The sequence below is a fragment of the Halomonas cupida genome (genome assembly GCF_900142755.1).
GTDB classification, from domain to species: Bacteria; Pseudomonadota; Gammaproteobacteria; order Pseudomonadales; family Halomonadaceae; genus Halomonas; species Halomonas cupida.
Genome location: NZ_FRCA01000009.1, coordinates 50,317 through 107,987 on the forward strand (window position 1 = coordinate 50,317; position 57,671 = coordinate 107,987).

The 57,671-nt window shown below is 59.5% G+C and carries 48 protein-coding genes and 4 tRNA genes (1 of these 52 running past the window's edge); 35 read left to right on the plus strand and 17 right to left on the minus strand.

The window, feature by feature from the left end:
• Window positions 1–110 precede the first annotated feature (110 nt).
• Both BUE38_RS15560 and argF read right to left on the minus strand, forming a co-directional pair.
• Window positions 111–419, minus strand: coding sequence for a hypothetical protein (locus BUE38_RS15560; protein WP_073436166.1), 309 nt, complete (start codon window positions 417–419; stop codon window positions 111–113).
• A gap of 218 nt (window positions 420–637) precedes the next feature.
• Window positions 638–1,558, minus strand: a complete 921-nt coding sequence (gene argF / locus BUE38_RS15565) for an ornithine carbamoyltransferase (RefSeq protein ID WP_073436167.1) — start codon at window positions 1,556–1,558, stop codon at window positions 638–640.
• Window positions 1,559–1,742: 184 nt separating this feature from the next.
• On the opposite strand from argF, the gene grxD reads away from it, so the two are divergent.
• Complete coding sequence (gene grxD, locus BUE38_RS15570) at window positions 1,743–2,093, plus strand: Grx4 family monothiol glutaredoxin (RefSeq protein ID WP_073436168.1); 351 nt, start codon at window positions 1,743–1,745, stop codon at window positions 2,091–2,093.
• Window positions 2,094–2,201: 108 nt separating this feature from the next.
• On the opposite strand, the gene rnt is transcribed toward grxD, so the two are convergent.
• Complete coding sequence (gene rnt, locus BUE38_RS15575) at window positions 2,202–2,867, minus strand: ribonuclease T (protein WP_073436169.1); 666 nt, start codon at window positions 2,865–2,867, stop codon at window positions 2,202–2,204.
• 189 nt (window positions 2,868–3,056) lie between these two features.
• On the opposite strand from rnt, the gene BUE38_RS15585 reads away from it, so the two are divergent.
• The 6 genes from BUE38_RS15585 to BUE38_RS15610 all read left to right on the plus strand — a co-directional run bounded on the left by BUE38_RS15585 (window position 3,057) and on the right by BUE38_RS15610 (window position 8,023).
• Complete coding sequence (locus BUE38_RS15585; RefSeq protein ID WP_073436171.1) at window positions 3,057–4,274, plus strand: argininosuccinate synthase; 1,218 nt, start codon at window positions 3,057–3,059, stop codon at window positions 4,272–4,274.
• Between the two features lie 78 nt (window positions 4,275–4,352).
• Entirely contained in the window at window positions 4,353–4,652 is a 300-nt protein-coding gene (locus BUE38_RS15590; RefSeq protein WP_073436172.1) for an HlyU family transcriptional regulator, read from the plus strand.
• A 118-nt stretch (window positions 4,653–4,770) separates the two neighbouring features.
• Window positions 4,771–5,445 carry a glutathione S-transferase family protein gene (locus BUE38_RS15595; RefSeq protein WP_073436173.1) on the plus strand — a complete coding sequence of 225 codons (675 nt, stop codon included), beginning with the start codon at window positions 4,771–4,773 and terminating at the stop codon, window positions 5,443–5,445.
• A gap of 93 nt (window positions 5,446–5,538) precedes the next feature.
• On the plus strand, window positions 5,539–6,516 hold the full coding sequence (locus tag BUE38_RS15600; RefSeq protein WP_073436174.1) for a sulfurtransferase: 978 nt from the start codon (window positions 5,539–5,541) through the stop codon (window positions 6,514–6,516).
• A gap of 86 nt (window positions 6,517–6,602) precedes the next feature.
• Window positions 6,603–7,811 (plus strand): YeeE/YedE family protein, encoded by a 1,209-nt coding sequence (locus tag BUE38_RS15605; RefSeq protein WP_073436175.1) that lies wholly within the window; start codon window positions 6,603–6,605, stop codon window positions 7,809–7,811.
• A gap of 17 nt (window positions 7,812–7,828) precedes the next feature.
• Window positions 7,829–8,023 (plus strand): hypothetical protein, encoded by a 195-nt coding sequence (locus BUE38_RS15610; RefSeq protein WP_073436176.1) that lies wholly within the window; start codon window positions 7,829–7,831, stop codon window positions 8,021–8,023.
• 268 nt (window positions 8,024–8,291) lie between these two features.
• On the opposite strand, the gene BUE38_RS15615 is transcribed toward BUE38_RS15610, so the two are convergent.
• The 6 genes from BUE38_RS15615 to BUE38_RS15640 all read right to left on the minus strand — a co-directional run bounded on the left by BUE38_RS15615 (window position 8,292) and on the right by BUE38_RS15640 (window position 14,354).
• A complete protein-coding gene (locus BUE38_RS15615) occupies window positions 8,292–8,585 on the minus strand; it encodes a hypothetical protein (RefSeq protein ID WP_073436177.1) in 294 nt (97 codons plus the stop codon).
• Between the two features lie 92 nt (window positions 8,586–8,677).
• Window positions 8,678–9,313: an endonuclease III gene (gene nth / locus BUE38_RS15620; RefSeq protein WP_073436178.1), complete on the minus strand. Its 636-nt coding sequence runs from the start codon at window positions 9,311–9,313 to the stop codon at window positions 8,678–8,680.
• A 12-nt stretch (window positions 9,314–9,325) separates the two neighbouring features.
• The gene (locus BUE38_RS15625) at window positions 9,326–10,297 is read right to left on the minus strand and encodes an RnfABCDGE type electron transport complex subunit B (RefSeq protein WP_073436179.1); all 972 of its coding nucleotides are present in this window, start codon (window positions 10,295–10,297) and stop codon (window positions 9,326–9,328) included.
• A gap of 10 nt (window positions 10,298–10,307) precedes the next feature.
• Window positions 10,308–12,350, minus strand: a complete 2,043-nt coding sequence (metG, locus tag BUE38_RS15630) for a methionine--tRNA ligase (protein ID WP_073436180.1) — start codon at window positions 12,348–12,350, stop codon at window positions 10,308–10,310.
• A 93-nt stretch (window positions 12,351–12,443) separates the two neighbouring features.
• Complete coding sequence (gene thiI / locus BUE38_RS15635) at window positions 12,444–13,931, minus strand: tRNA uracil 4-sulfurtransferase ThiI (RefSeq protein ID WP_073436181.1); 1,488 nt, start codon at window positions 13,929–13,931, stop codon at window positions 12,444–12,446.
• 138 nt (window positions 13,932–14,069) lie between these two features.
• Window positions 14,070–14,354, minus strand: a complete 285-nt coding sequence (locus BUE38_RS15640) for a hypothetical protein (protein WP_073436182.1) — start codon at window positions 14,352–14,354, stop codon at window positions 14,070–14,072.
• Window positions 14,355–14,778: 424 nt separating this feature from the next.
• Between BUE38_RS15640 and BUE38_RS15645 the strand changes: the two genes are divergently transcribed.
• The 4 genes from BUE38_RS15645 to BUE38_RS15660 all read left to right on the plus strand — a co-directional run bounded on the left by BUE38_RS15645 (window position 14,779) and on the right by BUE38_RS15660 (window position 21,123).
• Window positions 14,779–16,716, plus strand: coding sequence for a TolC family outer membrane protein (locus BUE38_RS15645; RefSeq protein WP_073436183.1), 1,938 nt, complete (start codon window positions 14,779–14,781; stop codon window positions 16,714–16,716).
• A 274-nt stretch (window positions 16,717–16,990) separates the two neighbouring features.
• Window positions 16,991–19,096: a type I secretion system permease/ATPase gene (locus BUE38_RS15650; RefSeq protein WP_073436329.1), complete on the plus strand. Its 2,106-nt coding sequence runs from the start codon at window positions 16,991–16,993 to the stop codon at window positions 19,094–19,096.
• Window positions 19,096–20,523 (plus strand): HlyD family type I secretion periplasmic adaptor subunit, encoded by a 1,428-nt coding sequence (locus BUE38_RS15655; protein ID WP_073436184.1) that lies wholly within the window; start codon window positions 19,096–19,098, stop codon window positions 20,521–20,523. The genes BUE38_RS15650 and BUE38_RS15655 overlap by 1 nt, the downstream gene beginning before the upstream one ends.
• Window positions 20,524–21,123 (plus strand): helix-turn-helix transcriptional regulator, encoded by a 600-nt coding sequence (locus BUE38_RS15660; protein WP_073436185.1) that lies wholly within the window; start codon window positions 20,524–20,526, stop codon window positions 21,121–21,123.
• 78 nt (window positions 21,124–21,201) lie between these two features.
• Here the strand turns inward: BUE38_RS15660 and mtnN are convergent, their stop codons facing one another.
• The 3 genes from mtnN to folD all read right to left on the minus strand — a co-directional run bounded on the left by mtnN (window position 21,202) and on the right by folD (window position 23,439).
• A complete protein-coding gene (gene mtnN, locus BUE38_RS15665) occupies window positions 21,202–21,942 on the minus strand; it encodes a 5'-methylthioadenosine/S-adenosylhomocysteine nucleosidase (RefSeq protein ID WP_073436330.1) in 741 nt (246 codons plus the stop codon).
• 37 nt (window positions 21,943–21,979) lie between these two features.
• Complete coding sequence (locus BUE38_RS15670; RefSeq protein WP_073436186.1) at window positions 21,980–22,447, minus strand: S-ribosylhomocysteine lyase; 468 nt, start codon at window positions 22,445–22,447, stop codon at window positions 21,980–21,982.
• A 122-nt stretch (window positions 22,448–22,569) separates the two neighbouring features.
• Entirely contained in the window at window positions 22,570–23,439 is an 870-nt protein-coding gene (folD, locus tag BUE38_RS15675; protein WP_073436187.1) for a bifunctional methylenetetrahydrofolate dehydrogenase/methenyltetrahydrofolate cyclohydrolase FolD, read from the minus strand.
• 566 nt (window positions 23,440–24,005) lie between these two features.
• Between folD and BUE38_RS15680 the strand changes: the two genes are divergently transcribed.
• The 13 genes from BUE38_RS15680 (at window position 24,006) to BUE38_RS15735 (ending at window position 37,076) form a co-directional block, all read left to right on the plus strand.
• A tRNA-Pro gene (locus tag BUE38_RS15680) sits at window positions 24,006–24,082 on the plus strand.
• 67 nt (window positions 24,083–24,149) lie between these two features.
• Window positions 24,150–24,226 (plus strand) — tRNA-Arg (locus BUE38_RS15685).
• A gap of 77 nt (window positions 24,227–24,303) precedes the next feature.
• Window positions 24,304–24,378: transfer RNA gene (locus tag BUE38_RS15690), tRNA-His, on the plus strand.
• Window positions 24,379–24,429: 51 nt separating this feature from the next.
• Window positions 24,430–24,504 (plus strand) — tRNA-His (locus tag BUE38_RS15695).
• A 317-nt stretch (window positions 24,505–24,821) separates the two neighbouring features.
• Window positions 24,822–26,168: a trigger factor gene (tig, locus tag BUE38_RS15700; protein WP_073436188.1), complete on the plus strand. Its 1,347-nt coding sequence runs from the start codon at window positions 24,822–24,824 to the stop codon at window positions 26,166–26,168.
• A gap of 71 nt (window positions 26,169–26,239) precedes the next feature.
• Window positions 26,240–26,860 (plus strand): ATP-dependent Clp endopeptidase proteolytic subunit ClpP, encoded by a 621-nt coding sequence (gene clpP, locus BUE38_RS15705; protein ID WP_073436189.1) that lies wholly within the window; start codon window positions 26,240–26,242, stop codon window positions 26,858–26,860.
• An 80-nt stretch (window positions 26,861–26,940) separates the two neighbouring features.
• Window positions 26,941–28,227 carry an ATP-dependent Clp protease ATP-binding subunit ClpX gene (clpX, locus tag BUE38_RS15710; RefSeq protein WP_073436190.1) on the plus strand — a complete coding sequence of 429 codons (1,287 nt, stop codon included), beginning with the start codon at window positions 26,941–26,943 and terminating at the stop codon, window positions 28,225–28,227.
• A gap of 161 nt (window positions 28,228–28,388) precedes the next feature.
• Window positions 28,389–30,797 carry an endopeptidase La gene (gene lon / locus BUE38_RS15715; protein WP_073436191.1) on the plus strand — a complete coding sequence of 803 codons (2,409 nt, stop codon included), beginning with the start codon at window positions 28,389–28,391 and terminating at the stop codon, window positions 30,795–30,797.
• A 177-nt stretch (window positions 30,798–30,974) separates the two neighbouring features.
• Window positions 30,975–31,247, plus strand: a complete 273-nt coding sequence (gene hupB, locus BUE38_RS15720; protein WP_073436192.1) for a nucleoid-associated protein HU-beta — start codon at window positions 30,975–30,977, stop codon at window positions 31,245–31,247.
• A gap of 244 nt (window positions 31,248–31,491) precedes the next feature.
• Complete coding sequence (locus BUE38_RS15725; RefSeq protein ID WP_073436193.1) at window positions 31,492–33,312, plus strand: SurA N-terminal domain-containing protein; 1,821 nt, start codon at window positions 31,492–31,494, stop codon at window positions 33,310–33,312.
• A gap of 224 nt (window positions 33,313–33,536) precedes the next feature.
• On the plus strand, window positions 33,537–35,843 hold the full coding sequence (locus BUE38_RS15730; protein WP_073436194.1) for a putative bifunctional diguanylate cyclase/phosphodiesterase: 2,307 nt from the start codon (window positions 33,537–33,539) through the stop codon (window positions 35,841–35,843).
• A 37-nt stretch (window positions 35,844–35,880) separates the two neighbouring features.
• Entirely contained in the window at window positions 35,881–36,075 is a 195-nt protein-coding gene (locus BUE38_RS22660; protein WP_143166357.1) for a hypothetical protein, read from the plus strand.
• A complete protein-coding gene (locus tag BUE38_RS15735) occupies window positions 36,051–37,076 on the plus strand; it encodes a CobW family GTP-binding protein (protein WP_234987064.1) in 1,026 nt (341 codons plus the stop codon). Before BUE38_RS22660 ends, BUE38_RS15735 begins: the two co-directional genes overlap by 25 nt.
• A gap of 6 nt (window positions 37,077–37,082) precedes the next feature.
• Here the strand turns inward: BUE38_RS15735 and BUE38_RS15740 are convergent, their stop codons facing one another.
• Window positions 37,083–37,856, minus strand: a complete 774-nt coding sequence (locus BUE38_RS15740; RefSeq protein WP_073436196.1) for a UDP-2,3-diacylglucosamine diphosphatase — start codon at window positions 37,854–37,856, stop codon at window positions 37,083–37,085.
• Window positions 37,857–37,935: 79 nt separating this feature from the next.
• Window positions 37,936–38,436 carry a peptidylprolyl isomerase gene (locus tag BUE38_RS15745; RefSeq protein WP_073436197.1) on the minus strand — a complete coding sequence of 167 codons (501 nt, stop codon included), beginning with the start codon at window positions 38,434–38,436 and terminating at the stop codon, window positions 37,936–37,938.
• Window positions 38,437–38,619: 183 nt separating this feature from the next.
• On the opposite strand from BUE38_RS15745, the gene BUE38_RS15750 reads away from it, so the two are divergent.
• Window positions 38,620–40,299, plus strand: a complete 1,680-nt coding sequence (locus BUE38_RS15750) for a glutamine--tRNA ligase/YqeY domain fusion protein (RefSeq protein ID WP_073436198.1) — start codon at window positions 38,620–38,622, stop codon at window positions 40,297–40,299.
• A gap of 1 nt (window position 40,300) precedes the next feature.
• Window positions 40,301–41,707: a cysteine--tRNA ligase gene (gene cysS / locus BUE38_RS15755; RefSeq protein ID WP_073436199.1), complete on the plus strand. Its 1,407-nt coding sequence runs from the start codon at window positions 40,301–40,303 to the stop codon at window positions 41,705–41,707.
• Between the two features lie 32 nt (window positions 41,708–41,739).
• Here the strand turns inward: cysS and BUE38_RS15760 are convergent, their stop codons facing one another.
• The gene (locus BUE38_RS15760) at window positions 41,740–42,777 is read right to left on the minus strand and encodes a DUF1853 family protein (protein ID WP_073436200.1); all 1,038 of its coding nucleotides are present in this window, start codon (window positions 42,775–42,777) and stop codon (window positions 41,740–41,742) included.
• A gap of 87 nt (window positions 42,778–42,864) precedes the next feature.
• On the opposite strand from BUE38_RS15760, the gene osmF reads away from it, so the two are divergent.
• The 8 genes from osmF (at window position 42,865) to BUE38_RS15805 (ending at window position 53,322) form a co-directional block, all read left to right on the plus strand.
• Window positions 42,865–43,770: a glycine betaine ABC transporter substrate-binding protein OsmF gene (gene osmF / locus BUE38_RS15765; RefSeq protein WP_084541989.1), complete on the plus strand. Its 906-nt coding sequence runs from the start codon at window positions 42,865–42,867 to the stop codon at window positions 43,768–43,770.
• Between the two features lie 19 nt (window positions 43,771–43,789).
• Window positions 43,790–44,977: an ABC transporter permease gene (locus BUE38_RS15770; protein WP_073436201.1), complete on the plus strand. Its 1,188-nt coding sequence runs from the start codon at window positions 43,790–43,792 to the stop codon at window positions 44,975–44,977.
• A complete protein-coding gene (locus BUE38_RS15775) occupies window positions 44,974–45,918 on the plus strand; it encodes an ABC transporter ATP-binding protein (protein WP_073436202.1) in 945 nt (314 codons plus the stop codon). The genes BUE38_RS15770 and BUE38_RS15775 overlap by 4 nt, the downstream gene beginning before the upstream one ends.
• Entirely contained in the window at window positions 45,911–46,645 is a 735-nt protein-coding gene (locus tag BUE38_RS15780; protein ID WP_073436203.1) for an ABC transporter permease, read from the plus strand. The genes BUE38_RS15775 and BUE38_RS15780 overlap by 8 nt, the downstream gene beginning before the upstream one ends.
• Before the next feature lie 438 nt (window positions 46,646–47,083).
• Window positions 47,084–48,310 carry a thiamine pyrophosphate-dependent dehydrogenase E1 component subunit alpha gene (locus tag BUE38_RS15785; protein WP_073436204.1) on the plus strand — a complete coding sequence of 409 codons (1,227 nt, stop codon included), beginning with the start codon at window positions 47,084–47,086 and terminating at the stop codon, window positions 48,308–48,310.
• A gap of 1 nt (window position 48,311) precedes the next feature.
• Complete coding sequence (locus tag BUE38_RS15790; RefSeq protein WP_073436205.1) at window positions 48,312–49,289, plus strand: alpha-ketoacid dehydrogenase subunit beta; 978 nt, start codon at window positions 48,312–48,314, stop codon at window positions 49,287–49,289.
• 1,131 nt (window positions 49,290–50,420) lie between these two features.
• On the plus strand, window positions 50,421–50,690 hold the full coding sequence (locus BUE38_RS15795; protein ID WP_143166358.1) for a hypothetical protein: 270 nt from the start codon (window positions 50,421–50,423) through the stop codon (window positions 50,688–50,690).
• A 1,084-nt stretch (window positions 50,691–51,774) separates the two neighbouring features.
• Complete coding sequence (locus tag BUE38_RS15805) at window positions 51,775–53,322, plus strand: hypothetical protein (protein ID WP_143166359.1); 1,548 nt, start codon at window positions 51,775–51,777, stop codon at window positions 53,320–53,322.
• Window positions 53,323–54,822: 1,500 nt separating this feature from the next.
• Here the strand turns inward: BUE38_RS15805 and BUE38_RS23520 are convergent.
• Window positions 54,823–55,704: a SulP family inorganic anion transporter gene (locus tag BUE38_RS23520; protein ID WP_159438900.1), complete on the minus strand. Its 882-nt coding sequence runs from the start codon at window positions 55,702–55,704 to the stop codon at window positions 54,823–54,825.
• Window positions 55,647–56,543: a hypothetical protein gene (locus tag BUE38_RS22665; RefSeq protein WP_200802204.1), complete on the minus strand. Its 897-nt coding sequence runs from the start codon at window positions 56,541–56,543 to the stop codon at window positions 55,647–55,649. The genes BUE38_RS23520 and BUE38_RS22665 overlap by 58 nt, the downstream gene beginning before the upstream one ends.
• A 592-nt stretch (window positions 56,544–57,135) precedes the next feature.
• Between BUE38_RS22665 and BUE38_RS15830 the strand changes: the two genes are divergently transcribed.
• On the plus strand, window positions 57,136–57,671 hold the 5' portion of the coding sequence (locus BUE38_RS15830) for an amidohydrolase family protein (RefSeq protein ID WP_143166361.1). It continues 487 nt past the right edge of the window; only the first 536 of its 1,023 coding nucleotides appear in the window; it begins with the start codon at window positions 57,136–57,138; the stop codon falls past the right edge of the window.

Sequence of the window (57,671 nt, forward strand, 5' to 3'; positions counted from 1 at the left end):
GAACCCCGAACCCCGAACCCCGAACCCCGAACCCCGAACCCCGGCTCTTGCTTGTAATCCAGGGTGCGGCACCGTACTGCTCGAAGCTCGCGACTTTCAGCTGCTCTGGGTCAAACGTCTGTGGCGCCCACACCAAACATATCGAATACCAGTCGGCGTCCTGTGTTGGTGACGATCAGGCGGCCCTTGTCGTTGTACCGGGCGGCGCCGTTGTTCAGCAGGCGGCGCAGGCGGGCGGAGGTTTCGCGGCTGTCGGTAAGCTGGTCGAGGGTGTCGGCGTCCAGACCACGATTGCTGTCGGTCAGGGTTTCCAGGACACCACCGCAGCGATACAAGGCCTGGGCCATGGCGGCCAGGTCGATGCGGATATCGGTATCCGCTGATTGAGCTGCGATGTTGCGATCGACGGGAGTGGACATGAAAGAGGGCTCATCAGAAGACGATGAGTCCAGTATAAGGCTCGCAGGGTATTAGACCAAGGTCTAGTGTTCTGCGAGCTACGAGCTACGAGCTACGAGCTACGAGCTACGAGCTACGAGCTACGAGCTGGCACATGTTCGTTCCCGACGAACATGTGCACTTCCCACGTCCCTGTGGGGCACGAGCCAGGAGCCAGGAGCTACGGAGTGCCTGTCTGTCAGTGGTGGACCTGGCCAATCAGTAGAAATTCGATCAGTGCCTTCTGGGCGTGCAGGCGGTTACCGGCTTCCTGCCAAACCACGGCACGCGGATCGTCGAGGAGTGTCTCGCTGATTTCCTCGCCCCGGTGAGCGGGCAGACAGTGCAGGAAGAGGACATCTTCCTTCGCCTTGTCGAGCATGGCTTCGGTCACCTGGAAGCGAGCAAAGTCGGCCTCGCGGCGCGCCTGTTCCTCTTCCTGACCCATGGAAGCCCAGACATCCGTGGTGACCAGGTCGGCGTCCTGTACCGCCTGCATGGGGTCACGAACGATGGTCACTCGATCGCCAGCGGCAGTGAGGATGTCTTCGCGGGGATCATAGCCTTCCGGACAGCAGATGCGCAGTTGGAAGTCGAACTGACGAGCGGCGTTGATCCAGGAATGACACATATTGTTGCCGTCACCGATCCACACCGCGGTACGACCCTGTACGGAGCCGCGCAGCTCAGTCCAGGTCATGACGTCGGCGAGTAACTGGCAGGGGTGGTAGTCGTCGGTCAGGGCGTTGATGACCGGTACCGAGCTGGCGGCGGCGAATTCTTCCAGTCCGGAATGGGAAAAGGTCCGGATCATCACCGCATCGACCATCTCCGAGAGCACACGGGCGGTGTCGCCAATCGGCTCGCCGCGACCCAACTGAGTGTCACGTGGCGACAGGAACAACGCGTGCCCGCCGAAATGCGCCATGGCGGTCTCGAAGGAGACACGCGTACGCGTGGAAGATTTCTCGAAGATCATCGCCATGGTGCGATTGGCAAAGGGGGTATAGGTCGGACCATGCTCACGCAGACCATTCTTGATGGTGATGGCGCGCTGGATGAGGTAACGCAACTCATCCTGGTCGAGGTCCAGCAGGGTCAGGAAATGGCGGGCAGCCATGGCGACTCTCCAACGAGGAAAAAACGACCATCCTAGAGGAGGGAGGAGTGGATGCGCAATCTGGATAGGCATCATAGAATAGGGTAAGGAATCACGGTCATTTCACGCCGAGCATTGAAATTGTGCTTGTGTGCCCGCATCGTGTTTGCCCGACTTACTGCACCAAACGCATTCAGGAGCCGTAATGAGCACCACTCTAGAGAACATCCAGCGCCAGATCAGCGAGAACCCGATCCTGATCTACATGAAGGGATCCCCACAGCTGCCGCAGTGTGGTTTCTCCGCTCAGACCGTGCAGGCGCTGATGGCCTGTGGTGAGCGCTTCGCTTTCGTCAACGTGCTGGACAACCCGGACATTCGTGCTGAACTGCCGAAATACGCCAACTGGCCGACCTTCCCACAGTTGTGGGTGGAAGGTGAGCTGGTCGGTGGCTGCGACATCGTCGTCGAGATGCACAACAGCGGCGAACTCGAGCCGTTGATCAAGCAGGCCGCCGAGCGGGCTGGCCAGAACGAGGAAAACCCGGGCCAGTAAGGGCTTCAGCCTTACTGGAAAGAAGACAGAGGTGGAACGGATACAGAGAGCCCCGGGGAGCAGGACTGCCTCGGGGCTCTCTACGTATAGCTTCTGTGTCCGGGAAGGTCAGTCCTCGTCGAGTCCCTGTTCCTGCTGTGCCAGTCGCCATCCGCCAAGGTCCTTGTAACGATTGACCATGGCGCAGAACAGCTCAGCGGTACGCTCGGTATCGTAGCGTGCCGAGTGGGCCGAGCTGTTGTCGAACTCGATACCCGCCGCCCGACATGCCCGTGCCAGCACCGTCTGACCATATATCAGGCCGGCGAGTGATGCGGTATCGAAGCTCGAAAAGGGGTGGAAGGGGTTGCGCTTGATATCACAGCGGTTCACTGCTGCATTGAGGAAGCCGTGATCGAAGGCTGCATTGTGTCCCACGAGAATGGCACGGGTACAACCATGCGCCTTGATCGACTTGCGTACCGGGCGAAATATCTCGCCGAGGGCTTCGGATTCGCTGACCGCTACCTGCTGGCGTAGCGGGTCATTGAGCCGAATGCCGGTGAAGTCGAGGGCCGACTGCTCGATGTTGGCTCCCTCGAACGGCTTGATATGGTACGCATGGGTGGCATCGGGCAGCAGATTGCCCTCGGGATCCATGGTCAGCGTCACCGCAGCGATCTCGAGAATGGCGTCCTGTTCGGGGTTGAACCCGCCTGTTTCGATATCCACTACCACCGGCAGAAAACTGCGAAAACGCTGAGCCATGAGTTCGCGGGCAATCAGCTCGCTCATGAACTTCTCCTTCATCTACTGGGCTCGTCTGGTAACTCCAGACTCAAACGGCGCAAGTCTAGCAGCTTGGACAACTCACGTCCCGTAACCGCTAACCGGTATTCGCGCTGCAACAGGCGCGCTATAATCGGCGGCCTAATGGCGCTCGGCGCGTCAGTCAACTGTTGTTCGAATAAAGGAGCCCCCAGCATGTCCGATGTCAAGAAGGTCGTGCTCGCCTATTCCGGCGGCCTGGACACGTCCGTCATCGTCAAGTGGTTGCAGGAAACCTACAACTGTGAGGTGGTGACCTTCACTGCCGACATCGGCCAGGGGGAAGAGGTGGAGCCGGCGCGCGCCAAGGCGGAAGCACTGGGCGTGAAGGAAATCTACATCGAGGATCTGCGCGAGGAGTTCGTTCGTGATTACGTCTTCCCGATGTTCCGTGCCAACACCATCTATGAAGGCGAGTACCTGCTCGGCACCTCCATTGCCCGTCCGTTGATCGCCCGTCGTCTCATCGAGATTGCCAACCAGACCGGTGCTGATGCCATCTCCCATGGCGCCACCGGCAAGGGCAATGATCAGGTGCGGTTCGAGCTGGGTGCCTACGCGCTCAAGCCGGGCGTCAAGGTTATTGCTCCCTGGCGTGAGTGGGATCTGAATTCCCGTGAAAAACTGATGGCCTACTGCCAGCAGCACGATATCCCGGTGGACTTCAACAAGAAGAAGAAGTCTCCGTACTCCATGGACGCCAACCTGCTGCACATCTCCTACGAGGGTGGCATTCTCGAGGATCCCTGGGCCGAAGCTGAAGACGACATGTGGCGCTGGAGTGTCTCGCCTGAGCAGGCGCCGGATACCCCGACCTACATCGAGCTGACCTATGAGCGTGGCGACATCGTGGCCATCGATGGTGTGCCGATGAAGCCCCATGAGGTACTGGAGAAACTCAACAAGCTGGGCGGCGACAACGGCATCGGTCGTCTCGATATCGTCGAGAACCGCTATGTCGGGATGAAGTCCCGTGGCTGCTACGAGACTCCTGGCGGCACCATCATGTTGCGTGCCCACCGCGCCATCGAATCGCTCACTCTGGACCGTGAGGAGGCTCACCTGAAGGATGAGCTGATGCCGAAGTACGCCAAGGTCATCTACAACGGTTACTGGTGGAGTCCCGAGCGTCGCATGCTGCAGGCGGCCATTGACGAGACCCAGCGCAACGTCTCCGGCGTGGTGCGCATGAAACTCTACAAGGGTAACGCCACTGTGGCGGGCCGTCGCTCCGACCAGTCGCTGTTCGATGAGTCCATCGCGACATTCGAGGACGACAAGGGCGCCTACGATCAGAAGGATGCTGAGGGCTTCATCCGCCTCAACGCCCTGCGCTTGAGGATTGCGGCCGGCAAGGGTCGCCGTCAGGATTGATCGACGCCCTGGCCAATCGGAGTCTAGTATTCAACCGGGGCAATAGTGCCCCGGTTTGCTTTTGCAGGGGAGACAGCAATGCTCAGGAAACTGTTGGGAGGCCTGTTCCAGTCGGGTGACAGGAAGCCTGATCAAGTAGTAGCCGCAGAGGCTGTCGAGTATCGCGAGTACCTGATTGTTTCGCAGCCGGAGTCTCAGGGTGGGCAGTATCGTGTCAGCGGTGTGATTCGCAAGCCGGCAGCCGACGGCGACGATCGGGAATTCCGTTTCGAGCGCTCGGACCTGTGCCCATCAAGGGAGGCCTGTGATGCGTTGATGATTCAGAAGGCCCAGCGCTTCATCGACGAAATGGGCGAAGAGATGTTTGCCTCTCACTGATGACGTGCAGTGGTAGCTCGGCAGGGTTTGGTGACTGGGTTTGGTGACAGAGCTTTGTGTGATAATGGATCCAGGCTGCCGGAATTGACTCCTGGCTTGCCTGAAGAGGATGGACGCCATGATTCGACTGCATCACCTCGAGAATTCTCGCTCCCAGCGCATCGTCTGGTTACTCGAGGAACTTGAGGTCGATTACGATATCGAGTTTCACCGCCGTGACCCGAGAACCATGCTGGCGCCTGATACCTTGAAACGCCTCCATCCTTTGGGTAAGTCGCCTCTCATCGTCGATGAAGATGCCGGCGGGCGAGTGGTGGCGGAGAGCGGCACCATCATCGAATACCTCCTGGAGCGCCATGACGGTGATTTCCGGCTATCGCCAGATCCCGGTCATGAAGATCGCCAGGACTACCTTTTCTGGCTGCATCATGCCGAGGCGTCCGCTATGCCACCGCTGGTGATGTCTCTGGTGTTTTCTCGTCTCGGCAAGTCACCCGTGCCCTGGTGGTTACGCCCGTTGGGGCGCCGTTTCGCGGCCGGAGTTCGTCAACGCTATCTGGGCCCGGAAATCTCTCGGTTGCGCCAGTTCTGGGAGGATAGCCTGGCTGATCGCCAGTGGTTCTCGGGGAATGCCTTCAGTGCTGCGGATATCCAGATGAGCTTCCCACTGATGGCGTTGGCCAGTCGTGCGGGCCTGGAGGGGTGTCCGCGACTGGAGGACTTTCTGCAGCGTGTCAGGGATCGAGATGCCTACCGTCGGACTCTGGAGAAGGTCGGTGACCTGACACTCTGATTTGCCGGGGTTGCGGAGCCTGTCATCGACGTTTTCCTCATGACGCTGCAACACCATGAACCTACCAGACACCATACGATCAAGAGGTCAGAAATGATGTATCGGCTAATCTCCACGATAGCCCTGCTGGTGGCCACAGGTTCGGCCTATGCCGTTGAGGTCGAGCCTCTCGTAAGCCCCCAGTGGCTCGATGAACACCTTCAGGATGACAATCTTGTCGTGCTCGATATTCGCTCCAGTGTCGATAACGGGGGAGATCGCTCGAGTTTCGAGAAGGCTCATATCCCCGGCAGTATCTACTCCAGCTATACCGAAGACGGCTGGCGCGAAACCCGCGATGGCGTGCAGGGCATGATGCCACCGGTCGCCAGCCTCGAACGTCTGATCGGAGGGCTGGGCATCACCAATGACGATACCGTGGTGATTGTGCCGGCCGGCACTGGCGCGACGGATTTCGGCAGTGCCGCTCGGGTGTTCTGGACCTTCAAGGTACTCAGCCATGACGAGGTAACCATCCTCGATGGTGGACTTGTTGGTTGGAAGGAAGCGGGGCTCGAGGTCGCTAGTGGCGAGGCGCGGTATCCGGATCCGGCACGTTTCGCAGCTGAGCTCGATGACTCGTTACTGGCTACCACTGATGAAGTCGAGGCCGCTGGAGAGTCTCGAGTGCAGTTGGTGGATGCGCGTCCGGAGGGCTTCTTCAGTGGTGACACTCAGTCTCCAGCCACGGCCGCTCCCGGCACCATTCCCGGTTCGCTGAACCTGCCCTATGAGCAGTTCCTGCATGACGATCAAGGCGCATGGCATCTGGATACTGCCGAAGTGAGCGCGCGTCTGCAGGCCGCGGAGTTGAGTGGTGATACTCCGATGGTATCGTTCTGCAATACCGGCCACTGGGCGGCAACGGATTGGTTCGTGCTGAGTCAGATTGCTGGCTTCGAGGACGTGGCGCTCTATGATGGTTCCATGGCTGAGTGGAGCCAGGATGAGTCCAGGCCGATTCAGGTCGCCAAGCGTGGGCTGGGTAAGGTGCTGGATGCACTGGGGATCGGCGACGACAACGAAGGCTGACGCCGGAGCCAGATGCATTGGTGGTAGTTCGGGTGCCGAGCTGAAGGCGAGGCGCCCCTGGTTTTCCCCTGTTGACGAGATTGGTGATGAGTGAGGTAGCGGCTGCGACGCTCGGTTCGCAACGACCGAGGGTGGATGGATTCGTGGTAGGCCTGGCATTGGCCGGGATGTTGCTGGTGGGCGGCCTGGTTTGGCTCGAAACGGCGCCTTTTCTGGTAGCGCTGTTTGCTGTTGGTGTGGTACTTGGTGTGGCGCTGTATCACGGCGCCTTTGGCTTCACCGCGGGCTGGCGAAACCTGGTGACCACAAGGCGTGGTGCCGGTATGCGTGCGCAGTTGCTGTTGTTCGCGCTGGCCTCGCTGATCATGATTCCGTTGCTCGGCAGTGGCCAGCCTGGTCTGGTCGGTGCAGTGGCTCCGATCGGCGTGTCGCTGGTGGTGGGCTCCTTCCTGTTCGGGGTCGGCATGCAACTAGGGGGCGGCTGCGGCTCGGGTACGTTGTTTACCGTAGGAGCCGGAAATATTCGTATGCTGGTGACCCTGCTGTTCTTCATTATCGGAGCCGTGGTGGGGTCCATTCATCTGCCCTGGTGGCTGGACTTGCCCTCCATGGATCCGGTGAGTCTGATCCAGCTTGCCGGCGTGCCCGGCGCCATTGCCATCCAGTGGGCCGGACTGGGGCTGGTCATGTTGTGGGTCAACCGGATCGAGCGTCGAGCTCACGGTGATATTCAGCGGGGAGAGCTGCGGCTCGCCCCAGCGCAGGGAGGCTGGTGGCGCACTCTGTTGACCGGTCGCTGGCCCTTTGCCTGGGCGATTCTGGTGCTGGCGATCGGCAATGCGTTGACGTTGGCCATTGGCGGTGCCCCCTGGGGCATCACCTTTGCCTTCAATCTATGGGGAGCCAAGGCGCTGCAGGCCATCGGTGTGGACATGAGCCAGTTCGAGTTCTGGACTTGGGACTATCCTGCCATGGCTTTGGCTGATTCGGTGCTGGTCAATATCACGTCGGTGATGAACTTTGGCTTGCTGCTGGGGGCCATGTGGGCGGCAGGAATGGCCAATCGCTTCAATGAAGCCAGTCGCAAGCGACCTGAAGGCCGACAGTTTCTGGCGGCCATCATCGGTGGTCTGTTGCTGGGTTATGGCGCGCGGCTGGGTTTTGGCTGCAATATCGGCGCACTGTTCTCGGGGCTGGCGTCGGGTAGCCTGCATGCATGGGTATGGTTTGGCTGTGCCTTTGTCGGCTCTCTGATCGGCATTCGATTGCGGCCGATGTTCCGTCTGCCCAATTGAGCAAGGAGGAGACCGAGATGCAAGCTGCCTACAAACGTTATCGCGTAATCGCCTTCCTGGTTGCGGTACTGGTGTTGATTCTGGCCGATCATCTGGCGAGTCCTACCTTTGCCTTCAACATGGGCGATGGACATGCCAGAACGGCGCTCAATCAACGTGATGCTTCGGCCTGTGCACCCTGTGGCGCGCCTTGTCCGTCAACGAGGGAATGAGCGAGGGGGGAGATGCGAGCACCGAGTCGCGAGCTATGAGTACGCTACGCTCGAGCATGGATCCAGCCGCGAGTATCGAGCTTCGAGGACGCTACGCTCGAGCTTGAACCCCAAAGAAGTGTACGGAATTGCCGGTTTGGCGCTGAGCTGCTCGCGACCCACAGGGATGTGGGTAGTGCGTTTGTTTGTCTGGAACGAACATGGCTGGCTCGAAGCTCGCGTCTCGAGGCTGGGTTCATGGGACAACTCGGCACTCGCGGCTCGTCGCTTACGGCTCCTTCTGAGACCTGCGCTGCGGTATCTTCGGCCCCAGCGGGCCAAGCCATAGCCATACCTGCAACACGACCAATACCGGCAGTAGCCAGTCCGGTGCGCCCACTGTCCATACCAGCACCCGGTGGATCATGAAGGCGGTGAGGCCACCGAGCAGCCCCAGGACCGGGAACATCAGAGGCCGTTCGCTGCCTGGGCGTCGGCTGAGGCGAAACAGCGAGCCGGTGAAGGCGCCGAAGCTGACTGCCATGGCCAGCGGGAGCCAGAGTTCACGAAGCACATCCTGCATCAGTTGCCGCTCATGCGAAGGGTTTCCGATAGCCTACTGAGTTGGGGCGGCAATGACGCTACCACTTTGGTCTGGGCGACCGTCCTGCCGCTCTAGAGCTCAACCTTGTCCTTGTACTCACACAGGTCCTCTATCACGCAACTGCCACAGCGTGGCTTGCGGGCCACGCAGGTGTAGCGGCCGTGCAGGATCAGCCAGTGGTGGGCATCCTGACGGAACTCCTTCGGTACGTGACGCATCAGCTTGTTCTCGACCTCGACCACATCCTTGCCTTTGGCGATACCTGTGCGATTGGACACCCGGAAGATATGGGTGTCCACGGCAATGGTTGGCTGGCCGAATGCTGTGTTGAGGATCACATTGGCGGTCTTGCGACCGACACCGGGAAGGGCCTCCAGCTCCTGACGAGTCTGCGGGACTTCACCGCCGTGGCAGGAAATCAGCAGATGACAGGTCTTCATCAGGTTTTCGGCCTTGGTATTGAACAGACCGATGGTCTTGATGTGTGTCTTGAGTCCGTCGATGCCCAGGTCAATGATCGCCTGGGGCGTATTGGCCACGGGAAACAGTTTCGCCGTAGCCTTGTTGACGCCAACGTCGGTCGCTTGTGCCGATAGCAGCACCGCGGCCAACAGTTCGAAGGGAGTGGACCAGTTCAGCTCTGTCGTCGGCTCTGGGTTGTGCTCCCGCAGCCGGGAGAAGATCTCATGGCGTTTCTGGGCGTTCATGTTGGGCCTGAGTCAGGATGAGTGGGCACGAGCTTCCGCCAGCATGCGCTCGGCCTGTTCGAGTTGGTGATGGGCGTCATCGATGGCCTGCTGATCCTGCTGGCGCTCGGCGTGGGCGATTTGCTGTCGAGCACGGCGTCTGGCCTGTTCGGCGGCGTTGATGGCGAATCGCCGTTGTTGTTCGGCGTGGTCGGGGTGGTTTTCCGGCGCAGCGCCCAGTTGGCGTTCGATCTCGGCCAGGCGTGACTGCAGTTCACTGGCCTGTTGCTGTAGCTCGGCGCGCTGGACATCACTGAGTTCGTCACGCTGCTGTTTGCGAGTCAACTGCTTGAGTCTGGCGCGCAAGCTGACCGCTTTGGTCCGTAGACGGCTGGAGGACACGACGCTCTCGCCATCGGGTTTGCTGGCGACGGGACGGGGCGCAGGTGGTTGGCGCTGGGCTTGACGTTCGGCACGTCGCTGGCGACGCTCCTCGGCCTCGTGGACCAGACGCTGGTTGCGAGCGGTGAAGCGCTTGCGGCCGTTGTCGGCACGCTCATCCAGCCAGGCCTGACGTTCAATGTCGCTGGTGGTGGCTTGCCAGCCAGGATGCGGCAGCAGATCAATGCAATCCACGGGGCAGGGCGCGACACAGAGCTCACAGCCGGTGCACTCTGAGGTAATGACGGTATGCATCTGTTTGGCGGCGCCCAGAATGGCATCGACCGGGCAGGCCTGGATACATTTGGTGCAGCCGATGCATTCGTCTTCACGAATCCATGCGGTCAGCGGCGACTGTGCCGGTTGCTCCAGTGGTTGCACCGGACGGCCAGTCAGCTCGGCGAGACGCACTACCGTCGCGTCGCCACCGGGTGGGCAGCGGTTGATGGGCTCACCAGCCGCCACGGCCTCGGCATAGGGGCGACAGCCGTCCTGGCCGCACTTGCCGCATTGGGTCTGCGGCAAGGCGGCGTCAATGGCATCGATCAGAGCAGGCTGACGCATTATGATCGGTTCAGCTCACTCGCTGGCCCGGCTTGGCACCGCTATGCGGCTCGAGCAGGTAGATGCCGTCGTTGTCGCCGGCGGCCAGCACCATGCCTTCGGACACACCGAAACGCATCTTGCGCGGGGCCAGATTGGCGACCATGACGGTGAGTTTGCCGACCAGGGCTTCCGGTGCATAGGCCTTGCGGATACCGGCAAATATCTGACGCTGTTCGCCACCCAGGTCGAGCTGCAGGCGCAGCAGTTTGTCGGCTCCTTCGACGTACTCGGCACTGACGATCTCGGCAATACGTAGATCAACGCGAGAAAAGTCGTCGAAGTTGATCTGTTCGCCGATCGGATCATCCGCCAGCGGGCCAGCGGCCTTCTGCTTGAGCTTCTGTTCTTCCACCAGGTCCTCCTTCGATGCCTCGATCATGGCATCGATACGATCACTTTCCACACGGGTCATCAGCGGCTTGAAGCGTGTAACCGGATGGCCGAGCAGCCACTGCTCGCGGCTTGCCCAGTCGAGGGATTCGAGCTGCAGGAAACTGCGGGCCTGTTCGGCCATAGCCGGTACCACCGGCGCCAGATAGACCATCAACTGACGGAACAGGTTGATCCCCACCGAGCAGATATCGATGACCTGCTGCTGCTGGCCTTCCTGCTTGGCCAACGCCCATGGCGCCTTGTCGGCGATATAGGTGTTGGCTTCATCGGCCAGCTCCATGATCAGACGCATGGCGCGGGCGAATTCACGGTTCTCGTAGAACTCGGCGATCTCGTCGCCAGCGGCAATGAAACGTGCTTGCAGCTCCGGTTCGCTGCAATGGGCGGACAGTTGACCATCGGCGAGCTTATTGATGAAACCTGCGCAGCGGCTGGCGATATTGACGACCTTGCCCACCAGGTCGGAATTGACGCGCAGGGCAAAGTCCTCGAGGTTGAGGTCGAGGTCATCGACCCGCGAGGCCAACTTGGCGGCAAAGTAGTAGCGCAGGTACTCGGGATTGAGATGCTCGGCGTAAGTCGCGGCCTTGATGAAGGTGCCGCGGGACTTGGACATCTTGGCGCCGTTGACGGTCAGGAAGCCGTGGCAATTGACCGCCGTGGGCGTGCGCAGGTTGGCACCGTGGAGCATGGCCGGCCAGAACAATGCGTGGAAGTAGACGATGTCCTTGCCGATGAAGTGGTAGACCTCGGCGTCGGAGTCGGGCTTCCAGTAGCTGTCGAAGTCGATGCCTTCGCGCTCGCAGAGGTTGCGGAAACTGGCCAGGTAACCGATCGGCGCGTCCAGCCAGACATAGAAGTACTTGCCTGGAGCGTCGGGTATCTCGAAGCCGAAGTAGGGGGCATCACGGGAGATGTCCCACTCATTGAAGCCGGACTCGAACCACTCCATCAGTTTGTTGCGGATCTGTGGCTGGACATGGTCGTCATTGATCCAGCTCTGCAGGAACTCGGCAAAGTCCGGCAACTTGAAGAAGTAGTGGGTTGAACTGCGCACCTCGGGGGTGGCACCGGAAATCGCCGACACCGGGTCGATGAGGTCGGCCGGTGTATAGGTGGCACCACAGGCTTCACAGTTGTCGCCATACTGGTCGTCGGTACGGCACTTGGGGCAGGTGCCCTTGATGAAACGGTCGGCGAGGAACAGGCCCTTGACCGGATCATACATCTGCTCGATATCACGGGTGGCAATGTGGCCGCCATCGCGCAGACGGGTATAGATCAACTCGCTGAAATAGCGGTTCTCGTCGGAGTGTGTCGAGTGATAGTTGTCGAACGCCACACCGAAGCGCGCGAAGTCCTGCTGATGCTCGCGAGACACGCGATCAATCAGTTCTTCCGGGGTAATGCCTTCCTGCTCCGCGCGCAGCATGATCGCGGTGCCGTGGGCATCGTCGGCACACACGTAATGGCACTGGTGGCCGCGACTCTTCTGGAAGCGCACCCAGATATCGGTCTGCACGTATTCCAGCAGATGACCCAGGTGGATGGCACCATTGGCATAGGGCAGGGCGCTGGTAACCAGGATCTTGCGCGCGGCGGGAGCGATATTGGACATGGTGGTAAGGATTATCCCGTTGAAAATCAGGCGACGATTGTAGCCAGGATGCCTGCCCAGTGCATCTGCCGGGAGGCATCCGGCGGTGGTGTTTCAGTGCTGGCGGGAAAGAGGTGCCAGTATGGCGACGTCATGAATGCCGCGGTCACGGAGGTGTAGAGCCTGCAGGCGGCTCATGGTGCCCTGTTCACAATACAACAGGTAGTGGCGGTCGGGGCTCAGTTCCTCGGCTCTGCTCTGCAGTTCGTAGAAGGGAATCTGCAGTATCTCCACATGACTCTGTGGCAATGGACGAGCGTCGACCTCATCCGGCGCGCGTACATCGATGATGGTCGTATTCCTCGCGGATGTCGCCGTGAGGTTCTCCAGTGACACGCTGGCAATCGTCTCACGAGGGACTGATGGTGCGTCGCGTCCCAGTTTGCCACTCCAGGCTCTGCTGATGGCGGCGTGGATCAGGGCATCCATGTCCAGCCTGGTCTCAGCTTCGGTGACGGCCTCCCGGCACGCCTTGATATGAGGCTTTTGCGACACGGTACCACAGTATTCGGGCATGCTGGCCGATAGCTCGGCGGTATCGATCTGCCGCGCGATGTCGATGATGTCCTGCTTGTTGTCAGCCAGTACTGGCCGCAGGATCGGCAGGTGCGTGGCATTGTCGATCAGGGCAAGGTTGTGCAACGTCTGACTGGATACCTGGGCAATGGCTTCACCGGTGACGAGCACGGAAACGCGAGCTCGATGGGCGACCCGAGTGGCGGCTCGAATCATCATGCGCTTGAGCACCACGCCGGTCAGTCCTTCATCGACGTGCTGGCGGATAGCGTCGATGATCTCCTCGAACGGTACGCTGGTGAACGAAACCTGGTGGGAGCTGCCATGCTGCTGCCAGAGGTGGTGGGTGATTCGATGAACAGCCTGAAGCTGCTCGTCTCCGGCGAAGCGGAAAAGTACGAAGTGACACTTTACCCCCCGGCGCATCATTTTCCAGGCGGCGACAGGGGAATCGTACCCTCCGGACATCAGCACCAATGCCTGGCCCTGGCTGCCCAGCGGATAGCCTCCAACCCCAGGGCGTTCGGTGATGTGGTGCAGCAATTGATCGCCTTCAATGCGCAGGCGCACGTCGATACGGGGGTGCTGCAGATTGACGCTGGCTCCTTCGGTCGCATCAAGCAGGGCGCCGCCGATGTGACGTTCTGCCTGCTGTGAGTTGAAGTCATGTGTGCCGCGGCGCCGGGCGCTGACTCGGAACTGCTGACCTTCGACTCGCGCCGCCCAGCGCGCTACCACCTGTTGTGCCAGGTCGTCGAGGTCGATGAAGGAAGACTGCTCCACACGGGCCACCAGATGAATGCCCGGAGTGCGTGCCATGCATAGTTCAAGTCGCTCGGTAGTATCGGTATCGAGCCCATCCGGCAGACGAATCCAGAGTTGATCCCACTCCGCCCGCACTTTTGCCTCGGGTTCGATACGGCGTAGGGCATTTCGAAGGTTGGTCGAAAGGATCTTGCCCAGGTGACGACGAACAGAGGGCGACTTGATGGTGGTGTCCGCAGACAAGGTGAGGTGGTAGAGCATCGATAGGATTTATTGGCTGGTGAAATGACGCAACCGACCGATCCGTGAGAGATCGGTCAGAGCAGAGGGTGCTGCAATACTGCGGGGAAAGACTATAGCCGGACCGATGGCTGCTTGCCGCTGACGGGCCGGCAGAACTCAGTAGAGGGCCTGTTCCTCATGGATGACCTCCTTGAGCAACTCGAGAAATAGGCGATCTGCTTCGGAATGGTTCTCCGGGCTGTCCGGAATGTGGATGCTGGTGGTATCGGAAATCTCGTTGGCGATGGCAGCCAGTACATCGGCATCGCTGCTGTTGCTGGCAAGGTGCCGACGAGCGATATCCAGTGAGGTCTCGAGGACGCTCGGATCCTGCAGCAGTTTCTTTATGAACCCTGATAGCTCATTGATGATTCGGGTTTTCTGGATCTCGGAAGAAGACATCTGTGTGATTCCCAATGGCCGTGCCGATGAATTCGGCAACCATAGCATGTTTCACCGCCGAGCCGTGAGCATGAGGGTGAATTAGACAGCGCTGGCTGGTTCTAAAGAATGAGTTCAGCTAATGAATTTGTTCTCATTCGCGCAATATGCACAAAAGCTGTGTTGTTTGATGTTACCGAACGTGATGTTGTGTGTCAGGATTGTGCAAGGCAGGAGTGGGGCAGTCACTTTTGTGCAGCGTTGTTCGATACCTGTTGAAGGTGCGATCAGATTTTCCGCCAGAGCCACTTGGCCAGAACCACTTGAGTCGAGGCGAACAGCCCGGGATGGCCTTCCGGGAGTTGTTGATTCGAGGGCTCGAGTCTAGCTTCAAAGAAGTATGTAGCCCCATACCGGTAATGATTAATATACAAGGGAGTTCAGTATGAAACCTGAACCGCAAGGATCAAGGTATGCAGGCCTGAAGCCTGTTGCCGTCGCGGTGGCACTGGGGTCATTGATGACGGTGGCGGTGGCCCAGGCGCAAATGCAGGCGCAGGGCAGCCTACCTGAGGGGACCGCATCACCGGGCGCCACAACGCTGCGCGATGTCGTTGAGCAGACCATCAATACCAACCCCGAAGTGCTGGCGGCATGGAATGGCTTGCAGGCTGCTGGATACGATGAGCGTGTCGCTTTTGGCGGCTTTCTGCCGCAGGTCGATATCACTGGCGGCGTGGGGCTCGAGGATCGTGAGAACGATGGTGTCGGTAGCTATGACACCGACTACGCCGAAGTGTCGTTGACGCAGATGCTTTATGACGGCTTTGCCACCGCCAATGAGGTAGAGCGACTCAATTACGCAGAGTTGGTGCGTTTTTACGAGTTGCTGGGTGCCAGTCAGAACGCGGCACTGGAGGCCACTCGAGCCTACCTTGATGTACAGCGCTATCGCATTCTGGTCGGTCTGGCGCGAGTGAATTACCAGCGGCACCTGGACGTTTTCTATCAGATCGAGGCGCGCGCTCTTTCCGGTGCGGGCCGACGAGTTGATCTCGAGCAGATAGCCGGGCGCCTGGCGCTGGCCGAGTCCAACCTGATCACCGAAGCTTCCAATCTGCACGATGTCTCGGCACGTTTCCAGCGCCTGGTGGGTGAATTGCCTCCTGAGTCGCTGGCGGAGGCGCCGACCTTTGCCGAAAGACTACCTGCTGATGTCAGCGAAGCACTGCGATTGGCCTATGAAGGGAATCCGGATTTTCATGCGGCGATCGCGAATATTGAGTCATCCCGTGCTGCGCGTGACGGGACCAGGGCTGCCTTTCAGCCTCGACTCGATCTGGTGGGGAGAGCCGGAACCTATCGTGATGGCGATAATGCCGACACCCCTCCAGGTAGTGAGCCGGAGTCCCACGAGGACCGCAGCAGCATCGAGTTGGTGGCCAGCATGAACCTCTATCGTGGCGGTAGTGATCTGGCATCCTTCCGAGCTGCCAGCGAGCGTGTGGAGCAGGCTGTCAATCTGCGCGACAAGGCCTGTGTCGACATCCGCCAGACCACTTCGATCGCCTTCAACGACACCCAGCGTCTGCGGGCCCAGCTCGAGTACCTCAATGAGCATCGCCTGACAACGGATCGTGTGCTCGCTGCCTACAAGCAGCAGTTCGATATAGGTCAGCGGACACTGCTTGATCTGCTGGATATGGAGAATGAGCATTTTGAGGCCAGTCGTGCCTATCGTAATGCTTTGTTTGATGTAGCACTGGCCGATACAAGAACACTGGCAGCCATGGGGGATCTCCTTGAGGTGCTTGATGTTCGCAGGGAAGGGCTACCGAGTCTGGCCGACCTAGGCAGCAATGGTGTCGAGGTGACCTCGGATATTACCTGCCCGGCGGTGGGGGCGCGTTCCTACACTATCGATGAGCTGACCAATGACAATACGCGAGCACCGGATGTGGTGTTGTCGGCAGATACGTTGTTTGCGGTCGGCAGTTATGAGCTGAATCCAGCGGCGCGCGGTGAGTTGGATGCGCTGGTGGCACGTATTCGCGGACGTGACGATCTGAACAGGATCTTCATTGCGGGACACGCCGACAGTACTGGCTCGGATGCCATCAATGACCCGCTGTCAAGCAATCGGGCTGATGCTGTTGCGCAGTATCTCGTCAGCCAGGGAGTCAGCCCGGCTATGATAGAAACACGTGGCTACGGCTCGCGCAGTCCGGTGGCCAGTAACGACAATGCTGACGGCCGCCGTCAGAACCGCCGAGTCGAGATCACCCTGGAACGTAACGGAGAGAACCTGGACCTGAGTCTGATCGGTACAGCGGGCAATGATCCGCTGTCGCTTGCCTGGGCGCAGTCTGACAAGACGTCCTGATATCTGGAGTTGTTGGGGCTCGGCTGCCTCGGGAGAGACCCTGAGGCAGCCTGTGGTTTGAATGCCGGTTCAATAGTGCAGGTGGCAGGGATGAAACACCTGGACCATCGGAGTCAGGAGGATTCGCGGTTTTGATCAATCCTCCGAAATGCCTGGGCTGATAGTTAGTGAGGTAATCGTGGAACACTCTGATGTTGAGCAATATGGCAGCCAATCATCGGCTACTGAAGAGACAGACAATGATGGCGGCAAGTCTTCATCGGTCAAGGACGAACTGCTGGAAGCCTTGTTGACCATTGCGCATGTCCATGATCATGACGTCAGTGCGGATTCCCTGACGGCGGGGCTACCGCTCGAAGAGGGCGCATTGACGCCTGGGGTCTTCCCGCGTGCTGCAGAGCGAGCCGGGTTGACGGCACGTCTGGTGAAGTCTTCCGTGGTGCGGCTCAATCCCGCCTTGTTTCCCACCGTTCTGCTGTTGGAGCCGGGTCGTGCCTGCGTACTTCTGGATCTCGACGTCCACCAGCGAGTAGCTCGGGTAGTGTTTCCGGATCTTGGGCATGCCGATACAGAGATACCACTGGACGAGTTGCAGGAACGCTACAGTGGCGATGCCATCTATGTGCGTCCGCGTTTTCGATTTGATGCGCGCAGTGACGACGTCAAGCGAGACAGCTCTCGTCACTGGTTCTGGGGCGTCATTCGTGAGAATCGTCGGTTGTACCGAGACGTCATTCTCGGTTCTGTGGCCATCAACCTGTTTGCTCTGGCAATGCCACTGTTCGTGTTGAACATCTATGACCGGGTAGTGCCCAATCATGCCACCGAGACACTTTGGGTGTTGTCTGCGGGTGTGTTCGTGGTGTTGTGCTTTGACCTCCTGCTGCGCTTGATGCGATCCACTTTTGTTGACCTTGCGGCAAGTCGTGCGGACGTCAAGCTGTCGTCGCGTATCATGGCGCGCGTACTGGGGATGCGGATGGAAGCACGGCCTCAGTCCACGGGGTCCTTCGTGGCCATGTTGCAGTCCTTCGAATCGGTGCGCTCCTTTATCGGTTCGGCTACGGTCATTGCCATGGTTGATCTGCCTTTCGTCCTCATGTTTGTGGCGATCATCGGTATCATCGGCCCTCCCCTGATGATCCCACTGGTGGTTGGCATCATCTTCATTCTGCTCTATGCCCTTGCCGCCCAGGGCAAGTTGCATGACCTGTCGGAAACCACGCTCAAGGTGGGCGCGCAGCGTAATGCGACCCTGGTGGAGTCAGTATCCCAGTTGGAAACGGTCAAGGCGCTGCGGGGGGAGAGTCGTGTGCAAGGGAGCTGGGAGCAGGCCAGTGCCTTCCTGTCTCGTACTGGTGCGCAACTGAAGTCTCTGGGCTCCTCGGTGACCAGTCTTGCCCAGTGGGTTCAGCATACCGTTGGTGTCTGTGTGATTCTGGTTGGCGTCTACCTTATCGTCGATGGAAGCCTCACCCAGGGCGGGCTGATTGCAGCCTACATGCTGTCATCACGTGCTCTCGCACCGGTCAGCCAGGCAGCCGGCCTGCTTGCTCAGTATCACCAGTCAGCCACCGCTCTGGAGTCACTCAACCGCGTCATGGAGATGCCGGTAGAGCGTTCCGAGAGCGGCTATCTCGATCGTCCGGCAGTCAAGGGTGAAGTTCGCTTCGACAAGGTCAGTTTCCGCTATCCCGAGGCCGAGAATGACAGTCTGCGGGAGGTTTCCATCACCATGGAGCCGGGGCAGAAGGTCGCGCTACTGGGACGTGTGGGCTGTGGCAAGAGCACCCTGCAGAAATTGCTGCTGGGCTTCTATCAGCCGACTTCCGGAGCGGTGTTGATCGACGGAGTGGATATACGTCAGTTCGATCCCTTGCAGCTACGGCGCCATATCGGTTATGTCCCCCAGGATGTTCGACTGTTCTACGGCTCGCTCAAGGACAACATCATCGCCGGTGGTGGTAGTGAAGGCGTCGATGACGAGATGTTGCTGAACGCCATTCGCATCAGTGGGCTCGAGTCGCTGGTGACCAGCCATCCTCAGGGGATCGAGCTGCAGGTTGGCGAGGGTGGTCAGATGTTGTCCGGAGGGCAGCGTCAGGCCGTGGCGATCGCCCGTGCCATCGTCCATGACCCGGCAATCCTGTTGCTTGATGAACCGACCAGTGCCATGGACCACTCGAGCGAAGAGGCCTTCAAGCGCAACCTGGAGGAATATGCCCCCGGCAAGACGATGGTAGTGGTGACCCACCGTACTTCGTTGCTGTCGCTGGTGGATCGTATTGTGGTCGTCGATTCCGGGAAGGTAGTGGCGGACGGCGAACGTGACAGCGTAATGGAGGCGCTGCGCAAAGGGCAGATCGGGAGGGCCAGCTGATGGCGAAAAACAGCGCAGAACAGCGTGGCTTCGAAGGCGTCGGCAAGGTATCACGCACCGGTGGCAAGGTCTTCCGCCCCTTCATCGATCGTGTCTTTGCTCGCCGGGTCAGCGGCGCACATCTCAGTCGTGACTGGGCCAGCGACACCGACTGGGCAAGGATGCAGCAGGATCCCTTGCGGGCTCGCATGATGCTCTACACCGTGCTGGTGGCGATCATTGTGCTGATTGTCTGGGCTTGCCTGGCACCTGTGGATGAGGTGACCCGTGGAGTGGGTAGCGTGATTCCGTCGAGTCAGTTGCAGCGGGTGCAGAGCTTCGACGGAGGGGTGGTCGACGAGATTCTTGTCGATGAAGGCGACCAGGTAGCAGCTGGGCAGTTGCTGATGCGTATCGACCCGACTCGCTTCCTCTCGACCTTCAATGAGAATCGTGTTCAAGCGGAAGCACTCGAGGCCAAGGCCGAGCGACTCCGGGCGCTGGCCACTGATTCCGAGTTCATGCCGTCCGAGGACCTCATTCAGCGCGCGCCGCATATCGTTGAACGTGAGCGGGAACTCTATAACAGCAATCTGGATACGCTCGATGAACAGCGCCAGATTCTCCAGGAGCGTCTGGAGCAGCGTAGGGCGGAGCTCAATGAAGCGGTGTCGAGGCGTGATACGGCAAGCCGTGAGTTGGGGCTGGCCAGCCAGGAACTGAACATGACACAGCCGTTGCTACAATCCGGTGCCGTCTCTGAAGTCGAGATTCTGCGTCTGCGTCGGGAAGTTTCAAGGGCCCGTGGTGAACGTATCCAAGCGACGGCTCAGGTTGCTCGGTTGGAATCGGCCATTCAGGAGGCGGAAGGCGAACTGAGGGAAGTAGACTCCCAGGCCCGGACCGAGTGGCGTCAGGAGTTGACAGCGACTCTCGGGGAGTTGGCTGCACTCAACGAGTCGAGCTCAGGGTTGCAGGATCGAGTGCGGCTCGCTGAGATCCGTTCACCAGTGGATGGTGTGGTGCAACGCTTGACCTTCAATACGTTGGGCGGTGTTGTGCAGCCTGGCCAGGAGGTGGTCGAGATTGTGCCAACGGACGATGCCCTTGTCGTCGAAGCTCGGATCGCGCCTCAGGATATTGCATTCCTGCGACCGGGGTTGCCGGCCACCATCAAGCTTACCGCCTACGACTTCGCTATCTACGGCGGACTGGAGGCAGAGTTGGAGCATATCAGCGCGTCGACCACCACCAACGAGGAAGGCGATACCTTTTATCGGGTTCGTGTGAGAACCAGGGATAGTGCGGAAGAGGTGGTGGTGGAGGACCTTGATGTGATTCCCGGGATGACCGCTCAGGTGGATATCCTGACGGGGAAGCGCACCGTAATGCAATTCCTGCTTAAACCGGTGTTGAGAGCGTGGGGCAACGCGTTGGGAGAGCGCTGAATGAGCCGATTTCTTGTCTATCAGGGAAGTAGTGAGATGCCGCGCTGGGGAGAGGCTTTTTCCGAAGTACAGATTGTTGCACCTCAATTGGCCGAAGAGCAGTCCTGCCGAGGAGATCTGGTCTGGGTGGTCGTGGAGCAGGGTGACTGGGTCGGTTTGTGCTCGAGGTTGAGTGCCGCTGGAGTGTTGGTAGCGGTGATGTCGTTCAACCCGCACTCCGCAGAGGCATATCGGGCTTTCAACGCCGGAGCGCGAGGCTATGTTCATGCTCTCTCGACGCCGGATACTCTATGTCGGGTCGACATTGTGATTCGCAATCAGGGCTTCTGGGTATGGCATGAGCTGATGGACAGCCTCGTCGGAGGCGTGTTCAAGGCCCTTGGAGGCGCTGATTCGATGCGGAGTGGGGAACTGGACGAGTTGACGGATCGTGAGCGTGATGTAGCCCTGGCGGTCGCTGAGGGTCGCAGCAACAAGGTTGTAGCACGTGACCTGGGGATCACCGAGCGCACTGTGAAGGCGCATCTTGGAGCGGTCTTTCGCAAGCTGGACGTCAAGGATCGAATGCAGCTGATTCTGCGCCTGTCTCGAGATCAGTAGCACGTCATTCAGGCATGCAACGACAAGGCCCCGCTCACAAGCGGGGCCTTGTCGTTGGTGGTGCTGCTCGGATCGGAATCAGGCCGGGTGCAGGCTGTTTTCCTGGTGCTGGGTAGTGTTGGCGAGGCGGGCAACCATGGCGCTGACCATGCGGCTGGAGTGGTCTGCGGCCTTTTCGAGAAATGCCTCGAAGGATAAGTGGTTGTCGCCCTGGCCGGCGATGTCCGACAGGGCACGGATGACCACGAAAGGGCAGCCATAGAGATGGCAGGTCTGGGCGATGGCAGCAGCTTCCATCTCGGCGGCAAGCATGGTGGGAAAGCGGTTGCGGGTACGTGATACCAGATCCGGGCAGGCCATGAAAACGTCACCGGTGGCGATCAACCCCTCCACTACCTTGACTTCATTCATGGCCTCAACGCTCTCGCGCGCCATTCGCACCAGACGCTCATCCGGCAGATAAGCTGCCGGCATATTGGGTACCTGGCCGTGCTCGTAGCCGAACACCACTGCATCCACATCGTGGTGGCGCACTTCGCTGGATACCACTACATCACCGATGCTCAGTCCCTCACCAAATCCACCGGCGGAGCCGGTGTTGATGATGGCCTGAGGCTGATAGTTGTCCAGCAGCAGAGTGGCGCCGATGGCGGCGTTGACCTTGCCGATTCCGGACTGCAGCAGAATGACTTCGACGCCATGCAGGCGACCCACGTGGAAGGTCGAGCCAACATGCGTGCGAGTGGTGACGTCTTCCATCTGCCCGGCCAGTTGGGCAACTTCCTGGCTCATGGCACCAATGATGCCGATACGCTTGATCAACGACGGGGTCTCCTGAATCTCCTGGGGGGTTGGCTCAGGCAAATACCTGAGTCCACTCATTGCGCTTGTCCAGCAACTGGCGTGCCAGCTGCTGAGCGCCCTCGAGACTGTGGCTGGCGGCCCATCCACACTGTACTTCGTTGCACGCAGGCACTTCCGTGGCGCTGAGTACATCCTGGAGAGTGCTCTCGATCAGGCGCAGCACATCGTCATAGTCATCATGGTTGATCATGGCGACATAGAAGCCGGTCTGGCAGCCCATCGGGCTGATGTCCACCACCTTGTCAGAGTGGTTGCGAGACAGCTCGGCCATCAGGTGCTCAAGGGAGTGCAGAGCAGGCATTTCCATGTGCTCACGATTGGGCTGGCAGATGCGCAGGTCGTATTTGTGAATACGATCGCCATTTTCGCCGGTCTTGATATCTGCCAGGCGAACGTAGGGCGCCTTGACCCTGGTGTGATCCAGGTTGAAGCTTTCGACGTTCATCTTCTTGTCGCTCATGCTGGGGCCTCGCGAGGAAGGAGTGAGCTATGCAAAGTGCAAGGGGGAGGCTGGGACGCGCTGATCAGCCCCTGAAAAAGGGGCGCTATTCTACTCAATGCTTCAGCGCGTCGCACCCGTTGTCATTCCGGTGAATGCTTGCCGTCATGGATCTCTGCAGCCATCAGAGTGTTCTCCAGCAGGCAGGCCACGGTCATCGGGCCAACGCCGCCTGGTACTGGGGTGATGTGGCTGGCCCGCTGGGCGGCATCGTCGAAATCGACATCGCCCACCAGGCGGCCATCCTGCTGACGGTTGATGCCCACATCGATGACGATGGCGCCTTCGCGGACCCACTCACCTTTTACCAGCCCTGGATTACCGACCGCCACGACCAGTAATTCAGCACGACGTACATGCTCTTCCAGATCGCGGGTGAAGCGGTGGCAGACGGTTGTGGTGCAGCCGGCCAGCATCAGTTCCAGAGCCATCGGGCGACCGACGATGTTCGACGCGCCAACAACGGTGGCATTGAGCCCGCGTACCGAGATATCGCTGTGCTGCAGCAGGGTGATTACCCCTTTTGGTGTGCAGGGACGCAGCAGGGGCAGGCGTTGAGCGAGACGACCGAGGTTGTAGGGATGGAAGCCGTCGACATCCTTGCTGGGCAGAATCCGTTCCAGAATAGGGCGGGGATCGAGATGCTCCGGCAGCGGCAGCTGTACCAGAATGCCGTCGATTGCCGGGTCGGCGTTGAGGCGGTCGACCATGTCCTCGAGCTCCTGCTGGGAGGTGGTCGCCGGGAGGGTATGCTTGACCGAGGCGATACCAGCTTCCTCGCAGGCCTTGTGCTTGTTGCGTACATAGACCTCGGAGGCAGGATCCTCGCCAACCAGTACCACGGCCAGCCCGGGAGCACGGCCTCCGGCGTCACGCCGGGCCTGAACCTGGCGTGCGACTTGCTGGCGGACAGAGGCGGCAATGGATTTGCCGTCAATCAGTTGGGCGGTCATCAGCTTCCCTCGACAGTGTCGGTAGATCAGAAAAAAAGGGTGAAGAAGAATCGGGGGAAGTGATTTTCGCATGAGCGCACGCTCAGGCAAAGGGCAACGTCCCAGCAACGAGCCCCGAGCCTGAACCTCAGCTACGAGCGCCGAGCTTCGAGCACGCTACGCTCGAGCAGGTAAACCCAGCCACGAGCTTCGAGCTGCGAGCACGCTACGCTCGAGCCGAACCCCGAACCCCGAACCCCGAACCCCGAACCCCGAACCCCGAACCCCGAACCCCGAACCCCGAATCCTGAGCCAAGGCGCGTAATCATCAGGTTGGCACTGGGCAGCTCGCCACACGTGGCTGGGGTTGTCTGTGATCCATGGGGCGGCACCATACTGCTCGTAGCTCGTAGCTCGTAGCTCGTAGCTCGTAGCTCGTAGCTCGTAGCTCGTAGCTGGCTTCCGCTAACCCCTGGCCCCAGCAAACAAATTTCTACATGTGCTTGACTACAGGGCAAAGTTCCGTAGAATACGCAGCGCTTGGTGAGGCCAGTCATCGGTTCGCCAGGTGTCGTGCAGCAAGCCGGCGGGGTGTAGCGCAGTCTGGTAGCGCGCCTGCTTTGGGAGCAGGATGTCGGGGGTTCGAATCCCTCCACCCCGACCACAACTTGTTGTTTGGTCAGAAGATTTTTTGATCGAGAGTTGTGGTCAGGCGTTCGGTTTTGTAGAATGCGCCCATAGCTCAACCGGATAGAGCAACGGCCTTCTAAGCCGTAGGTTGCAGGTTCGAGTCCTGCTGGGCGTGCCATCTGCTGGCATGCGACAGGCAGGGGCGAAGCGGTGCTGCGTAAGCGTGGCAGCGAGAAGTGCGCGGAATATGCAATGGTGGATGTAGCTCAGTGGTAGAGCCCCGGATTGTGGCTCCGGTGGTCGTGGGTTCGATCCCCATCATCCACCCCATTCATGTTTCGTGACATCGTTGACCGTTATCAGGCAGTGCTCGAGGTTATGGTGGATGTAGCTCAGTGGTAGAGCCCCGGATTGTGGCTCCGGTGGTCGTGGGTTCGATCCCCATCATCCACCCCATTTCCTCTCTCTTTCGTAGACTATTCCAGCTTGTTCTCAAAGTATTTTCTCCTGAATCCATTTCCCCTTGTCGTGCCGGAACACCAGTATGGTGTCAGGTGCGCCTTTCGGTGTTCCCAGCGGTATTCATTGGCATTGATTTCGGCCACTATTATAGTGCCGTTCAACTGATTTCTGTCCTTTCGGCCCTTGTAATATGTGAGTGCGCCCCCATGTTCCGCGGTACGGCGCTTGCCAGTGCCTCACAGGATTCATAAAATCACTCCTTTGATGTTTATACGTCTTTCCAGTACGCCCTAGTCGGTAGAGGATTATTCATGCAAGTTTCCGTCGATACGACCTCCCAGATCGAACGCCGCATCAATGTGCAGGTGCCGGCCGCCGAGATTGATGAGGCCGTGGCCGCCCGTCTCCAGGAAGCCGCCAAAAATGTCCGTCTCGACGGCTTCCGCAAGGGCAGAGTGCCGATGTCGGTGATTCGTCAGCGCTATGGCAGCGAAGTGCGCAACGAGGTCGTGGGCGAGGTGATGCGTGAGCGCTATGTGCGCGCCATCACCGACGAAAAGCTCAACCCGGCTGGCTATCCGCAGATCGAAGCCAACGTCAATGAGGCAGGCAAGGATCTCGAGTTCACCGCCATTCTGGAAATCTATCCGGAGATCGAGCTGGCCTCCGTCGAAGGTACTGAGGTCGAGCGCCCGGTGGTTGAAATCAGCGATGCTGATGTCGAGGAAATGATCGAGACGCTGCGCAAGCAGAACGCCGACTGGCAGGTAGTCGAGCGTGCCGCCGAGGATGGCGATCAGGTCAACATCGACTTCCAGGGCTTCCTGGGCGATGAGCCGTTCGAGGGCGGTAGTGCCGAAGGCCATGACCTGGTGCTGGGCTCCGGCAGCTTCATTCCCGGCTTCGAGGACCAGTTGGTTGGTGCCACCGCCGGCGAGGACAAGGAGATCAAGGTCACCTTCCCCGAGGACTACCAGGCTGAGCAGCTTGCCGGTAACGAAGCTACCTTCAAGGTCAAGGTCAACGCGATCAAGGGCCAGCAGCTGCCGGAAGTGGATGACGAGTTCATCAGCAAGTTCGGTGTCGAGGACGGTGATGCTGAAGCCTTCCGTGCCGAAATACGCAAGAACATGACTCGCGAGGCCACTCAGGCTATCGAGAACCGTGTCAAGCAGCAGGTGCTCGAGGCACTGAAGAACGCCAACGACATCCCGGTTCCGCAGGCACTGATCCAGCAGGAAACGGACGGTCTCAAGCGTCAGGCGGCTCAGCAGTTCGGTCTGGGCGAGGACTTTGATGTCAGCCAACTGCCCAACGAGCTGTTTGCCGAGCAGGCGCGCAGCCGTGTTCAGGTTGGTCTTCTGCTCGCCGAAGTGATCAAGTCCAATGAACTTGATGCCAGCGACGACGAGATCAAGGCGCGTGTCGAGCAGCTCGCTGAGCAGTACCAGCAGCCTGAACAGGTTGTCGAGTACTACATGGGCAACGATCAGATGAAGACTCAGGTCAAGTCTGCACTGCTCGAGGAAAAGGCGGTAGAGAAACTGCTCGAACAGGCTGCTGTCAAGGACGTGGAAATGTCCTATCAGCAGGCGCTGGCTGCGGCTCAGCAGCAGTCAGGTGACGACGCCGAAGAGGAAGACGGCGAGCAAGCCTGATATCACTCGGGGCTGGTCGGTCGATCAGCCCCTTGTTTCTTCCCCATTCACCGTAAGCAGGGACATCTCCCATGAGCAATGAATTCGACATTCGCGCCGCAGGTGGTCTGGTGCCCATGGTGGTCGAGCAGAGCGCACGCGGCGAGCGCGCCTACGATATCTACTCCCGGTTGTTGAAGGAGCGCGTGATCTTCCTTGTCGGCCCGGTAGAAGACCACATGGCCAATCTGCTGGTGGCTCAACTATTGTTCCTCGAGTCGGAGAACCCGGACAAGGATATCCACCTGTATATCAACTCTCCCGGTGGTGCGGTGACTGCCGGTATGGCCATCTACGACACCATGCAGTTCATCAAGCCTGATGTCTCGACGCTGTGTATCGGTCAGGCGGCTAGTATGGGAGCGTTGCTGCTGGCGGGCGGTGCAGCGGGCAAGCGTTTCTGTCTACCCAACTCGCGGATGATGATTCACCAGCCGTTGGGTGGTTACCAGGGCCAGGCCAGCGATATCGAGATCCATACCCGCGAGATCCTCGGGATTCGCGAGAAGCTCAACAATATTCTTGCCCATCATACCGGCCAGGATATCGAGACCATTGCCCGGGATACTGATCGTGACAACTTCATGAGCGGTGCCCAGGCAGCCGAGTATGGCTTGATCGATGCGGTGCTGGATAAGCGTCCGGCATCCTGATAGCGTGGTAGTTTCCACGCGCTGATTACCGATTACCCGGTGGCCCCTGAGGGGGCCGCCGCTGCCAGAGAGGTACGCGAATGGCCGACGGCAAAGGCAAGGACGACAACGGCAAGCTGCTGTACTGCTCATTCTGTGGCAAGAACCAGAATGAAGTGCGCAAGCTGATTGCCGGCCCGTCCGTATATATCTGCGACGAGTGTGTCGATCTGTGCAACGACATCATTCGCGAGGAAGTTCTCGATGCCGATGCCGAGAGCGATGAGGAGCGTCTGCCTGTTCCGCGCGAAATTCGGCACACCCTGGATGATTATGTGATTGGTCAAGACCGCGCCAAGATGGTGCTGTCGGTGGCTGTCTACAATCACTACAAGCGTCTGCGTCACAGCAGCAAGGACGAAGTCGAACTTGGCAAGTCCAATATTCTGCTGATTGGCCCGACCGGTAGCGGCAAGACTCTGCTGGCCGAGACCCTGGCGCGTCTGCTCAATGTTCCCTTCACCATCGCTGATGCGACCACGCTTACTGAAGCGGGTTACGTGGGCGAGGATGTCGAGAACATCATTCAGAAGCTGTTGCAGAAGTGTGACTATGACGTGGACAAGGCCGAGCGCGGTATTGTCTACATCGATGAGATCGACAAGATCTCACGCAAGTCGGACAACCCCTCGATTACACGCGATGTGTCCGGCGAGGGTGTACAGCAGGCACTGTTGAAGCTGATCGAGGGCACTACGGCCTCAGTGCCACCTCAGGGTGGCCGCAAGCACCCGCAGCAGGAATTCCTACAGGTCGATACCAGCAATATCCTGTTTATTGTGGGTGGTGCTTTCGCAGGGCTGGACAAGGTGATCCGTGATCGTGCCGAGAAGGGCGGTATCGGGTTCAATGCCGAGGTCAAGAGCAAGGACGAGACGCGTGGCGTTGGTGAGCTGCTGCTCGATGTCGAACCGGAAGATCTGGTCAAGTTCGGCCTGATCCCCGAGTTCGTCGGGCGTTTGCCAGTCATCGCGACGCTGACCGAGTTGACCGAGGAAGCTCTCATCCAGATTCTTGTTGAGCCGCGCAACTCACTGGTCAAGCAGTATTCTCGCCTTTTCGAGATGGAAGATGTCGAGCTGGATTTCCGTGAGGATGCATTGCGTGCCGTCGCCAAGAAGGCGATGAAACGCAAGACCGGTGCTCGCGGCCTGCGTTCGATCCTCGAGTCGGTATTGCTCGACACCATGTACGAGATCCCCTCTCAGGAGGGCGTTTCCAAGGTGGTGATCGATGGCACGGTGATTGCGGGAGAAAGCGAACCATTGTTGATCTACTCCCAGCAGGAAGCGGAAGAGCAGCCACGCGTCGACGGTACCGACGGCTGATTCTGTCGCTCTTGATCTGCGACGCCAGACAAGGGGCCGCATATGCGGCCCCTTGTCTTGCAGGCCCGCCAATAGTCGCCAGGGTGAGCCCACCCTTGTAATGCCTCTGGAATGCCCCCATTCCTGAGGGATTCATCCGCTATGTTTGAGGAACGTCTGCGATGCAGCAGAACGCCGAATCGACCTTGAGTCTGCCCCTTTTGCCACTGCGTGATGTGGTGGTGTACCCGCAGATGGTAATCCCGCTGTTCGTCGGTCGAGAAAAGTCGATCCAGGCGCTGGAAGCCGCCATGGCAGCCGACAAGCGAGTGCTGCTGGTGGCACAGCGTGAGGCAAGCAAGGACGACCCAGACAACGAAGACCTTTTCTCGATCGGTACCGTTGCCGAGATCATGCAGCTGCTCAAACTGCCTGATGGCACGGTGAAGGTGTTGATCGAAGGTGAGTCGCGTGCCGACATTCACCAGATTGATATCGTTGAAGAAGGCTACAGTCAGGCCAGGGTGGTATTGCGTGCCAGCGAGCCGCTCAGCGAACGTGAGCAGGAGTCTCTGGTTCGCGTATTGCTCAATCAGTTCGAGCAGTACGTCAAGATGTCGAAGAAGGTACCCAACGAGGTACTGAACTCGCTTGCCGGCATCGAGGATCCTAGCCGGCTGGTGGACACCATCTGTGCGCATCTTTCATTGCGCATCGGCGACAAGCAGGAACTGCTCGAGATGGATCGCGTGCGCGATCGTGTCGAACACCTGATGGCGCTGATCGAGGCCGAGATTGACCTGCTTCAGGTAGAGAAGCGCATTCGCTCCAGGGTCAAGGACCAGATGGAGAAATCCCAGCGCGAGTATTACCTGAACGAACAGATGAAGGCCATCCAGAAGGAAATGGGTGAGCTGGAGAATGTTCCCAACGAGGCTGACAAGTACGAACAGGCGATCAATGAATCCGGTATGCCGAAGGAAGCTGCCGACAAGGCTAATCAGGAACTCGGCAAGCTGCGCATGATGTCGCCGTCATCGGCCGAGGCCACCGTGGTTCGTTCCTACCTCGATTGGCTGGTATCGGTGCCCTGGAAGAAGCGTACTCGGGTCAAGCATGATCTGGTACATGCGCAGCAGGTTCTCGACGAGGATCACTACGGCCTGGATGAGGTCAAGGAGCGCATTCTCGAGTACCTCGCTGTGCACAAGCGCGTGAAGAAGCTCAAGGGACCGGTTCTCTGTCTGGTGGGACCGCCAGGCGTCGGCAAGACCTCATTGGGCAAATCCATCGCCCGAGCCACCAACCGCAAGTATGTGCGCCTTGCATTGGGTGGTGTGCGTGATGAGTCCGAGATTCGTGGCCACCGTCGTACCTATATCGGATCGCTGCCCGGTAAGCCGATTCAGCGCATGGCCAGGGCTGGCGTCAAGAATCCGCTGTTCCTGCTCGATGAGGTCGACAAGATCGGCATGGATCACCGCGGGGACCCGGCCTCGGCGTTGCTCGAGGTGCTGGATCCCGAGCAGAACAACGCATTCAGTGACCACTACCTGGAATTGGACTACGATCTGTCGGAGACCCTGTTCATCTGTACCGCCAACTCGATGAACATTCCCGGGCCATTGCTGGATCGTATGGAAGTCATCCGACTCCCCGGTTATACCGAGGACGAGAAGCTGGCCATTGCCACGCGCTATCTGGTTCCCAAACAGCTCAAGGCCAACGGTTTCAAGGATGATGAGCTGCATTTCGGAGAGGATGCGCTGCTGGAGCTGATTCGCTACTACTCTCGTGAGGCGGGGGTACGTGAGCTCGAGCGTCAGATTGCCAAGGTCTGCCGTAAGGTGCTGCGTGAGCGTCTCGAGAAGGAAAGCAAGGAAGGCGCGCTGGCGCCTGGAGCGCTGGCGGCCGAGGACGTTGAAGCCTATGCTGGAGTGCGTCGCTACAGTTACGGCCTGGCCGACCAACAGGATCAGGTTGGGCGGGTGACAGGTCTTGCCTGGACATCCGTGGGGGGAGAACTGCTCAATATCGAGTCGGTGGTGACCCCTGGCAAGGGCCGACTCAACAAGACCGGGTCGCTGGGCGACGTGATGAAGGAGTCGGTCAGTGCGGCCCAGACAGTGGTGCGTGCTCGCGCTGAGTCACTGGGCGTGGATCCGGAGCGCTTCGAGAAGGAAGACCTTCATATCCACGTTCCGGAAGGGGCAACACCCAAGGATGGTCCCAGTGCCGGTATTGCCATGGTGACTGCAATGGTGTCAGCCTACACTGGCCGTGCCGTGCGCTGTGACGTGGCCATGACCGGTGAGGTCAACCTGCGCGGCGAGGTCATGCCGATTGGTGGGCTCAAGGAGAAATTGCTGGCGGCCAGGCGCGGTGGTATAAAGACTGTGCTTATACCGGAAGAGAACCGTAGAGATCTCAAGGAAGTTCCGGAAAATATCAAGGATGCATTGAAGATTCATCCTGTACGCTGGATTGATGAGGTGCTCGAGGTGGCCTTGTCGGCAAGGCCCGAGGCAAAATCAGAAGATTCCCTGGCCTCCGATTCCACGTCGTCTCACTCAATGGTCAGTACACACTAGTGACTTTTTCGTCATGATGTCGGTCGGAAAAAGCCGTCATCATGCGGATTAGCAAGGAAGGTTGCTTGACAGGTCTTTCGCCGCATTGCTATAAACTATCGCCATGCTGCGATCGTGCCTGTCGGCAGGAATAATCGCTGTTTAGTTTCAATATCCGTAACAGTCAAGGGGTGAAGTGTGAACAAGTCCGAGCTGATCGATGCCATTGCTGCGTCTGCCGATATTCCGAAAGCCGCCGCTTCTCGTGCACTGGACGCCATGGTTCAGTCTGTCACCGATAGCCTGAAGAAAGGTGATAGTGTTTCTCTGGTCGGTTTCGGCACTTTCTCTGTCAAGGAGCGTGCCGCCCGTACTGGTCGTAACCCGCAGACCGGCAACCCGATCCAGATCAAGGCAGCCAAGGTGCCCAGCTTCAAGGCCGGTAAGGCTCTGAAGGACTCTGTCAACTAAGGGAATTCTGTCCCTGTTGGCTCGACCGACCTCAGGCGGTATCGAGGTCGGTTCCTGAAAGGCGCATCGCTTGAGCGGTGCGCCTTTTTCGTGACCCGGTAGACGTCATTGATGAGTTGATGGCGTTGGAGAGTCCGCCGCATTTGTCGGTCACCGGGATTCGTGAGCTGGATGCGGTCGCAGTCGCGAGCACATGACGTATAATGTGGCGCGACCCGAATCAACCCCTTTCGCAGAGGCGTTCATGCTGCAGAGTATTCGTGATCGATCCCAGAGCTGGATCGCCAAGGTAATCATTGGAGCCGTGGTCATCGCCCTGGCGCTGTTCGGTGTGGAGTCGCTGATTGGCCTGTTCGGGCAGTCTGGCGACGAGGTAGCCAAGGTCAATGGCCAGTCGATCAACCGTCAGGAGGTCGAGAGAACGGTCCAGAGGGCCATCCGCAGCGGTCAGGTGCCGCCGGAGCAGGAGCGTCAACTGCGCGGCCAGGTGCTCGACCAGATGATCGTCCAGCGGCTGATGAACAGCTACGTAGAAGACGGTGGTCTGGCGATGTCCGACCAGCAGCTGGATCAGATGATCGTCAACCTGCCGGACTTCCATAACGACGAAGGCAAGTTCGACAGTCAGCTGTATCAGCTGCGCCTTCAGCAGATGGGCTACACGCCTCTGGCATTCCGCGGCCAGCTGCGTCAGGACTTATTGAATCAGCAGGTTCAGCAGGGTCTGGCGGCCAGTGATTTCGGCCTGCCCGGCGAGCAGCAACGTCTGATCGAGTTACAGACCCAGGCACGCACCTTCCGCTACCACACCTTGATAGCCGCTGACCTCGAGTCACCGGTGGAAGTCAGCGACGCGGAAGAGTCGGCGTATTATTCCGAGCACCAGCAGGAGTTCCAGCGCCCGGAGCAGGTCAAGATCAATTATGTGATGCTGGATCGCAAGTCACTGGTGGATGACGTCACGGTCGATGAGGACGAGCTGCGTGCTGCCTGGGACAGCCAGCAGGCTGAGGCCCCGCGCACGGTGTCGCACATCATGGTCACTTTTGGCGCAGACCGCAGCCGAGAGGAAGCCATGTCGATCATCGACGAGGTGAAGAATCGTCTGGCGGAAGGCGACAGCTTCGCTGATCTGGCTGCCGAATACTCCGACGATGTCGGTAGTGCCGACAACGGCGGTGATATGGGCGAGCTGGTACGTGGCAGCCTGGGGCTGCCGGCATTTGATGATGCGGCCTTTGCACTCGGTGAAGGTGATGTTTCGGATGTCGTTGAAACCGACAACGGCCTGCACCTGATCAAGGTCACGTCCATCACCCAGCAGCCCTTCGAGGAAGTGCGGGATCAACTGCGCCAGCAACTGGCCGAGAGCCAGGTTGCCAGTACCTTCAATGACAAGGCCCAGCAGTTGATCGATGAAAGCTATGCGGCGGACGACCTTGCGAGTGTCGCGGATGACCTCGGACTGGAACTCCAGAACAGTGACTGGGTCGGTCGTGACGGCGAGGAGGGCGTGCTTTCCGAGCCGGGCGTGATGGATGCGGCCTTCAGTTCTGAAGTGCTCGAGGATGGCTATAACAGCGAAGTCATTGAACTCGACGATGACCGTCGTCTGGTGCTGCGTGTGGCTGACCATCGTGAAGCCACGACTCTGCCGCTGGAGGAGGTCAAGGATCAGGTGACTGAGGCGGTGCAGAATGACAAGACGCGCAAGGCGTTGCTGGCTCTCGCCGAGGAGCGTATCGCGCAGCTGCAGAGCGGTGAGACACCAGATATCGAATGGCAGCGAGCTGATGATGTCACCCGCCAGCAGGCCCAGTTGCCGGACACTGTGATGCAGGCTGCCTTCCGCTTGCCTCATCCCGAGCCGGACGCCGTGGTCTATGGTCGCGCAGTGGATGGCGATCAGGTCAGCCTGATAGCTCTCGAAGAGGTGGCTCAGGGCGAGTCGAATGAGCAGATCGACTCTCTGTTCACCAACATGGGTGAGCAGGTTCGTCGTCGTAGTGCAGTGCAGGGCTGGGTCGAATATCTGCAGCAGACCGGCGATATCGAACGCCAGTAGGCGGGACTCGTGTAAGGGGTCGAACGACTCAACGGCAAGGGGCGCCATCTGACGCCCCTTGCCGTTATCTGGCATGTCGGAAACGCACGACCTCCTTTGTCTGTGCCGGTTCAATCATCCCGGCATTGAATGAGGGGTGAACGGGCAGGGCTGCTCTGGCCAGGTATGCTTGCTGTGCCCTATCTTGTGCTTTCAGAACGAATGTTTTGGCACAGGGGGCGGTGATGGATACGGATGAGCACGCTGCGCCCGGCGGCACGGCATACTGGTTGTTGCTGGTGTTTGCGTTGCTTGTATACCTCGTGGCTATCCTTGTTACGTTCGGGCAGACGTACGACACGGCACTTGATCTTCATTTTGCTGTTCGGGGTTTTGCAGGAGTGCTCGGAGCGCTGGGTATTCTGGTCGGGGTCGCTCGCTATCGCCCACGCCATTGCATTCCCTGGATTCTGCTGGCGGCAATGTCGGCACTGTACGCCGCACGTCCGTTGCTTCGATTCGGTATTCTTCCCTACCAGGACTGGTTGGTCCTCGTTATCGTTCTTCTCCAGGCTTGTGCCATCGTTGGGGCGTTGTTGGCGTTTGCCATTACGCGTCGTGTGCTGGCCAACAGCGATGTGTGGCTGGAGGCATCGGTGGTGGTCCTGGCGGTTGGCGCATTTCATTTCCATGTTTCCGTCTCGCCGGGTTGGGGGCATGGCGACTCGACTTTCGAGAAGGCGGCTTTCGCGCTGGTGGCGCCACTGGGGTATGTGGTTCAGAGCGGCCTTCTGGTAGCGCTGCTTTACAGCCATCATTTTCGGGGCCTTGCCGCCCGGCTGGTGTTTCTCGCCGTAGGGCTGGATATCGTCGTCGATGGGGTAGGCTATCTGGCATACTCCGAGTCCAATGCACTGCAGGTTGCCATCTTTGACGTCGCGCCATTGGTATCGCTGACCTGGATGGCAGCAGCGCTGCATCCCAGTATGCTCGAATTGGACGGGGGTGCGGCGAACCGTAGTCATGGGTGGAACCCGGCCAGTGGTGCGACCATTGGCATTGCGGTTGTCCTGCCGTTCCTGGGCGTATTCTTCACTGGGGTCATTTCGCTTGGGGCCGTGGTGGTGATGCTGACTCTTGTCGGCGGTGCTGTCGCATTGCTGGTGTTGAGGATCCGCCACACCATGGATTCTCTCGCTGCCGCAAGGGCCCATAGTGAGCTTCGGGCCTGCACCGATCCGCTGACTCGGTTGTTGAACCTTCGAGGACTCAAACAGGCTATTGCCGCGCGTCCAGGCGAGGCATTCATTCTGGTCTACCTCGATGTTGATCAGTTCAAGTTGCTCAATGACCTCAACGGTCATGCATTCGGAGACGATCTGCTGCGCCAGGTGGCCCAGCGTTTGACGGCCGCTGCCTCTGACGCAGTTGCCGTAGCGCGCATCGGTGGCGATGAGTACGCCATTGTGCTTTCCGCAAGGGAGCAGGACGCAAGGCGGGTAGTGGATATCCAAAGTGTGTTTTCGCAACCCTTCGTCATTGATGGGGTCAGTGTCCGTGCCTCGGCGAGCATTGGTCTCGCCAGGGCAGAGTTGTCGCAGCAGGCATGGGCTTCCTCAGCCGAGAGTCCGTCGAAGGTGCTCTCTGAGGTGATGCGTCTTGCTGATATGGCACAATACCAGGCCAAGCACGAAGGCGGTGATCGTGTTGTGGTCTACGACGAGGCACTCGAACTCGACCTCAAGCGCCGGGCATTGATTCTAGGTGCCCTGAAGGGCGATCTGGATGAGGTTCTCGAACTGCACTATCAGGCCATTGTTGATATTGCCACCGGAGAGGTAGTGGGAGCCGAGGCACTATGCCGGATGCAACACCCACAGTTGGGAAACGTCAGTCCTGCCGAATTCATCGAGATTGCCGAAGGTCACGGCCATATCCATGCGCTGGGTGACTGGGTATTCCAGCATGCCGTCGCGGAATTGATCACCGCTGAGGTATTGCTTCCCGAGCGCTTCAGCCTGTCAATCAACCTTTCGCCAAGACAGCTCCGCTCACCCCAATTTATCAATGAATTACTGATGTGGGCTGATGCCCACAAGAGCTTGATTGACCATGTTCGTCTCGAGATCACAGAAGCGGCATTGGTGGACAGTGAAGCCTGTGAACGAATCGGTAGCCTGCGCGAATCCGGTTATCGAATTGCGATCGATGACTTCGGCAGCCGCTATGCATCACTATCGAACCTGCATCGCTATCGAGTTGACGTACTCAAGCTTGATCGCGAGTTTGTCGCCGATATTGCCAATGACAGCATGTGCAAGGCGGTCATCATGGCTGTTGTTCAACTCGCGAAAGTGCTCAAGGTAGACGTCATCAGTGAAGGTGTGGAAACCAGGCAGCAGGCGGGGATCTTGTATTCTCTCGGGTGTGAATTCGGACAGGGATACCTTTGGCATTATCCGGAGGCTGGGCTCGTCACTCATGTACATACGGCAACCAGTCGGACTCAACTCGCCGCATCCTCTCACAATGGAGAGGACGGCGATCAGTAAATCAGGTATGAGCCCGGCATGCTTTCATGTTGGGTTAATGGCGGCACAGGAATGTGTCGCCGTCGGCCATCCGGCCGTCGCGAGACTGCGCCAGTGGGGTGCGGACGACAATCAAATCGATCAGGATGAGCTATTTGATTGCCATGTTAATAATCGACGACTGTCCTGCAACTGGTATTCTTGTGTCTCGTGCTCAGGAGAACGTCGGTGCCGTCAATTCCATGCCATGTGATCAGTGGTTTTCTGGGCAGTGGCAAGACCACGCTTATTCGCCACTTGCTCGACCACAAGCCAGCTGCCGAGCGCTGGGCTGTACTCATCAATGAATTCGGCGAAGCGGGTATCGATCAGGCCATGCTGCCTGATGCGTCGGATATCGTCGTCCAGGCACTGCCGGGAGGCTGCCTGTGCTGCCAGCTTGCCGTGACATTGAAGATGACGCTGGTGCAATTGATTCGCCGTCATCGGCCGGACCGTGTCCTGATCGAGCCATCCGGGTTGGGTCACCCTGCCGGGTTGCTGGAGGTGCTGCAGGATCAGGATCTGGCCCCGGTTCTCGACGTGCGTGCAATGATCACGCTGCTTGATCCACGTCGGCTGTCCGACTCGCGTTATCTCGAGAACCAGACCTTTCGGGACCAGCTGGCGATGGCTGATGCGCTGGTTGTCAGCAAGACGGACCTGGCCACACCGCAGCAACTGCGTTCAGCGGATGAGTGGCTGGAGCGCCGTTGGCCACCACTGCAGTGGGTGGAATGGGTGACGGGTGGCAAGTTGCCGATGGAGCGAGTGCTGGGGGCTTCGTCCCGTGTCGGGGACATACCGTCGAGGGCTGTTGACCATCCTCTGCCGGATCTTGCAATGGCTGGCGCGCCGATGCTGACGCTTGATATGGATGTGATGCCGAAACCCGGAGAAACCAGGGTTCAGCGGCGCACGGCCCTGGGCTATCACACTCTCGGGCTACGTTGGCATCCCGCGCAGCGGTTTGACCTGCAGCACCTGTCGTCAGCGCTGGAAGCCCTGCCGGAAGGCTGTCGCATCAAAGCGGTGATCCACGCGGGGCAGGGCTGGCGAATCCTCAACAATGGAGATGGACCGTTGAAGGCTGAAGGCACGCCGTGGCGAAGGGACTCACGCATCGAGATTCTCTGGCCGGAGGACCTCGTTCTGGATAGCGAGGCCCTGGTTGCCAGGTTTCAGGCCTGTCGTACAGGAGTGATCGAGGACTGACCCTTGTCAGTCGTTCGTTTCACTGAAGACGAATCTACTGAGCTCGATCCCGGTGTCGTCGGCACGGATTTCCCAGCCGTGCTCGCGGGACCAGTCGCCGAGAACAAATCGCACTGCCTGTTCATCATCGAGTTGTTCCACCGGGTGCACGGCTGGGCGATGAGTGTGGCCGTGAATCAGGGTGTTCACCTGGTGCTCCTGCATCACGCGGACCACTTCCTCGGAAGTGACATCCATGATGTCTTCGGCCTTGGTGCTGTTGGCCTCGCCAGACTGTTCGCGCATGCGCTGGGCCAGCGCGAGACGCTCGGGAATCGGCATCGCCAGTACACCAGCCTGCCATTGAGGGTTGCGAGCCTGGGCGCGAAAAGCCATGTAGGCTTCATCGCGGGTACACAGACTGTCGCCATGCATCAGCAGTACCGGTTTGCCGGCCAGTTCGATGATGCAGGATTCAGGCAGTAACTCGGCACCCGCCGCTTCGGCAAATTGGTCGCCGAGCAGGAAGTCACGGTTGCCGTGCATCAGGTAGATGCCGCAGCCGCGTTCGCTGGCAGCACGCAGTCGTGCCGCGACTTGATTGGCCAGGGCAGCGTGGCCTGTGGGGTCCTGAGCTCCCAGGGCCATCAGGTCATCGCCAATCCAGGCGTCGAAGAAATCGCCGAGAATATACAGGGTCACCGGTCGTTGAGTGTTACGCTCCAACCAGGCGAAGAAACCTTCGGTGATCTCGGGAGCGGCCGGATGCAGGTGCAGGTCGGATATCAGCAGAGTGGTCATAACGGCTCATCTGGCGGGAAACTGGCGAAACACGCCCGCGTGGCGGGCGTGTGGCGGCAGGGGCTGGAGTCGCCGACTATCAGGCGTCTTCCTTGACCCAGGCGCGTTCGATGATGACATCCTCGGCGGGCACATCGGCATGCATGCCGCGGCGTGTCGTCGGCACTTCCTTGATGCGATCAACCACATCCATACCATCCACGACACGACCGAAGACACAGTATCCCCAACCTTGCATGTTCTTGCCGGTATGGTTGAGGAAGTCGTTGTCGCCGACGTTGATGAAGAACTGTGCGGTAGCAGAGTTCGGGTCCTGGGTGCGGGCCATGGCCAGGGTGCCGACGGTATTCTTCAGGCCATTGTCGGCCTCGTTCTCGATCGGCGCGCGAGTAGGCTTCTGCTCGAAGTTGGTATCGAAGCCGCCGCCCTGGACCATGAATCCATTGATCACACGGTGGAACAGGGTTCCATCATAGAAGCCGTCGCGGACGTATTGCTCGAAGTTGGCCGCTGTTACCGGGGCTTCTTCATGATTGAGTTCGATACTGATGTCGCCAAAATTGGTTTGCAGAATGATCATTGACGAGTCCTGGTCGTTATATTCAGCGGTTCCGGGGAACTGGGCTGACAAGTTGTCTGGCATGGCTTGGCGCCGTGCCGGGGCGTGACGCTATAATAGCGGTTTTGCTTCCTGGCGCGAAGCTGGGACAGATAACTTGTCCTGACTTCCACTTCGACCACCACCAGAGGTTGTTCCATCAACATGACCACCGAGACCACTAGCGCGCCGAATTTCATTCGCAATCAGATCAGCGAGGAAATCGAGGCCGGACGGTCGCAGAAGATCGTGACGCGATTCCCCCCCGAGCCCAATGGTTTTCTGCACATCGGGCACGCCAAGTCGATCTGCCTCAACTTCGGACTCGCGGAGCAATTCGGTGGTGACTGTCATCTGCGTTTTGATGACACCAATCCGGCGAAGGAAGAGCAGGCCTATATCGACGCGATCAGGGAAGATGTTCACTGGCTGGGATTCGAGTGGGCCGGGGATGTGCGTTACGCCTCCGACTACTTTGATCAGCTCTATGCCTGGGCGCAGCACCTGATTCGCGAAGGCAAGGCCTATGTCGACGATCTGTCGCCCGATGAGATTCGTGAATACCGCGGAACTCTCACCGAGCCCGGACGACCGAGTCCTTATCGTGAGCGCAGTGTCGAGGAGAACCTCGACCTGCTCGAGCGCATGCGCACAGGGGAGTTCGCCGAGGGGGAGAAAGTGCTGCGGGCGAAGATCGATATGGCATCGCCGAACATCAATCTGCGCGATCCCATCCTGTATCGCATTCGTCACGCCTCCCACCACCAGACCGGTGACAAGTGGAAGATCTACCCGTCGTACGATTTCACTCACGGGCAGTCGGATGCCATTGAAGGCATCTCCCACTCGGTCTGTACCCTGGAGTTCGAGGATCATCGGCCGCTGTACGAGTGGTTCCTGGCCAATCTTCCGGTGCCGACCACTCCGCGTCAGATCGAGTTCGCACGACTCAACCTCAACTACACCCTGACATCGAAGCGCAAGCTCAGGATGCTGGTTGACAACGGTATCGTCGATGGTTGGGATGACCCCCGTATGCCGACCATCTCCGGGATGAGGCGTCGCGGTTATACCGCCGCATCGATTCGCAAATTCTGCGAGATGATCGGAGTGACTCGTGCCGATGGCGGTCTGGTCGAGATTGCCATGCTGACCCATGCCATTCGCTCGGATCTCGAAGACAACGCTCCTCGGGCCATGTGTGTGCTCAAACCGTTGAAGGTGGTGCTGACCAACATTGCCGAAGACCATGAAGAGGTCTACGAGGTGCCGGGACATCCGGCGCGGGAGGACATGCCGCTGCGCAAGGTGCCATTCAACCGTGAGCTGTGGATTGATCGTGATGACTTCATGGAAGAGCCGCCGAAGAAGTTCTTCCGCCTGGCGCCGGGCAAGGAAGTACGTCTGCGCAACAGCTACGTGATCCGCTGTGATGAAGTGGTCAAGGATGCCGACGGTGAGGTTGTCGAGCTGCGTTGCAGCGTCGACCTGGACACCCTCGGCAGAAACCCGGAGGGCCGCAAGGTCAAGGGCGTGATCCACTGGGTCAGCGCTCGGCACGGTGTGCCGGTTGAGGTGCGTCTGTATGACAACCTGTTCATGGTCGAGCAGCCCGACAAGGACAAGGATGCGGATTTCCTCGAACACCTTAACCCGGAGTCGCTGGTGACCGTCAACGGTGTCGCTGAGCCGAGTCTGGCCAATGCCCGGGGGGAGGATCGTTTCCAGTTCGAGCGCGTTGGCTATTTCTGTGCCGACCGTCACGCGAGCCGTCCCGACCATCTGGTGTTCAACCGCACCGTGGGCCTCAAGGACAGCTGGGCCAAGATCCAGAAGAAGGGCTGACATGCAGATCTACAACACCCTGACTCGTACCAGACAAACCTTCACTCCGATCGAGCCGGGCAAGGTGCGCATGTATGTCTGCGGTATGACCGTCTATGACTACTGCCATCTTGGTCACGCCCGAGTGATGGTGGCGTTTGACGTCATCACCCGTTATCTCCGTCAGCGTGGCTTCGATGTAACCTATGTGCGCAACATCACCGACATCGATGACAAGATTCTGCGCCGCGCCGAGGAGAACGGTGAAACGATCAGCGACCTCACCGAGCGTATGATTGCCGCCATGCACGAGGATGAACAACGGCTGTTCGTCCTGCGTCCGGATCATGAGCCGCGGGCCACGGGGCATATCGGTGAGATCACCGCCATGATCACCACCCTGATCGACAAGGGCTACGCCTACGCAGCGGATAATGGCGATGTCTATTATCGCGTGCGCAAGTTCGAAGGATACGGCAAGCTCAACAATCGTGACCTGGATGACATGCGTGCCGGTGCTCGTATCGACGTCGATGAGCACAAGGAAGATCCGTTGGATTTTGTGTTGTGGAAGGCGGCCAAGCCGGGCGAGGCCAGTTGGCCGTCTCCCTGGGGGGAAGGCCGCCCGGGATGGCACATTGAGTGCTCGGCGATGTCGACCTGCTGCCTCGGGGAGACCTTCGATATCCACGGTGGCGGACCGGACCTGACATTCCCGCACCATGAGAACGAGATTGCCCAGAGTGAAGCGGCCACCGGGAAGACTTACGTCAACACCTGGATGCATGCGGGTGCGGTGCGTGTCGACAGTGAAAAGATGTCCAAGTCGTTGGGCAACTTCTTCACCATTCGTGAAGTGCTCGAACAGCACGACCCCGAAGTGGTGCGCTATCTGCTGGTGGCCAGCCACTATCGCAGTGCGATCAACTATGCGCCGTCATCATTGAATGAAGCGCGCAAGTCTCTGGAGCGTTTCTACACGGCTCTGGAAGGTGTCGAAGTCACGGATGGGGAGACCCTGGAGGTTGGCCCCGGCGATTATGCAGCGCGCTTTACTGCCGCCATGGATGACGACTTCAATACGCCGGAAGCATTATCGGTGATGTTCGATCTGGCTCGTGAGCTCAATCGTGTACGTCAGGAGGACAGCAGCCAGGCGGAGGTACTGGCCCGTGAACTCAAGCGCCTGGGCGCCGTGCTGGGACTGCTGCAGCAGGCACCTGATGCCTTTCTCAAGGGTGCTGCTGGGGGACTGGCCTTCAGCGAGGATGAGATCGAGGCGCGTATCGCCGCCCGAGCCGAGGCCAAGAAGGCGCGTGATTTCACTGAGGCCGATCGCATCCGTGATGAGCTGGCGGCCAACGGGATCCTTCTCAAGGATTCCCGAGAGGGGACCAGTTGGGTGGTGGATCGTAGTGGTGGATCGTAGCGGTGGGCCCAGCCAGGCCTGACCCAGGTCGATCAGTCAGGCTGGTCGGGCGGTAGAGGAATCTGGCCGGGCCAGTCATTGCCGACTACAAGGATGCGTCGTCCGAAATCTTCGGGCGGCGCATCGTCGTTTGTGGGGGTTGGATTGGCGGCGAACTCCATGGGATCACGGCACAGCATCAACTGCACCGGTGTTGCCCAGGTGGCGAAGTGCGCCGCCAGGGTGCGACTCAGCGTACGGCGTGGTTGCCAGTGCCCGGGGTGCGGTGGCGCCAGCCAATGCGGGCGCGCCAGGCAAGTGCCGAAGGTCAACCGAGGGTGTTCGGCGCACAGGCGGGACCAGTCTCGCCAGTGGCACCATAATCCCTGCAGTGCGTTCGGCGCCGTTATCGAGGGCAGTGGAAAGTCAGGAGCGTGCCAGGGGCGGAACAGCACACCGGGCATGGCCATCTGGGGATCGGGAGTGGATGCAGGGGGCTGAAGGTCGAGAGCACCGAGCCGCTCGACCAGTGCCTGTTGTGCCGCGGGCCGGCACATCAGTGGTAGCTGATGGTGGCTGAGGTGGCTGACCTTGAGTGCCAGACTGTCCAGCCCCCCTGGCCCGATCCAGCGGGCTGCGCTATCAGGTTGTTGGGGTCCTTCGGGAAGGCCGAGATAGAACTTGATGGCCACCTCCAGATGCCGGTAATCCCCTTGCTGGTTGCGGTAGACCATGTCCAGTTCACCGAGCGTGCGTCGCTCGACGCGTACCGGGACGTTATGGGCCAGCAATTCGGTACCGGGTGCCGTTTTCAGCAGGAATTGCCACAGACGTTCGTGGTAGGCGCCGAGCCGACGAGAGTTGCTGCTTTCCAACCAGGCTTCCAGCGCCAGGGGGTGTGCATCCAGTTGCTGGAGAAAGCTCATCAGTGATTCATTGTCTGCGAACCCCAGACTGGCAAGGTCCGGCCGCCCCGGCCACTGTGTGCAGACCAGGTCGGGGGCGTCAGTCAACCATGCCAGATCGCGCACCAGAGGGTGCTCGAGGCTTGACTCGGTGATGCTCAGCGGCTCGTATTGGCTTGATGACATGGCGTTTTTCCTGCGTTTGAAGGCAATCTGCAGCCGCCGGACTTAGGCCGTATACTCAAGCATACACACACAAGGAATCGGGTGATAATGATGAACCGTCCTCTTGCGCTGCTGACGGGAATGGTCCTGCCGCTGGTGATGGCTTCTGCTCAGGCAGCAGATCCGGTGGTGGTCTCGTCGAAGATCGATACTGAAGGTTCGGTGTTGGGGCAGATCATTCTGCAGAGTCTGTCGGATGCCGGTATCGAGGTGGAAGACCGCCTTCAGTTGGGTGGTACCAGTATTGTCCGTTCGGCGCTGAGCAATGGCGAGATCGATATCTATCCGGAGTACACCGGCAATGGTGCCTTCTTCCATGACATGGCCGATAGTCCGGTCTGGCACAAGGCCGAAGAGGCCTATGCCACCGTCAAGGAGAAGGACGAGGCCCAGGGGCTGGTGTGGCTGACACCGGCATCGGCCAACAACACCTATGCCATCAGTGTGCGAGGCGATGTTGCCCGGGACAATGAGCTGGCGACTCTGGACGACGTTGCTGACTACATCAATGACGGTGGTTCCTTCAAGCTTGCCGGCAGCACCGAATTTGTCGAGTCGGCATTTGCCTTGCCGGCGTTCGAGGAAGCCTATGGCTTCGATCTACAGGATGACCAGTTGCTGGTGCTGTCTGGAGGCAATACGGCGGCGACCATGCGCGCCGCTGCTCAACAGACCAGCGGAGTCAACGCGGCAATGACCTATGGTACCGATGGCGGACTGCAGGCTCTGGACCTGGTGGTGATGGAAGATACTCGCGGTGTGCAGCCGGTCTACCAGCCGGCGCCTGTGGTACGCAGCGAGGTGCTGCAAGGCCATCCCGAGATCGCTGATGTGCTGGCGCCGGTATTCGAGTCTCTTGATCTGGAAACCCTGCAGCGACTCAACGGGGACGTTGCGGTCAACGGTTACGACCCGGCACAGGTGGCCGCCGACTATCTCTCCACGCTGGACTAATAGGCGATAGAACGTTTGCATGGATAGCCAACGTAGTGATGATGGAAAGGGATACCTGGTACTGGTGGCCTTGATGGGGGCAGCGCTGGTGGCCTGGTGGTGGCTGCCGAGCGTCAGCGTAGCCCCCAATCGGATTGTTCCCGGTACCGGCTTCTCTGCCGGGCAGGTCGCCGGTTGGCCGATGGCGCTGTTGGCCAGCCTGCCATTGCTGCTCACTGGCTGGGTTGCATTGCGTGCAGGTCAGCAGCGTTTGTCCTGGTTGCTCGGATTGGTGATGCTGTGCCTGGTGGGCTGGCCACTGTGGCTGTTGTTGGCCACTGTCCAACTGGTAGACCCGCAACTTCCTCAGGCACGTGTCGCCATTGGGGCGGGGATGTGGTTGACGCTGTTCCTGCTGCTGTTGGCGCTGATCGAACTGAGTACGCGGATGAAACTGGCTGCGTGGCGGAGCTGGCTGTTGTTTCTGCTCCCGGTGGCGGTGTTGGCGGCGTGTATCCCGGTGGGATTGGATCGCCTTGCATTGTGGCAGGAGTATCAGGGGCGCAGTGACGACTTCATCACGGCTATCGGTGTACACCTGTTGCTGGTCGCGGCAACCGTGGTGCTCAGCCTGATGATCGGTGTCGGGATCGCACTGTTTGTTCGTCGGGTGCCGGCCATGCAGCGCACTGTTTTCTCCATTCTCAACTTCCTGCAGACCATCCCCAGTCTGGCGTTGTTTGGTCTTCTGCTCGGGCCATTGGCCTGGCTGGCCAGTCACTACGCGTGGCTTGAATCGCTGGGCGTCAGTGGCATTGGCTGGGCGCCGGCGCTGCTGGCGCTGGTGGCCTACAGCCTGTTACCGATGGTACGCAACACCCTGGTGGCACTGGAGGGCGTGGATGAAGGTGTCATCGAGGCGGCACGGGGTATGGGCATGAGTCGTCGCCAGATCTTGCAGCAGGTGCGTCTGCCTCTGGCGTTGCCGGTATTGATCGAGGGTATCCGCATTACCACGGTTCAGGCTATCGGCCTGACCGCGGTGGCGGCGTTGATCGGCGCTGGCGGGTTGGGACGCTTCATCTTCCAGGGACTGGGCCAGGCGGCGACGGATCTGGTGTTGTTGGGTGCGCTGCCGATCCTGATCATGGCTCTGGTGGCGGATGCATTGCTGGCAGGGATGGCACGCAAACTACAACCGGGACTATCGCCAGGGGCCGGCACATGATCGAATTGATCGGAGTATCAAAGCGGTTTGGAGACAGTCTGGCCGTCAACAATATCTCGTTGAAGGTGGCCAGTGGTGAGTTCTGCTGTCTGGTGGGAACGTCCGGCTGTGGCAAGTCGACCACACTGCGCATGATCAACCGGCTCATTGAGCATAGTGACGGTGAGATTCATATCGATCAGCAGCCGATTCGCTCGTTTCGAGAGGAGGTCCTGCGTCGGCGTATCGGTTATGCGATTCAGAGCACCGGGCTGTTCCCACACTGGACGGTGGCGCGCAATATCGGTCTGGTGCCACGTCTTCTCAAGTGGTCGCAGGCAGCGGTCGATGCCCGAGTTGAGGAATTGATGGCACTGCTGCGCCTGGATATGGCGGAGTTTGCCGGCAAGTATCCCCATCAGTTGTCCGGCGGCCAGGCACAACGGGTGGGCGTGGCCCGAGCGTTGGCGGCGGACCCGGATATTCTGTTGATGGACGAGCCATTCGGCGCCCTGGATCCGATTACCCGTGAGAATCTTCAGCTCGAGTTGCGGGACCTTCAGGCGCGCCTTGGCAAGACCATCGTTTTCGTGACTCACGACATGGACGAAGCACTTCGTCTGGCCGACCACCTGGTGGTCATGCATGAAGGTCAGGTCGTGCAACAGGGACATCCTCTGGAGCTGTTGCGAGAGCCGGCCAACGAGTTCGTCACATCATTGCTCGGTGGTGAGGATAGAGGCCTCAAGGAGGCGGCATTGTTGCCGGTCAGTGAGCGGATGGTGCCGCTGGGCGTCGGCGGGGTGGCTCGAGACCGCATTGTCCAGACGGCCTCCCTGCGTGATGCACTGTCGATGATGTTATGGCGAAGGGTGGAAAGGCTGGCGGTGGTGGATGACGAGGATATTCCGATCGGTGAGCTGAGTTTTCGCCGTCTGGTGGGAGCGCGTGGCCATGAATGAGCGCCACGGAGCTCCATGGCTGGCCCCATTGTGCTGGGGGATATTGCTGGTTGGTGGATGTCTGCTGATGCGATTCCTCGAGGCTCCACTACGCCTGGTGGAGCCTGACAGCCGTGCGGTGGTTTTCGAGCGCGTCGATCTGCTGACGCTGCTTGGACGGCACCTGTTGGTGGTGTCGGTGGCGGCGTTGCTCTCGGTGGTGGTTGGCGTGGTAGCTGCCATCGCTGTGACCCGTGAGAAGGGGAGGGACTTTCTACCGTTGGTTGCCCAGGTGGCGTCCATGGGTCAGACCTTTCCGCCCGTCGCCGTGCTGGCGTTGGCGGTGCCGGTACTGGGCTTCGGCACCGTGCCGATTATCGTTGCCTTGATGCTCTACGGCCTGTTGCCGGTGGTGCGAAACACCCTTGCCGGAATCGAGGGTATCGACCCGGCAGTGAGAGAAGCTGCCCGGGGCATGGGTATGACATCCAGGCAGATCCTCCGGCAGGTGGAACTGCCATTGGCCAGCCCCGTCATCGTGGCCGGCATTCGCACCTCGGTAACCATCAATATTGCCACGGCAGCATTGGGGGCCACGGTGGGGGCCAGCAACCTCGGCGAACCGATTATCGCGGGTATCGTCAACGGCAATACGGCCTATATCGTTCAGGGCGCAGTACTGATTGCCCTGCTGGCATTGACGGTGGATAGTCTGTTCGGTTGGCTGGCGCCGGGGCATACGGGCTGAGCCACAGCCACAGCCACAGCCACAGCTGCGAGCTGCGAGCGACGAGTACGCTGCGCTCGAGCAGGTAAACCCAGCCACGAGTGACGAGCCTCGAGCACGCTACGCCCGAGCAGGTGAATCCAGCCACGAGTGGCGAGCGTCGAGCACGCTACGCTCGAGCTTGAAACCCAAACTCTGAAGAAATGCACAGAATTTCCGGGTTGGCACTGAACTGCTCGCCACTCGTGGCTCGTGTCTCGTGTCTCGAAGCTGGACCCTGGTCTGCTCGAAGCTCGCATCTTCCGAGTGGCCTTTTCGACCAAAGTCGTGGCTATTCAACCTATTCCGTTTACGTTAACGTCAAACTAGTGCGAGCCCACTTTCCAGGGCAATCCCCTGGCGAGGTGGGGGAATAACGACAACACTGCCCTCACAAGGGGTAGGGATAGGATCATAGCCATGACCACGACCGCACGGACTCACCAGCCGGAGTTTCTGTCCGGTAATGAATTCAGTATTCCCACCTACGCTGTTCTGGCCCAGGACGGTAGCCTCCATGACGGGGCGGAAGAGCCGGACCTGGATCAGGCCAGGGCATTGCGTATCTATCAGGCGATGATCGCCACGCGAGTGCTTGATGAGCGCATGCTGGCGGCCCAGCGTCAGGGCCGCTTGAGTTTCTACATGCAGTGCACTGGCGAGGAAGCCGCCGTGATCGGCAGTGCTGCGGCACTGGATGATGACGACATGATCATGGCCCAGTACCGCGAGCAGGGAGCTCTGGCCTATCGTGGCTTCACCTTCGACGAGTTCATGAACCAGTTGTTCGGCAACGAGATGGACTACGGCAAGGGCCGCCAGATGCCGATCCACTACGGCTCGCGCAAGCTGCACTACATGACCATCTCTTCTCCGCTGGCCACCCAGATTCCGCAGGCGACCGGTTATGCCTATGGCCAGAAGCTGGCCGGAGAGGGGTTGTGCACCATTGTCTACTTTGGCGAGGGGGCAGCCTCGGAAGGGGATTTCCACGCCGCCTTGAATATGGCCACGGTGCATGAGGTCCCGGTTATCTTTTTCTGCCGCAACAACGGCTATGCAATCTCGACACCGTCGGTGGAGCAGTTTGCAGCGGATGGAGTGGCGCCGCGGGCCTTCGGTTATCGCATGCATGTGATCCGCGTTGATGGCAATGATGTGCTGGCGGTCTATCGTGCCACTCAACGTGCTCGTGAGCTGGCGGTGAAGGACAACAAGCCGGTGTTGATCGAGGCCATGACCTATCGGCTTGCGGCACATTCTTCCTCGGACGATCCTTCCGGTTATCGCTCACGGAAGGAGGAGGAAGCATGGCGTGACAAGGATCCGATCACGCGTATGCGCGCCTGGCTTGAAATCAAGGGGTGGTGGGACGGTGATCAGGAGAAGGCGCTGCAGGATCGCCTGAGGGCCGACGTTCTGGACACCATGAAGCGTGCGGAGAAGCGTCCGCCGCCCCCGCTCGACAGTCTGGTGACGGATGTCTATGCCGATGTCACTCCGGCGCTGCAGCGCCAACTGGATCAGCTCAAGCGTCATATCCGCCGCTATCCCGAGGCCTACCCGCGAGGTGCTCGGTCGCTGGATCCGGTGTTGAGCGCGGCCGACCATGTCGAAGATCATGCCGCAGACCAGGGAGGGGAGTGACATGGCGACCATCAATATGCTGCAGGCGATCAATCAGGCACTGGATATCGCCATGGCCGAGGATGAGCGAGTGCTCTGCTTCGGTGAGGATGTCGGGGGCTTCGGTGGGGTTTTCCGTGCCACCAGCCATCTGCAGGAGAAGTACGGCAAGGCGCGTTGCTTCAACACGCCACTGGTCGAGCAGGGCATCATCGGCTTCGCCAACGGTCTTGCGGCCCAGGGCTCGGTACCGGTTGCCGAGATCCAGTTTGCTGACTACATCTTTCCGGCCTTCGACCAGATCGTCAACGAGACAGCCAAGTTCCGTTATCGCTCCGGTGACCTGTTCAACGTCGGTGGCTTGACCATTCGTGCCCCATACGGCGGGGGCATATCCGGGGGGCTTTACCACTCCCAGTCACCGGAAGCCTATTTCGCGCATACGCCGGGCATCAAGATCGTCGTGCCCCGCAATCCATACGAAGCCAAGGGACTGCTGCTGGCCGCGATTCGCGATCCAGACCCGGTGCTGTTCTTCGAGCCCAAGCGTCTGTACCGCGCGTCAGTTGGTGAGGTGCCCGAAGAGGACTATCAACTGCCCATCGGCGAGGCGGAGATCACCAAGGAAGGTTCCGACATCACCCTGGTAGGCTGGGGTGCGCAGATGGACGTCATCGACAAGGCGGTGGAACTGGCCGAGAAGGACGGAATTTCCTGTGAGGTCATCGATCTACGCAGCATTCTGCCTTGGGACGAGGACACCATCGTCGAGTCGGTACTCAAGACCGGGCGTTTGCTGATCACTCATGAAGCCCCGCGCACGGGAGGCTTTGCCGCCGAGATTTCCGCGACGATTCAGGAGCGCTGTTTTCTGTACCTGGAGTCACCCATCGAACGGGTGACAGCGCTGCAAACACCGGCCACGCTCACTCGAGACAACCAGCAGAACCCCAAACACCCCAAAATCCCAGAGACCAGCAACGCCCCGAGGAACTACTGAGCCACGAGACAAGCAACGAAGAAAACCACATGGCCCAACAACGGCGAGACGATCCCCGACTGCAAAGACGCAGAGAACAAGGCCGCCAACAGCAAGAGCATCACCCAAGACCAACCCGGGCTCGAAACAATGACCCACAAGCCCCCAACCGAGAATACAGCGCCGCAAGCAGCAGCGAGCCACCCGATGCACGTAGACCCTAGACAGAGCGCGAGACAACACGAACCGCAAGGCGCCGATCCGACAACCAAGAAGGGCAAGGGCGAAGCAGACGCCGAACACGAGACGGAACAAGCAACGACACGGCCGACGACACCCGACCAACGCAACAAGGACGCACGACCACATCCAGACGCGACGAATAACAAGGGCAGCCCTGCGGAATTCAGTCGCCCGCAGACAGGCCAAGGAAGCCACGAAGGAAAAAACCGCGACAGACACGTCAGCCACGGCGACACCACCCAGGAGCAACAGCGCCCACTCGACCGAAGAACCCACAAAGCACCCACCCACAAAACACCACCCCAACAAACAGTGATGCCGAAGCACGACGAACCCAAACACGAACCGGCCCCAGCACATGCACCGATCGAAGCCAACCGCCCAGACCGCGACGAAGAAGAGCAGGACACCGCCCCACAAACACACGCCAGAGCGAAGGTGGGCCAGCGAAGTCAGCGGAGACACAAAGCACCAGACGCAAAAGCGACTGACCGAAAAGCACAGCAAGCAAGCACACCGCCAAGCCAAACAGGACGTCCCCGGGAGCACGAGCACCACCCCAAACAAGAAGACACCACACGCAGGCAGCGTGAGCCGCGAGCGCTCAAACAAAAAGGACTCCCCTGCCGCCAAACTGACAGAACAAGCGACGCAACGAGACCCCGCCACCAGCAACCAGCCAGCTCACACGAGAACCCCACCAAACCTGTCCAACAAAGAAAGCACAGGCAGCACACAACAACCCCGCACAGCGTGCCCCCCCCCAGCAACAACCCGCACCACCATGACGGAAATCAACCCCAGAACAACGAATCACGGCCGCTCCCTCACCCAAGCAAAAAGCAAGACGAAGCAAAGCAGAGCCGTCGAACACCGAACCAATGAATAATGAACACCAGAGAGATGGCAATGAAGGACAACCCAATACAAAAAGCACGTCGCGAGAAAAAGACCAGAAAAAACAATAAACAGGCGGCCTGCAAGATCGGCATCGCAGAACAAGGCAACGCCGCACCGAACGTGCCAACCGGCAAGGGAGTGAAAACCCGCAACCAAGGAGAGATCGCCACAGAAAGGCAAAGCCGTACCGAAGCAACAAGGCAAGCACCAGTCAGGCAACAGGATAGCGCGGGCCAAAACAGCAGAAACACCAAGATCAAAGCTCAGGAAAGAACCTAGCCGGCCCCGATCACCAAGCCGCCGGAACTCGCCACGCTGGCCACCGGAAAGACCCAAAAGCGGCCCAGCTCCAACGAGCAAGAGAAAAGACCCAAAAGCCCCATCAGCACAGCGACAACGGGACGCGACCAGCCGAGACTGCACCACGGAACAAGCCCACGCCTCTGCAACACAAGCAACGGCTATCGGCAACAGACCGAAAGCAGCAGCCCGAAGACAACGAAACCCGCAAGCAGCCCACCCAGCCACAAGCAGAACCGAACAGCCCAGAGCCGAAAAAAGCACAGCCCAAACGCCACCGCAACAGTCAGAAAGCCCCCAACACCAAGCCCGAGACCCACGCAGCCACAACGAAGCCCCAAAGCGACCAGACGCAGCACCACGGTGCAAGCCACAAATCAAGCAACTCGCCTAACGACACATCGAACCAACAGCCAAAGGAGCATAAGGCTGACTGGCGGCCCGCAACACCCACACTCGCCAAACCCAAGGCGTCAAGGCAACCAGCCCAACACCACCCCAACATCGCCAAGACCGACACAAAGAAGACCCGAGCAAGCACCAACACGGCCAGCACCCCCGAAGAACGCGCCCGACACCATACCACACAGACCCAAACCAGGCCACCACGGGAAGGGAGCGTGCGACCGAACACAACCGAGAACAACGATCCCGCAAAGAAGGCCGGGAAGCGCAGCCACCGGGGGCACGTAGAGCCGACCAACGTCACGACAAACTAAAAGCAAACCCACACCAAGACAAGGCCAATGGAGCAAACCCGCGCCCTCCAGGGGGACACCGACACAGAAAACCAGCCAAACGGGGAGGTCAACAGCACAGCGACACAGAACCGTGCACAGACCAGCCCGCGTCCCCAGGAGAACACCACCAGCAACGGCAACAAGATCGTCAAGCCAATGCCAGGGAACAGACGCCGGACAAGCCCCAACAAACCAACGCGCGTCATGCCAACAGCAATGTCAGTGATCACCAAAAACGAAACCCAGCACCGCCACCGACACGCCCCGACGAACAGGCCCGCCCCAGCACACGACACCAAACACCACCGGCTCAAAACCGCCGCATGAGCCAACGTGCCACCACAGCGACCGCAGTGGAGGAGCCGACACACTGGCCACAGAGGATCGAGGGCATCCCCGACCCAGACCCCAAAGTCAGCCCCAACCCCGATAACCAGATCATCAACAACACACCCAACCAGACGAAACCGGGGATCCCCGACAGCACCGACAAAACTGAACAACCAAAGACCCCAGACTGGAGCCCCGAGACGGCAAGGAGCACCCAGACCGGAATGCACACCCCGAGACGCTCCACCCGGAGTGACGAAGGCGGAGACGAGACCCGCAACAAACTCAACAACCTGCAGCGCGAAAGCGACAAGACCAACGACAAACAGGGAATGCGCCAGACCAACAAGGCCTTCCTCGCCGCCGCGAGGAGACCCAGCAACCACCCGATAAGCGGCGCGATCGCACCGCGACGCAAGACGGACGCGGTCCACACCGACACCGCCATGAACCTGAACCACCCACAACCCAAACCCCCCACCATCGCGGCCGACAACAACAAACTGACAAGCGCGCACGCCATCCATCGCCAAAACATCATCAACAGCAGCCTGGTCAACGCGCCGGACACCAACCACCTGGAGAGCGACAACGGCGACCAGCCAGTAATACGCCACCCGGACATGCGCGGACCCAAGGAAATCAACCCGGTCCCCGAGAGCCAGGAGCACAGGCGCCAGCAAAGCCACGGTGAGGACGGGCCCGATCACGAACAAATCCTGGCACTGCCCCAGCCGAGCATAACCTCGCCAGAGGCGCTCAACGAAAGAAACCAGACGCAAAAGAACACCATCGAGGAGCTGCCGGCACATCCCAAGAGCAACCATCACCATCGACCGATGCAACCATCCAGCAACGAGGAGGCGCGAGATCGCCTGGACGACATGATGCACCCGGTCCGCCGCAACGAACGCCGGGGCGCAACACGCCACATCAACAAGCCCAACAAGGACACCCGCGTAGCAACCCACGTGACGCCCCACCCGGATCGACAACATCCACGCAATACACACAAGCGCCTGACGCGCCACAGCGCCGAGCAGCAAGGAGGCCTCAGCACACGAACGAACCCACAACGCACCGCCCAAGCCCCAAGCCAGCAATCCCGCAACACCCAAACCAGACACCGCACCGCACGAAGAGGCCCCACCACCCCAGGATCAAGCACCGCACCAAGCACACTGCCACCTGAAGAGACCAGAAACGCCAGCAGGCGGCTCAAGCTCATGCCGAACCGCGGCGCAACCCGGGGGAGGCCGTCCACGAATACCAGACAGAAGCGAAGCAAAGAAGACAAGGGGAACCAGCCGAACCACTCACGAAACAAAGCCCGCGAAACAGTGCCAGAAACGCAGACGCACCATAACACCATGGCCAACGAACATGTCCACAATCCGCAGCAGAGAGCCGGACGCAAGCGAGCACAGACCCCAAACCCAGAGCAAAAGGAACGGCACGACAACCACAGCCGCCCCATCACGGCGGTCATGAAGCGCACGGGCGCCACCAGGGGGTCACGCATCAAACGCAGCGAATCGTGATTGGACCGACACACCACGACCTCGGTCAGGCAGGCAACTGCGGCGCACGTAGACGCCAACGCACCACAGGACAGCAAGCAACAAAAAAACCAAAAATCCCAGGAGCCCCCAACGCAAGCGAACAGCGCACAGAGGCACGACACCAGCGGCGCGAAGAGACAACCGGAAACGAACGCAACGGCATACCCCATAGCGAGCCAAGCACAAAGATCCAGCTGCACGACGGCACAAGAAACCAACGCCACCGAACACAAGGTAGGAGCAGTAAACAGAAGCGCCGCCGACCACCGCACACAGCAGAACGCCAGCGACAGAGCGACCATCAAGACCGCCAACTGCACACCGGCATCGAACAGATCAGCCAACGCTGACAGCAACACCCAGCACACGCGCTACCAACACGGGCCAACGGCGAACACCACGCACTCGCCAACCACCAACGACACCGCTGATCGCACCGACCAGACCCAAAAGCCAGACCAGCACAAGAGCAGCGCCAACAAAAGCTTCCCCCCGGGGACACAAACCCCGCGAAGCAAACCCGGCTGAAGCGGCTAGTAGCCGCTGAAGCAAAGGAGCGGAAGGGACAAAGGAACAAGCCGAAAATCGCGCCATGAAAGACCCGGACAAAAGACCGAAAGCCACAGCAGCACAAAGCCACAAAGCCGCATCTGCCCCTAGCCACCAAGGGCCTGGGCGGTGAAGCGCGCCCAACGCACCACAGGAGCGAAGAAATACAACGCCAGTGAATGCATCAACAAAAGCAGAAACAGTCACACCAACCAGGACAGCACCCCGAACAGCGCACAAGCATAGAACCACACGAAACACAGAGAGCAGTGCACCAACAGCACCAAGGCCGTCAAGCGCCAAAGCACCGAGCAGATGAACCGCCCAGCAAACCAACACAACAGAGGAGAGCGCCGGCCGACTCGCAACGAGACAAGAAACCGCAGCAGCAACACAGCAACCAGGCGCGAACGAAACACCCGCATCAAAGCCAAACAGAGCCAGATCGCACGCGGACGCGACAGCAGAACCGGGCACCCAGACGAAACAGCCACGACCGAGAACGCCCACAACAATCGCGCCCAGCCGCCGCCGCACACCACACAAGAACAGCCCGACAGACACCGAAACACCGGAAACCAAACCGGCCACAACACCCACGACAAAAGCAACAGCAACAGTCCCAGCCAGCGCCGAAAAGACCCAGCCCCAACAGCCCCAGAGCTAACGAACCAAGGAAAGATACACAAAAGGCAAGAGGGAGACGGTAAAGGTCACGGCAAAGGGGCCGAGCCGCAGCGGCTACAGTAGCCGCGTCAAGGCCAGAGCAACGACACCAAAGCCGACAGCGCCGAACACCCCGGCAACCCCGAGAGCCCCGCCGCAAGAAGGACTAAGCAAACGCCGGCACAACCCACCGGGAACCGGCAACACCCCACCCAGCCCAGCGGCAACAGGCCACACGCACACGCCAAGCAACCAACCGTCAGGTCAAAACCCGTCACCACCCCTCGCCGAGAACATCGACGCCAGCGACACGGATGAAACAAAGCCAAAAACACTCAGCAAAACCCCACGAAAAAACAGGGCCCGACAAAGCGACACGGACAAGTCCGGCACGCGAAGCCCAGGCACCAACGAGAGAAGACGCCCCACCCGGGCAACGCCTAAACAGACAAGACCAAGTCGACAACTAACGAACGGAGGCCCGACCACCCCCACAACCAGCCAGGCAACCACAAGAAGCGCAGCCAGTCCCACACAAAGGCCAAGTACGGGAAACAGCGGAACGCCCAAGCCAAGAACCAAACACAGAAAGGCAACGCGGCCGAACAAGACAAACACAGGAGCCAAAGACCGGTGCGCAACCGGGAGCGCGAGGCGCGCCAGAAGCGCAAGAACCGGGGAACCCACGGCCTCGAAACCGACCAAACGAGACAACCAACGGAAACCAAACAACAGGCCGCAAGCCGACAGAAAGCCGCCGACAACCCGGTGACTCAGAAAAAGGGACAACAACACAAGACGAACAAAACCCAGACCAACCAGCAACAGACCGGAGACCAGGGACAAAACAAGCGCGGAAACAAGATACTCGGCACAGCCCACTGCTCCCAAACCCGAAAGAGCACAACCACTAAGAACACCAAGCAGACAAACGGCACCGACAGCAAGGCAGCGACGCCGAACCAGCAGAGCGGAGACCACCCAGGCAAGCAGGCAGCCGCAGAACCACACGACCACAGCTAGACCGCCGAGAAGCGCACACGCAAGCCAGTCAGGAAGCACCAGCAGAGCGAAAAGCACGCAGACGATCACCGAGCGACCAAACACGCGAAGCACAAAACGCGAAAGCCACGCGACAATCGACACCGAACACGAAACCAATCAGCGGGACAGTCCCTCCTCAACAGGGGCGAGCGAAAGCCTGGGGCCACGGACAACACACCGTCAACCTCAAGCAAGCCACCAGCAAGCCACCGACGCAAAACAACGACGGCGAGACAACCCAACCAGAAACGCACCCATACCGCCACCACCGAGTCGCCACAGACAGGGATGATCGACAGCGCCCGGGTCGGGGGCGGACACGCCCCCACCGGATGGCCCACCACGGCACCCCCCAGAGCCGCCAGCAAAACAACACCAAAGCACACCCCATGAACACCAAGCCACGACAAGTCACGACCGCCGAAAACCACGCCCGCAACGGCGGAAACAACGTCACTCAGGCCCAATACACAAAGCGCACGAACAAAAAGCAGCACCAACAGGCCAACAACGAACACCACCAAACCAGCAGTGGCCAGAACAAGCAACAGAACCAACATCACAACACCGGCCATAGCAAGCAGGAAAGAGGCGATGACAACCGCAAACACGAAAGCAAGCGGAAGCGCGACCACGAGGATGTCCATCCACAGCACGCTACGCCCTATCCACACACGACAGCCGCGAAGCACAACACGAACCGGCCCAGCAACAAAACGGAGCAGTACCATGCCCACCAGCAACAGCACGGCACCAAGACCCAGTCCCAGACGGCCAAGGGCAAAGGAAATCCCGATGCACCAAGACACCACCACCAAAACCAAAACACCGAGAGAGCCCACCACACCGACATAACGACGCACCCGAGCCAGCAGGGCCAACAAACGAGAAAGAGGAAAAACAGCACAGCACGCAACGTCCCCCAGATCACCACAGGACACCCGAATCCCGCACCCAGGGGGAAGACTCAAGAACTCAAAGCGGACCCCAGGCGCGACCCCGAGCATGAACCCCCAAGCCCGGGGATCCAACCCGATAACCTGTCAGCCGATAAACAGCAGACCCCGAAATCCGCACCATCACACACCATAGACACGAGCACCCCGGACCTCCAGAACCCCAACCAGCACAGACCAGGCGCACCCGCAACACCAGAACGCGACCGCGCCGAACACGGTAGCGGCAGACAGGCCGCGACACAGAGGACGGACCAGCAGCAGACCGAAACGCAAGCCGCCGACAAACAACACACAGCAGCCACAGGCCTACCGAGAGCAAAACCCTGGAGCAGGAACAGACAACAACACCTTCGACCCGCGGACGACCCAAGAGCGAAAGGAGCCCAAAACCCCCGAGAAACCCCAGACAGCCCGGAAAAGAGACAACGGAAAACCAGGAAAGCTACACCCGGCGAGAACCACCACCAACCCAGACTCAACGCTAACCGACCAAAAACAGGGTAAAGAACAAAGCACAACCAGGCCACGCCGGGCCATGCCCAGGACGCGGAAGCAGAACGCCAAGGACGCCGCCATGGATACCCGCCACAGCGAAGCCCAGGGCAGCAAGCGGGGCATGAAGCCCCTGGCAAAGAGGCAGCCCGCCCCACGAGGGGCACAAGAGAAGATCAACACTCAAAAAGCACCCCAGTTCCAAACCACAAAACCACCAAAAAACGCAACCAACACCACACAACAACAACTGAACAACAAACGAAACCAGATGCTGACCGCCGACAACCGACCACACCACTACAACGAGCAGATCCTCAAACAGGAGACGCAACGAGACGCACGGATCGAAGACGACACAGCGCGAAACAACAGCTTCTGCCTGGAAACAGACAGCCCCCCGAAAGAACAGAAAGACAAACAAAGCGCCGAGCACCGGACAGCAACCGACACGGACTCTGCCGCCAGCCAAATCAATGCCAAGGACCCCGACAAGGCGGGCGAACTCGACAAACGCCAACACTTTGACAGGCAGCACAGGCCGGACGCCCAGGGGCTCAAAAGCAACGAGGACAGGGCCAACCCCAAGCAGGAAGACGGGCACATACCGCCCGACCA

Bases quoted from the DNA above. Each gene is read 5' to 3' on its own strand.
- rnt (WP_073436169.1), bottom strand. From the start codon at position 2,867: ATGAGCGAGCTGATTGCCCGCGAACTCATGGCTCAGCGTTTTCGCAGT.
- thiI (WP_073436181.1), bottom strand. From the start codon at position 13,931: ATGCTCTACCACCTCACCTTGTCTGCGGACACCACCATCAAGTCGCCC.
- BUE38_RS15740 (WP_073436196.1), bottom strand. From the start codon at position 37,856: ATGACCACTCTGCTGATATCCGACCTGCACCTGCATCCGGCCGCTCCC.
- lon (WP_073436191.1), top strand. From the start codon at position 28,389: ATGCAGCAGAACGCCGAATCGACCTTGAGTCTGCCCCTTTTGCCACTG.
- BUE38_RS15615 (WP_073436177.1), bottom strand. From the start codon at position 8,585: ATGCAGGATGTGCTTCGTGAACTCTGGCTCCCGCTGGCCATGGCAGTC.
- BUE38_RS15660 (WP_073436185.1), top strand. From the start codon at position 20,524: ATGAGCCGATTTCTTGTCTATCAGGGAAGTAGTGAGATGCCGCGCTGG.
- tig (WP_073436188.1), top strand. From the start codon at position 24,822: ATGCAAGTTTCCGTCGATACGACCTCCCAGATCGAACGCCGCATCAAT.
- BUE38_RS15640 (WP_073436182.1), bottom strand. From the start codon at position 14,354: ATGTCTTCTTCCGAGATCCAGAAAACCCGAATCATCAATGAGCTATCA.
- BUE38_RS15605 (WP_073436175.1), top strand. From the start codon at position 6,603: ATGAGTGAGGTAGCGGCTGCGACGCTCGGTTCGCAACGACCGAGGGTG.
- grxD (WP_073436168.1), top strand. From the start codon at position 1,743: ATGAGCACCACTCTAGAGAACATCCAGCGCCAGATCAGCGAGAACCCG.
- osmF (WP_084541989.1), top strand. From the start codon at position 42,865: ATGATGAACCGTCCTCTTGCGCTGCTGACGGGAATGGTCCTGCCGCTG.
- BUE38_RS15600 (WP_073436174.1), top strand. From the start codon at position 5,539: ATGATGTATCGGCTAATCTCCACGATAGCCCTGCTGGTGGCCACAGGT.
- BUE38_RS15625 (WP_073436179.1), bottom strand. From the start codon at position 10,297: ATGCGTCAGCCTGCTCTGATCGATGCCATTGACGCCGCCTTGCCGCAG.
- clpX (WP_073436190.1), top strand. From the start codon at position 26,941: ATGGCCGACGGCAAAGGCAAGGACGACAACGGCAAGCTGCTGTACTGC.
- BUE38_RS15780 (WP_073436203.1), top strand. From the start codon at position 45,911: ATGAATGAGCGCCACGGAGCTCCATGGCTGGCCCCATTGTGCTGGGGG.
- BUE38_RS15725 (WP_073436193.1), top strand. From the start codon at position 31,492: ATGCTGCAGAGTATTCGTGATCGATCCCAGAGCTGGATCGCCAAGGTA.
- cysS (WP_073436199.1), top strand. From the start codon at position 40,301: ATGCAGATCTACAACACCCTGACTCGTACCAGACAAACCTTCACTCCG.
- metG (WP_073436180.1), bottom strand. From the start codon at position 12,350: ATGTCCAATATCGCTCCCGCCGCGCGCAAGATCCTGGTTACCAGCGCC.
- BUE38_RS15730 (WP_073436194.1), top strand. From the start codon at position 33,537: ATGGATACGGATGAGCACGCTGCGCCCGGCGGCACGGCATACTGGTTG.
- BUE38_RS15655 (WP_073436184.1), top strand. From the start codon at position 19,096: ATGGCGAAAAACAGCGCAGAACAGCGTGGCTTCGAAGGCGTCGGCAAG.
- argF (WP_073436167.1), bottom strand. From the start codon at position 1,558: ATGGCTGCCCGCCATTTCCTGACCCTGCTGGACCTCGACCAGGATGAG.
- BUE38_RS15785 (WP_073436204.1), top strand. From the start codon at position 47,084: ATGACCACGACCGCACGGACTCACCAGCCGGAGTTTCTGTCCGGTAAT.
- BUE38_RS15775 (WP_073436202.1), top strand. From the start codon at position 44,974: ATGATCGAATTGATCGGAGTATCAAAGCGGTTTGGAGACAGTCTGGCC.
- BUE38_RS15645 (WP_073436183.1), top strand. From the start codon at position 14,779: ATGAAACCTGAACCGCAAGGATCAAGGTATGCAGGCCTGAAGCCTGTT.
- BUE38_RS15590 (WP_073436172.1), top strand. From the start codon at position 4,353: ATGCTCAGGAAACTGTTGGGAGGCCTGTTCCAGTCGGGTGACAGGAAG.
- folD (WP_073436187.1), bottom strand. From the start codon at position 23,439: ATGACCGCCCAACTGATTGACGGCAAATCCATTGCCGCCTCTGTCCGC.
- BUE38_RS15745 (WP_073436197.1), bottom strand. From the start codon at position 38,436: ATGATCATTCTGCAAACCAATTTTGGCGACATCAGTATCGAACTCAAT.
- BUE38_RS15670 (WP_073436186.1), bottom strand. From the start codon at position 22,447: ATGAGCGACAAGAAGATGAACGTCGAAAGCTTCAACCTGGATCACACC.
- nth (WP_073436178.1), bottom strand. From the start codon at position 9,313: ATGAACGCCCAGAAACGCCATGAGATCTTCTCCCGGCTGCGGGAGCAC.
- BUE38_RS15610 (WP_073436176.1), top strand. From the start codon at position 7,829: ATGCAAGCTGCCTACAAACGTTATCGCGTAATCGCCTTCCTGGTTGCG.
- BUE38_RS15595 (WP_073436173.1), top strand. From the start codon at position 4,771: ATGATTCGACTGCATCACCTCGAGAATTCTCGCTCCCAGCGCATCGTC.
- BUE38_RS15790 (WP_073436205.1), top strand. From the start codon at position 48,312: ATGGCGACCATCAATATGCTGCAGGCGATCAATCAGGCACTGGATATC.
- BUE38_RS15795 (WP_143166358.1), top strand. From the start codon at position 50,421: ATGAAGGACAACCCAATACAAAAAGCACGTCGCGAGAAAAAGACCAGA.
- BUE38_RS15760 (WP_073436200.1), bottom strand. From the start codon at position 42,777: ATGTCATCAAGCCAATACGAGCCGCTGAGCATCACCGAGTCAAGCCTC.
- BUE38_RS22660 (WP_143166357.1), top strand. From the start codon at position 35,881: ATGGCGGCACAGGAATGTGTCGCCGTCGGCCATCCGGCCGTCGCGAGA.
- BUE38_RS15585 (WP_073436171.1), top strand. From the start codon at position 3,057: ATGTCCGATGTCAAGAAGGTCGTGCTCGCCTATTCCGGCGGCCTGGAC.
- BUE38_RS15750 (WP_073436198.1), top strand. From the start codon at position 38,620: ATGACCACCGAGACCACTAGCGCGCCGAATTTCATTCGCAATCAGATC.
- BUE38_RS15560 (WP_073436166.1), bottom strand. From the start codon at position 419: ATGTCCACTCCCGTCGATCGCAACATCGCAGCTCAATCAGCGGATACC.
- BUE38_RS15805 (WP_143166359.1), top strand. From the start codon at position 51,775: ATGAGCCAACGTGCCACCACAGCGACCGCAGTGGAGGAGCCGACACAC.
- BUE38_RS15770 (WP_073436201.1), top strand. From the start codon at position 43,790: ATGGATAGCCAACGTAGTGATGATGGAAAGGGATACCTGGTACTGGTG.
- clpP (WP_073436189.1), top strand. From the start codon at position 26,240: ATGAGCAATGAATTCGACATTCGCGCCGCAGGTGGTCTGGTGCCCATG.